Source organism: Bacillus smithii (assembly GCF_001050115.1).
Lineage (GTDB): Bacteria > Bacillota > Bacilli > Bacillales > DSM-4216 > Bacillus_O > Bacillus_O smithii.
Genome location: NZ_CP012024.1, coordinates 2,575,045 through 2,632,715, shown reverse-complemented (window position 1 = coordinate 2,632,715; position 57,671 = coordinate 2,575,045). Strand labels below are relative to the sequence as shown.

Genomic DNA, 57,671 nt, shown 5'->3' with positions numbered 1-57,671 from the left:
TGGGATTTAAACCGTAAAAGAGATGGGCTCTTTTTCTTTCCATCACCAGGTTTAGAAGTTATGGAAGAGGGGATTGGATCGTTTAGTCATTTTGCCCATCACATGGATTATTTTGACCGAAGCCAGCAACAATATGCATTAATCAGCAATTGCTTTACGGTTTTTAACATGAACTTTGAACCGATCTTAAATCGATTTATAAATGAAAATTGTGATATTATGATGATTTCCCACCATGGACAATCTATGGATATGTACCTTGTGAAGAAGTCTTTGTTAGTTCAATTGATACAAACAAGGAAAATAACAGGATATCGATGCATGCAGGATGTGGTGGAAGATCAAAATAGTCGTTTGACAATATGCCTGTACGAATATGAAGGATTTGTGAAAAAAATTACTTCGATTGCTTCATACTATCAAGCGAGCATGGATGTGTTGGAACGAGACAATTGGTCAGCATTGTTTAAGGACGGCCAGCCGATCTTTACAAAAGTGAAAGATGAGCCGCCGACAAAATATACGAAATCGGCTATTGTCAAAAATTCGATTATTGCTAATGGCTGTGTCATTGAGGGAACGGTCGAGAATAGTGTGATTTTTCGCGGCGTCAAAATAGAAAAAGGTTCGGTCATAAAGAACAGCATTATTATGCAAAAATCCCAAATCGGCAAGGATTGTCATTTGAATGGAGTCATTGTCGATAAAAATGGCCAAATTAAGAACGGTGTATCTTTGGAAGCTCGGAATGGGTTCCCGATTGTCTTGCCAAAAGGCGCAAAACAAGGAGAGTTGATGAAGTCTTGAAAATATTATTCGTTGTATCGGAATGTGTGCCTTTTATCAAGTCAGGAGGATTGGCAGATGTGGCGGGATCATTGCCAAAAGAATTGAAAAGGTTCGGCAATGATGTTCGCGTCATTCTTCCCAAATACGGCAATATAGAGGGTCGTTGGAAATCGCAAATGACAAAAGAGGCGGAATTGACGGTTTCGGTCGGATGGAGAAATCAATATTGCGGAGTGGAACGGTTAGAATACGATGGAGTCATTTATTATTTTATCGATAATGAATATTATTTTAAAAGAGAGGGCCTGTATGGCTATTTCGATGACGGGGAACGATTTTCTTTTTTTACAAGAGCGGTTTTGGACAGTTTGGCCGCTTTGAATTTTTATCCAGAAATTCTTCATTGTCATGATTGGCATGCCGGAATGATTCCGTTTATGTTACGGATGGAGCATCAACATCGACACGGATATGAATTGATCCGAACCGTCATGACCATTCATAATCTTCAATTCCAAGGAATTTTCCCTAAAACCGTGCTCACTGATTTGCTCGGGTTGAAAGAGGAGCATTATCACCCTTCATTAACCGAATTTTTCGGCAATATTAATTTCCTGAAAGCGGGGCTTGTATCTGCTGATTGGATCACAACGGTTAGTCCGACTTATCGCGAGGAATTTCTAACCCCTTATTTCGGCGAGAAGCTTCACGGAGTATTAAATAGTCGAAAAGAACAGATAACGGGCATACTGAACGGAATAGATGAATCGATTTATGATCCTCGTCATGACCCGTATATCGAACCTTATTCGGAAGAAGATCTAAGTGGAAAAAAAGAAAATAAGAAGCGCCTTCAAGAACAGCTTCATTTAAACGTGGAGGAACATATTCCTGTTATAGCGATTATTTCGAGATTGACAAAACAGAAAGGGCTGGATCTGGTCAAATGTGTTTTTCATGAGATCATGCAAGAGAATGTCCAATTGATTGTACTGGGTACGGGAGAAGCAGAATTCGAACGATTTTTTGCCGAAATGGAAAACCTTTATCCTAAAAAAGTCAAAGCCATTCTGGAATTTAACGAGGAAATGGCCCATCGGATTTATGCGGGGGCGGACCTATTTTTAATGCCGTCGAAATTTGAACCGTGCGGATTAGGGCAAATGATCGCGATGAAATACGGTACTCTTCCTATAGTACGGGAAACAGGCGGACTTAACGATACGGTTCAATCTTATAATGAGTTCACGAAAGAAGGGAACGGGTTCTCGTTTCGAAATTTCAATGCACATGATATGCTGTATACCATTCGGAGAGCACTGTCTTTTTATCGACAGCCTGACATTCGGTATGAAATGGTTAGACAGGCGTTAGCTGCTGATAACAGCTGGTCTCATTCTGCTTATCAATATAATGAAATGTATGCCGATTTGCTAGCTGGGAGGGAAAGCCATGTTTTCTACTAAAGCAGAGTTTAAGGAAGCATTTTTAAACCGAGTTGAAAGAACGTCTGGAAAAAGTTTTGCGGATACAACACCTTCGGATCAATTTCAAACATTGGGAAACATGGTGCGGGAGTATATTAGCCTTAATTGGATTCGAACGAATGAACATTATCGTTCTCATCGTCAAAAACAGGTGTACTATTTGTCCATTGAATTTCTTCTTGGAAAGCTTCTTGGACAAAATTTATTAAATGCCGGGATTTATGACCTCGTAAAAGAGGGACTTTCAGAGCTGGGGATTCAACTTTCCGAGTTGGAAGAAATAGAAATGGATGCAGCTCTGGGGAATGGCGGTCTTGGGAGGCTGGCCGCCTGCTTTCTTGATTCGCTTGCAACGCTTGATTTACCTGGACATGGGCTTGGCATTCGCTATAAATACGGCCTTTTTGAACAAAAAATGGTCAATGGCTATCAAGTTGAACTGCCGGAGCAATGGTTGAAGCATGGGCATGTCTGGGAAGTGAGAAAAGCCGATTTAACGATGGAAGTTCCCTTTTGGGGAAGAGTAGAAACGGAGAATGATAATGGAAGGTTGACATTCCATCAATTGGATGCTGAATATGTATCAGCTGTACCATACGATATTCCCGTTATTGGCTATAAACGAAAAACCGTAAATACTTTAAGGCTGTGGAGCGCTGAACCGTCTCGATATATGCCCAATAAAGATGTGATGAAGTATAAGAAAGATACAGAGGCGATTTCAGAATTTCTTTATCCCGATGATGCTCATGATGAAGGAAAAATTTTGCGTTTGAAGCAGCAATACTTTCTTGTTTCGGCGAGCATTCAATCGATTGTAAAAAATTATCTTTCCCAGCATAAACAGATTCGGGATTTTCATCGCTATACGGCCATACATATTAACGATACCCATCCTGCTTTGGCGATTCCTGAACTGATGAGGATTTTAATGGACAAACTAGGATTAGGATGGGATGAAGCATGGCATATTACGTCCCATACTTTTTGCTATACGAATCATACTACGTTGTCAGAAGCTCTTGAACGTTGGCCTGTCCGTCTTTTTCAGCCGCTGTTGCCGCGAATTTATATGATTGTTCAAGAAATAAATGAACGTTTTTGTCAACAGCTTTGGGAAAAATATCCGGGAGATTGGGAACGGATTGAGAAGATGGCCATTATTTCGTACGGGGAAGTCCGAATGGCTCATTTGGCGATTTCCGGAAGCTATAGTGTAAATGGAGTGGCCAAACTTCACACAGAAATTTTGAAAAAAAGGGAAATGAAACGGTTTTATGAATTCCAGCCGGAAAAGTTTAACAATAAAACGAATGGAGTGACTCATCGGACATGGCTGTTAAAAGCGAATCCCGAGTTATCCTACTTAATAACGGAATCGATTGGAAACAGCTGGATCAGAGAACCGGAAAAATTAAGCTTATTGAAACAATATGAGGACGATTGGCTGTTTTTAGAACAATTGAAGAAAGTAAAAGCGGCCCGCAAAGAAATATTGGCTGAAAGAATTTGGAAACAAAATGGGATCAAAGTCGACACCCATTCTATTTTTGATGTCCAAGTGAAACGTCTTCATGCCTATAAAAGACAGCTGCTGAATATTCTTCATATTCTTTATTTGTATAACCGCATCCGAGAAGATTCCACTTTTTCTATTTATCCGCGAACTTTTATTTTTGGCGCGAAAGCATCTCCGGGTTACTATTATGCGAAACGAATTATTAAGCTGATCCATTCTTTAGCTGAAATCGTGAATAACGATCCTATTGTCAATCGGTTCATCAAAGTGATATTTCTTGAAAATTACCGTGTTTCGCTTGCAGAAGAAATCATTCCTGCAGCCGATATAAGTGAACAAATTTCTACAGCCAGCAAAGAAGCTTCAGGCACTGGAAATATGAAATTTATGATGAACGGGGCCATTACAGTCGGGACGATGGATGGGGCTAATATTGAGATGTTGGAGCGAGTTGGTTCGGAATCCATTTTGATTTTTGGTTTGACATCGGAAGAAGTGATGAAATTTGAAAAAGAAGGCGGCTATTATTCCCGTGAATATTACCACCATGACAAGCGTATCAGGTGGGCGGTGGATCGGCTGGTTGATGGTCTATTGCCTGATTCCGAACAGTTCGAAGTGATTTATGATTCTTTGCTTGAAGGAAATGATCAGTATTTTGTGTTAAAAGACTTTTCTCCTTATGTGGCGATACAAGAAAAAGCAGGATACCTCTATGAAAAAGAACAAGAGCGTTGGTTGCGAATGATGGTTCAAAACATCGCGCAGTCGGGATATTTTTCCAGCGACAGGACCGTTCAAGAATACGCCAAAGAGATATGGAAGATTGGAAAATATGAAAATCGAGACTAATCCGACTTTTCGCCAATGGAACTTTTAGTTTGAATAAGCCTATGTTCGGCGGGCGCCTTTTCAGCAAGAATAAAAGCAGCTTTATGGGACTGTTATATTGTTTTCCCCGGCTCCCGCCATTGGCATTCAGCCATTCACTTCTTGGATCCATCCCCTCGTTGATTTTAAAAACCCCTTTCCATCCTTGCGGGCGACAATGCTCATCATCCAGACATCTATTTTTGTACAAAGAAAAAACCTGTCCTCATTAGGGACAGGTCAGACTGTCGACAAATCCGAAAAAACCGGATTTGCCGACAGTCTTTTTTTGTATAATTAAGATACCGTAATGAATTGAGGTGGATGAAGTGCTAACAAAAAATACACAGATGAATCGTGATCAAATAGAAATGATAGCTTTAGACCAACTTGTACCTGCAGATCATTTGGTTCGTAAAATCGACGCTGCTATTGATTTTTCATTTATCTATTCGCTTGTTCAAGACATGTATTCATCGGAAAGAGGTCGACCAAGTATTGATCCAGTTGTATTGATTAAAATGGCTTTCATCCAATATACCTTCGGTATTCGTTCCATGCGAAAAACTATAGAGGAAATCGAAACGAATCTGGCTTACCGTTGGTTTCTTGGATTTGGTTTTTATGATAAGGTACCTCACTTTTCAACGTTTGGGAAAAACTACGAGCGACGCTTTAAGGATACAGACTTATTTGAACAGATATTCTATCGCATTTTGAAAGAAGCTGCAGATAAGAAGCTGATAAGCAGTGAGCATGTCTTTATTGATTCTACTCATGTCAAAGCGAGTGCGAATAAGCATAAATTTGAGAAGAAAGTGGTTCGAAAAGAAACGAAAGCCTATCAAGCACGTCTACAAGATGAGATAAATGCTGATCGAGAAGCACATGGAAAAAAGCCATTTCCTCCAGATAAATTTGGGAAAGAAGAATATAAAGAAATAAAAGAAAGTACCACTGATCCGGAAAGTGGTTACTACGTAAAAGACGAGCGAACAAAACAGTTTGCTTACTCATTCCATGCTGCTGCGGATCGAAATGGCTTTGTTTTGGGGGCTATTGTAACGCCAGGGAATATTCATGACAGTTCCGTATTGGAGCCACTTCTTGAAAAAGTCATAGAAAAACATGGAAAACCGGTTGTAGTTGCTGCTGACGCTGGATATAAAACTCCCGCCGTTGCCCAATACATATTTGAAAATGATATGACCCCTGCTTTACCTTATACTCGCCCTCGTACAAAGGATGGTTATTTCAAAAAACATGAGTATGTTTACGATGAATACTACGATTGTTATCTTTGTCCGCAAGGACAAGTGTTAAAATATGCAACTACGACGAAGGAAGGCTATCGTCAATATTTTTCTGATCCAGTCCAGTGTAAAGATTGTCCATTCCTTTCGAAGTGCACCCAAAGTAAGGAGCATAAAAAACTGATTCAGCGACATGTATGGGAATTTTATTTAGAGGAAGCTGATCATCTTCGGCATACACAAGAGAATAAGAGCATTTATGCAAGACGGAAAGAAACCATTGAACGTGTTTTTGCTGATGCAAAGGAAAAGCATGGTATGCGTTGGACAACCTTAAGAGGTCTAAAAAAATTGTCCATGCAGGCGATGCTAACTTTTGCTGCAATGAATTTGAAAAAGATGGCTTGCTGGACATGGAAAAGTCCAGCAATAACATAAAATAGACCCCTGGAGGGGTCTATTCCAAACATTTGAAAGCATAAAAGTGACAAAAGGCATCCGAAAGCGCACATTCGGATGCCTTTTGTCTACACTCTGACCTGTCCTCATTAGGGACAGGTTATAAGAAGTAACTGATAAAAAGCCCGATTGATAACAAAAATCCAAAGATCGTATTCGTTTGTGCGGTAGCTTTCATGGCAGGCATCATTTGGATTGGTTTTGTTTTTCCGATAAATCCTTTAACAGCTTTGACAGCTTTTGGTACACTTAAAAAGACGATCAATAGCCATGGAGAGGCGATTTGAAATAGGACGAGGGCTGTTACCCAAGCATACGAAACGATAAACATCCCTTGCAGGAAACGGATCGCATTTTCTCGACCGAGCAATATGGCTAATGTTTTTCTGCCGTTTTCTTTGTCGCCATCCAAATCTCGAATATTATTCGCCAATAAGATGGAGCCGATCAAAATAGAAATGGGAATCGAGATCAGAACACTTGTAGTGGTGATGAATCCCGTTTGAATGTAAAAGGATATTAAAATAATGATAAGTCCCATGAACAAGCCTGATGTCAGTTCGCCAAACGGGGTATAAGCAATCGGTTTCGGTCCGCCCGTATAGAGGTATCCGGCAATCATTCCAAGCGTTCCGACAGCCGCAATCCACCAGCTTGATTGCATGCAAATATAGACGCCGAGCAGTACAGATATTCCGCACAGGGCAAAAGCTAGAGATAAAACAGTCTTCGGTTTAATGCCGTTTCGTACGATGGCTCCACCGATTCCGACTGAATGCTCCGTGTCCAAGCCGCGCACATAATCGAAATATTCATTAAACATATTGGTAGCCGTTTGGATCAGCAAACTAGCCAACAGCATGGCAAAAAATAAACCAAAATGTATCGATGTATATTGATATGCGAGCGCGGTCCCTATTAAAACAGGAACAAAGCCGGCTGTCAGGGTGTGTGGACGAGTAAGACGCCACCAAACACGCCATCCTTTCTCCGGCTGTATAGCAGGAGTTGTATGCATTTCCATTGATGGATCTCTCCTTATATTTCTAGTAAAAATAGCCTATAAAACATCCTATTCTCCCACCATCACTATAGAAAATGAAACAAAAGGTGTCAATCTTTTTTTACCGATTGATGAACGGGAGGGGGGATAATGACAGCCTAAGGAATGCGCGGGAAAAGAAACAGCCGATTAAAATCTCTGCTGGATCCTTCTGACTTTCGTCGTAATGCGAATGCCAACTTTTTCTTTAGCTTATTTTATTGTGGGCAAGCGTATTTGATTAATCTTTGGCAAGGTTAAGATATAATAGAAATGGAATTGTGAAAAAAGTGTTACGTTGACTTTAAAAACGACAGAGGTGTATCTTTAAAGAAGTTTAAACGCGAGAGTCGAATAAAGTATAGTTGAAGTGGAGGCTGTTTCATTGTCTATTAAAAGTCATCATCTTCCTGTTCAATTGATGAGCAAATTGGAAAACAGAAAAAGGAAGAATCAAGCTATGCTTTTCAGCATAACAGAAGAAATGGATTTTATAGATCCCCTCGCTTTTTATTATGGCAATGATTCCGTTTATTCAGGTGAACGCTTTTTTTGGAAAGACTCCGAAAGCGACACGATTATAGTTGGTGTGGGGAATGCAGCTGTTTTAAGGAGCGAAAAGGGAATTAAAGAAAGATATAAAGAAATAGAGGAAAAATGGAATCATTTATTGAAAGAAGCGGTGATCGAAAACGCCCATAAAGAGGTTATGGGCACCGGCCCCCTTTTATTCGGTGGTTTTTCTTTTGACCCCGGCACGATAAAAGAGGAAAAATGGGCTCCGTTTTCTTCTGCCTATTTTGTTCTTCCGTCGTTTATGGTAACGATAAAAAAAGACCGTACATATTTGACTTCCAACGTGATTCATACGGCCCATGAAGAAGACGATTTTCTTGAAAAATGGATCAGCCAAAAAGAAAAGGTCATTAGAAATGCGAAAGAAGTCCCAGGAAGAATGACGGCCATCGTAAATGTGGCTGAGCACGGCAGCAACGAATGGAAGCAAGCAGTCCATAAAGCGGTTGAACAAATTCACCGTAATGAAACACTAAAAAAAGTGGTATTAGCCAGAATGTTAACCGTACAGTTTCAAGAAAGACCTTTTCTGGAAGCTGTATTAAAACGTTTATGGGAGGAGCAGCATGAAAGCTTCCTCTTTGCGCTGGAAACGATGAATCGTTGTTTTTTAGGCGCGTCTCCAGAAAGATTGGTCCAAAAGTGGCATGAAAATGTGCTTTCCACATGCTTGGCTGGTTCGATCCGGCGCGGCAAAGATTTAAAAGAGGACCAAAAGCTTGGACAAGAATTAATGGGAGATCGTAAAAATCGAAAAGAACATCAGTTGGTTGTCGATATGATTGGCAGCGTCATCAACAGTTTGTGTGAAAACGTTCAAATTCCAGAACAGCCGGAGCTGCTGAAATTGAGTGATATACAGCATCTTTTTACGCCTGTTGTCGGAAAAAACCGTCAAAATATGTCGGTGCTGCAGTTTGTTGAAAGATTGCATCCTACTCCTGCGTTAGGCGGTCTGCCTCAGCAAGAAGGGCTGGAAAAGATTCGTCAATTGGAAGGAATAGATAGAGGTCTTTATGGCGGACCTATCGGCTGGATAGATGGCGACGGAAACGGAGAATTTGCAGTGGCCATCCGTTCTGGTCTTTTTCATGACGCTCAAGCTTATCTATACGCAGGATGCGGAATTGTAGCTGATTCAGAAGCGGAGAGCGAATATATAGAAACAAGCATTAAGTTTCGGCCAATGCTCCGGGCTATAGGAGGAGACATCCATGAATAATGAATCATTGACATTGTATTTATCCCATTTCATTGATGAATTGACGAAAGCAGGAGTTCGCCATGTTGTCGTCAGTCCGGGTTCGCGATCAACTCCGATGGCCATGTTGATGGCAGAACATCCTGACCTGCATTTGTATCTTCACATCGATGAGCGGTCAGCCGGTTTTTTTGCTTTGGGCATGGCAAAAGCTTTGCGAAAACCGATCGCGTTGCTCTGTACATCCGGAACTGCTGCAGCCAACTATTATCCGGCTGTGATCGAGGCAAATTATGCACGCGTCCCCTTGATTGTTCTTACCGCTGATCGACCACATGAACTAAGAGAAGTAGGGGCACCGCAAGCGATCGATCAAAATCATCTTTACGGTCGCCATGTGAAATGGTTTGTCGATATGGCGCTTCCGGAGACGGGGGATACGATGCTTCGCTACGTGCGTTCGAATGCGGCTCGAAGCGTTTATATAGCTTCTCAAGCACCGATGGGCCCGGTTCATTTGAATTTTCCGTTTCGTGAACCGCTTATCCCTGATTATGAGCATGCTTACGAATCCATCACACAAACTGGACGGACTGTTCAGCTTCAAAATGTTGCGCGTGAACTTCCGGAGGAGGAACTGGAAGGCCTTGCGCATGAACTGGTTCAATATGAGCGCGGGATTATCGTTTGTGGAGCGCTTGATTCCACCGGTTTTTCCGAACAAGTCGTGAAGCTTTCGAAAGCGTTAGGTTTTCCCGTTTTGGCGGACCCGCTCTCACAGTTGAGAAGCGGCCTTTTTTTGTCAAAAGAAATTATAGACAGTTATGATTCTTTTTTGCGGGATCAAACCGTCCGCCGTCTGCTTGCTGCAGATGTGATCATTCGTTTTGGTGCCATGCCGGTCTCTAAAGCGTTGACTTTCTTTTTGCAAGAAAACCGTGATGCTGAGCAATGGGTGGTAGATGGCGGAGGTCTTTGGCGTGACCCATCTTATTCTGCCACACGAATGATTGCCTGTGAGGAAACATCTTTTTGCCGAAAATTATCTGAAAAAGTACGAAGAAACCATCATTCCCAGTGGATTGAAAAATGGATAGCCGTCAACGAGAAAACAAAAGAATGGATGCGCACCGTAAATGATGTCGAGTTTTTAGATGAAGGGAAACTGTTTTATCAGCTTCATCATGCATTGCCTGAAGGAGCCACTCTCTTCGTAGGCAACAGCATGCCGATTAGAGATGTAGATTCCTTCTTCTTTAAGAATTCTAAACAGATTGAAATTATGGCGAACAGGGGAGCCAATGGCATTGACGGGGTTGTTTCCACTGCCATGGGGGCGAGCGTATTTAGGCAGCCATTGTTTTTAGTCATCGGCGATCTTTCGCTCTTTCACGATATGAACGGGCTGCTCGCAGCTAAACTGCATCGATTGAATGTGAATATCATCATCGTCAACAACAACGGCGGCGGCATTTTTTCTTATTTGCCCCAGGCAGAGCATCCAAAACATTTTGAAGAACTTTTTGGCACTCCCATCGATCTGGATTATTCGCTTGCTGCTGAAATGTACGGAGGCGACTATCAAAAAATATCAAGCTGGGATGAATTTCAAGAGTCTGTCCAAAAAGCGGTTTCCCATGAAGGATTATCCATTATTGAAGTACCGACCAATCGGGAAAAAAATGTCATGGTCCATCGACAATTGTGGAAGAATGTTTCCCGGGAAATAACTTCTATGCTGCTAGGTGAGAGAAAATGAATATGACGGTCAATGGCCGAACGTATTATTTCACAATCGCTGGAAAAGGGGAGCCGCTTTTATTTCTTCATGGATTTACCGGCGACCATACAACATGGGATGAAATAGTGGCAAAGCTGCAAAAAGATTATCAATGCATTTCCATCGATATTCTCGGCCATGGCAACAGCGCACATCCGGAAAACAGCGAAGAATATGCGATCGAAAAGATTGCTGGTGACGTGATCGAACTATTGAGACGTCTCAATATCCAGAAAATCAATGTGATCGGCTATTCCATGGGAGGGCGGCTAGCCTTGACGATGGCGGTATTATATCCGAAAAGAGTCAAACGGTTGATTTTGGAGAGTTCTTCTCCCGGTTTGAAAACTGAAACGGAAAGGTCTGCGCGCAGAAAACGAGATCATGCATTGGCAGAAAAAATTTTGCAAGCCGGAATTCGTGCATTTGTAGATGAGTGGGAAAAGATCCCTTTGTTTGCTTCTCAGTCTCAATTGCCGATCGAGATCAGAAAAAAAATCCGCGAACAAAGACTTCGCCAACATCCTTTAGGACTGGCCAATTCTCTTATAGGGATGGGTACTGGCGCACAGCCGTCTTGGTGGAGCCAATTAGATCGTCTGGACATGCCGGTGCTGTTGATCACCGGTTCACTGGATGTGAAATTTAAAAAAATTGCCCAAGAAATGAAAAAAATGCTGCCGAATGGACGTTGGGAAGAAGTCGAAGGCGCGGGGCACGCAATTCATGTCGAAGATAGTCAAAAGTTTGGTACAATAGTGAACGAGTTTATTAGTTCTACATAAGGAGGAGAATGAAAATGGGGTTTCCTTGGGTTAAGGAACGCGAATACGAAGATATTATTTATGAAACTTATAACCACATTGCCAAAATTACGATTAACCGCCCGGAAGTCAGAAATGCTTTTCGGCCGAAAACGGTCATGGAAATGATCGATGCTTTTTCGTATGCTCGCGATGATTCTAATATTGGAGTCATCATTTTAACAGGTGCGGGAGACAAAGCGTTTTGCTCCGGCGGTGACCAAAAAGTCCGCGGCCATGGCGGCTATGTAGGAGAAGATAATATTCCGCGCTTAAATGTTTTGGATTTGCAGCGTTTGATTCGCGTGATTCCGAAACCGGTTATTGCGATGGTAGCCGGATATGCCATTGGCGGCGGTCATGTCCTTCATGTCGTTTGCGATTTAACGATTGCGGCTGACAATGCGATCTTCGGACAAACCGGGCCGAAAGTGGGAAGCTTTGACGGTGGATACGGAGCTGGCTATTTGGCTCGTCTTGTCGGTCATAAAAAAGCGAGAGAAATCTGGTATCTCTGCCGTCAATACAACGCTCAGGAAGCATTGGAAATGGGGCTTGTCAATACAGTTGTTCCACTTGAGAAATTAGAAGAAGAAACGGTGAAATGGGCGGAAGAAATTTTAGAAAAAAGTCCTACGGCCATTCGTTTCTTAAAAGCGGCGTTCAATGCCGATACCGATGGCTTAGCCGGAATTCAGCAATTGGCCGGCGACGCAACGTTGCTTTATTATACAACCGATGAAGCAAAAGAAGGACGCGATGCCTTTAAAGAAAAACGTAAACCAAATTTTGGACAATTCCCGCGTTTCCCTTGATATCGTACAAGAATCACGAAGAAAGCTTGATGGAATTCCATCAAGCTTTTTTGAATCATAGAAAGGAGGTTTTCGTGTGGCCGCAGTATTACCCAATTTTTTAAAACAGCGGGCATCATTAACTCCTGACCGTCCTGCCGTTCTTTTTCATGATCAGTCTTATACGTTTCAAGACGTTTTCGAAAAAGCGCTGAAATTCGCGGGAAAAATTGCATCCTACTCCATCAGTTCGGGGGATGCGGTAGCCTTGTTAGTCAAAAACAAACCGGAATCGATTTTTATTATTTATGCTTTACAGCAGTTAGGCGCAGTGGCGGTCATGATCAATACAAGATTAACAGAATCAGAAATCTCATGGCAGATTACGGATTCAGAGGCCAAGCTCCTGATTTACGATGATGAATTTAAAGATACAGCGGATCGCGTCCAAAATCAAAAAGGGAATTTGGAAAAAGCAAGCATAGATGAACTGAAGGAAAGAGAGCCGCGTCTTACATTTATTGCTGAAGAGTGGAAGATGGATCATATATGTTCCATTATGTATACTTCAGGTACGACCGGCAATCCAAAAGGAGTATTGCAATCATATGAAAATCATTTTTGGAGTGCAGCCGGTTCTGCGTTGAATTTAGGGTTAAAAGAAGATGATCTATGGATTTGTGCTGTCCCTCTTTTCCACATCAGCGGCTATTCCATATTAATGCGCAGCATCATATACGGAATGACTGTTCGGCTATATGAACGATTTGATGAAGAAGACATCAACAATAAGCTGATCAACGGTGAAGGAACGATTATTTCCGTTGTGACGGTGATGTTGCAGCGTTTGTTGAATAATCTTGGGAATAAATCCTATTCATCACGTTTCCGCTGCATGCTTCTCGGCGGAGGGCCGGCGCCAAAATCGATTTTGGAACAATGCTCTGAAAAAGGAATTCCCATTTTTCAAACATACGGAATGACCGAAACTTCCTCGCAAATCGTAACGCTTCCGCCTGAATATAGTTTGAGCAAGCTTGGATCAGCCGGAAAGCCGCTTTTTCCAGCGCAAATTCGCATTATGGAAGATGGGAAAGTGCTGCCTCCTCTGAAAGCCGGAGAAATTGTCGTGAAAGGACCAAATGTGACGAAAGGTTATTTGAAAAGGGAAGACGCAAATCGCGAGCGATTCCAAGATGGTTGGCTGTTCACGGGGGATATCGGCTATTTGGATGAAGAGGGTTTTCTGTATGTGTTGGATCGTCGTTCAGATTTGATTATTTCCGGTGGAGAGAACATATATCCGGCAGAAATCGAATCGGTTCTAACGGGACATCCGGATGTTGTTGAAGCCGGAGTCATTGGGGTAAATGATGCAAACTGGGGCCAAGTGCCGGTTGCTTTTCTCGTCGTGAAAAAGCACGCTCCAGAAAAGGAATTATTGGATTATTGCCGAATGCATTTGGCAAAATATAAAATTCCAAGGCGCTTTTTTACTGTACCGGCATTGCCAAGAAATGCGTCCAACAAATTGTTAAGAAGGGAATTAAAACAGCTGTACCGGGAAATGATGAAAAAGAATGCCCAAAACTCGGATGAATAAAAAAGGCTTGCCAAAGCGGCAGCCTCTTTTTTATGGATTGACGTTTTCCTTTAAGGTAAATGTCAATGCCTCTTACTTACATATAAAGTTGGAAGCGAATTGTAACGATTCGGAATTTAGATGGGCGCTTTCTTAACGAACGAGTTTCTTTTTCAATCATCATTCTTTTTTTGCGGCCATTTTTCTGGTACGGGATCATAGCCGCCGGGATGGAATGGATGGCATTTGCTGATTCGTCTTAATGTTAACATTCCGCCTTTCAGGACGCCGAAGCGTTCTATCGCTTCTAAACCGTACTGAGAGCAGGTTGGATAAAATCGGCAAGAAGGAGGTTTTAATGGAGATATCGCTTTTTGGTAAAATCGGATAAAGAATATGGCAAACTTTTTTCCCATGATACACCTCTCCCTAGCAATAGGTTTATTTTATCATGATTCCAGATCGAGGTACAAAAAATGACAAGGTTCCATGTTTAGTTTAAAATGGAAATGGGAACAACATAAATGTGGAGGGTGATAAAAATGTCGGAAAAATTATTGGAAATCGTCAATAAGCAAGTAGCCAATTGGACAGTGCTTTACACAAAATTACATAACTTCCATTGGTATGTAAAAGGTTCGCAATTTTTTGTCCTTCATGAAAAATTTGAAGAATTTTATAATGAAGCAAGCGAAAACATTGATGAATTGGCAGAACGACTGCTGGCATTAGGCGGTCAGCCGATCGCTACGTTGAAAGAAAGCTTGGAAGTAGCTAGTGTGAAGGAAGCCGAAGGAACGGAAACCGCTGAAGAAATGGTGCAGGCGACCGTAAACGATTTCTCGATCTTAATAAAAGAATTAAAAGAAGGAATGGACTTGGCCGCAGAAGTGGGCGATGACACGACGGGAGATATGCTGCTTTCCATTCATCAAAAATTAGAAAAACATGTTTGGATGTTGAATTCTTTTCTTGGCAAATAAGTAGTGTGAGGGTGTCCTGAATTTGAATGAGGGACACCCTTTTTTATTCATGCAATCATCATAAAAACACTATGGAGTGTATAAAGAGTACAATACAAGTCAATACATTGAGCCAATGAACTGGGAGATTCACACTTTCAAAAATGAACTTCCGGAAATATCCGAATGAAGGCTCAAACATCATTCAGAGCATGTTGGTGTTTAAATGAAAAAGCAACCTTTCCGAGTGTTTACTATTTTTTATTCGTGTAACACTCTCATTTCTTTTTTTAAATGGCTCTGTTAAATGTTTGCTGTTTTTGCAAAATAATGGACCTTAGATGGATGAGGTCCATTTATCTATGTGCGCCCGGCATGTACATGAACTATAGGGTGTAAGTCCCGAACCCCGAAGACAGAAGTAGAGGTTAGCCAAGAGCAAGGGTGTCCGTGGTGACGCGGAATCTGAAGGAAGCTGGAGGCAAAACACCGGTCCGAGGAACACGAACCTCATATAAGGCTAGGTATGATTGAGTGAGTTTGCATAACAAAACAAAGCTCTTTCTGTCGAAGGTCATATCGAGTAAATGAGGCGGATAGATGGTGTGAAAGTGCATGTACTTACCCGGGGAGGTCTGGCGGATATGTGAAGTACTCTTCATAACCTACTTAGTGATAAGTAGCTGAACCGTCAGAAGTCAGCAGAGGTCATAGTATTAGTTGGTCTAGAACAACTAAGAAGGACCGAACAATTAAGAGAGAATAGCCCTTGGTATTCAGTGAGTCATGATGAACACAGAAAACGTAGTACCTCACTTGAGGGAGGAAGCGGTGAATCCCGTGGGAGACCTCTTGGAGGGTGGAGTGACCACTGGCATAAAGAGAACAGCTATTCACGGAAGTTATAAAGACTTGCGTCAATTATCTTAATTGAACCGCCGTATACGGAACCGTACGTACGGTGGTGTGAGAGGACGGGAGTTAATCGCTCCCTCCTACTCGATTAGAAATCCATAAAACTTATTTTTCTTTGAAAATTGCTGGATTTTCAGCAACAAGTTCTACATACCCACATTGAGTGCATACAAATGCGTTAACGCTTGACGTTTTTCCTTTAAAGAATCCTGACTTCATCTTTTCAATTAGCAATGCTCCCCCGCCACCGCCGGGGATTACAGACACCCTAGTCATCTCTTCTTGGCATCTTAAACAGTTTCGATTATTGGTTTCCATTTGTGTTGCCCCCTATTTCCTAAAAACATACGTTTTGATAATAAATTAGTTTTACATCTGGTAAAACGTCGGGGAATACAGGTAATTCTTCAGCTTGGAAATTCGGAAAGATAATTATTAACATGATGATAACTTCCTTTAATATGCTCTTTCCGATCTTATTGAAAGCGATCATGTTATGAAATAACGGGTATGATCGATGGGTCAAACTATCTTCTTTTTTGCTTTCCGGGTTTAAAGGACAATAATCCTAACCCGATGAATAACAAAAGAACTCCTGTCCATGCAATGGGAGCCAGCGTCTCACCAACTATGAAAACACCAAGTAATGCAGCAGTGAGCGGTTCAGCCAAAGAAAGGGTAACCGCTTTTGAGGCGTGGATCCCCATCAGTCCTTTCGCAAAAAACATATAAGAAAGCGCAGTGGCAAAAAGTCCGAGATATAAAGCAACTGCTATCCCATGAAGATCTAATAGCCATTTGAGATTGTATACAAATAAAAAGGGGGTTAAGAAAATCGAACTTAAAGTAAACACAACCCCAACTACTGCCTCGGGTATGTGCTTTTCGAGCAAATGTTTCGTGATCAACGTATATGCCGCAAATGATAATCCCGCACCAATTGCCATAATGATGCCTAACGGCGCGGCATTCATTTCATGATCATTCTGAATAAGCAATAGACAGCCCATCATTGCTAAAAACGTCGCAAGCCACCAATTTCGTTCAGGAGTTTTCCTCTTCACAATCCATTCAAGGATGCCTGCCAAAATCGGGGCGCTTCCGATTGCCGTAACGGTTCCTATTGCGACTCCTGTTAATTTCACTGCGGAGAAAAAAAGCGGTTGATAGGCAGCGATACATAATGCAGCCATGATAACGGGGATAACCGACCACCCTTGATGATTTAATTTCCCTTTCAAAAAAGCGGAGATGAGCAACGCGGGACCGCCGATGGCTAACCGGACAGCTCCGATAACAACAGGGGTGGCGCTATCAGGTGCAAAAGTTTGGGCTGTTCCCGTTGTCCCCCATAATATTGCAGCTAGAAAAACAAGAAAAGCAGACCTCCCATCTGTCATAAGAAATTCTCCTCCTGTAAAAAGAAACACCATGGTCAAAGGGGGGATGGTATCTAACTTTTTTCTTTATTATATATTATTCAGAAAATATATAATATTATAAAGCGTTTAGATTTTAACATACTACTTTTTTATTTCCAAGAGAAAAAGAAGACGTCGTTATGGAGCAGGTATTAAACTGTACGCCTTAATAAAACGGAAATTTCACTTTATATTTAATTATTAGATAATTTATGTAATAATGAATTAAAAGAATATACCGAATTGAACAAAAGAGTGATTTGATTTGCATCTGGTGGAGGAAAAAATGACGGACGGTTTTAGTGATCCTAATCGGGGGTGATAAAAGGATAAGGGAAAGGATAGCTGAAATTTAGAGGATTATTGAATGTATTGGATTCGTTGGGAAAATGAAAGAGCCGTCAGTAAATACGGAAAGATAGAGGTGCTGTGATGACGAATATTGTGAAAGCGCATTCTAAGCTATATGTGCTGGATAATGGCCGAATGAAAATGGATAAAAACTTTATGGTTGCCATGCATAATCCGGCTACTGTAGATCATCCCAACCAGCCTGCGGAATTTATTGAGTTTCCGATTTATACCGTACTGATCGATCATCCGGAAGGAAAAATTTTGTTTGATACCGCTTGCAATCCGAACTCAATGGGAGTGAAAGGGCGCTGGGAAGAAATGACCCAAAAGACCTTTCCTTGGGAAGCGAGCGAAGAATGCTATTTACATAACCGGCTGGAACAGTTGAAAGTGCGTCCTGAAGATATCCGATACGTTGTAGCCTCTCATTTGCATTTGGACCATGCCGGCTGCTTGGAAATGTTTACAAATGCGACGATTATCGTTCATGAAGATGAATTGAACGGTGCTTTAAGATGTTATGCTGAGCATCAAAAAGGCGGCGCCTATATTTGGGCTGATATTGATGCTTGGATCAAAAACCATCTGCAGTGGAAGACCATCGGCAGAAATGATCACCAGCTTAAATTGGCGGAAGATGTGACGCTTTTGAACTTTGGCAGCGGCCATGCTTGGGGGATGTTAGGTCTGCATGTTCAACTGCCGGGTACGGGAGGAATTATTTTAGCTTCCGATGCTGTCTATTCAGCTGAAAATTATGGCACTCCCATCAAAGTTCCGGGAATTATTTATGATTCTTTAGGTTATGTAAAAGCAGTGGAAAAAATTAAAAGATTGGCGAAAGAAACCAATTCTCAAGTATGGTTTGGCCACGACAGCCAACAATTTCAATCATTTATTAAGTCTACTGAAGGATATTATGAATAGGGAGATGTACTAGCAAAATGAAGACAAAATCAGCCGTATTGTATGAGTTGGGATTATCACGTCCGTATGCAGAAAGCCAGCCTTTGAAAATAAGAGAATTGGAGCTGGATCCGCCGAAAAGGGGAGAAATCCTGGTAAGAATCAAAGCGGCTGGATTATGCCACTCAGACTTATCTGTGATTAACGGCGACAGACCAAGGCCTACACCAATGGCACTGGGACATGAAGCAGCAGGAATTGTAGAAAAAGTCGGAGAAGGGGTAGACGATTTACAAGAAGGCGATCATGTAGTTTGTGTCTTTGTTCCTAGTTGCGGACATTGTCTGCCCTGTCAGGAAGGTCGGCCGGCTTTATGCGAAAAAGGAGCCGAAACAAATAATCAAGGTACTCTATTGAGCGGTGAAAGAAGACTGCATGAAAACGGTTCAGATATTCATCACCATCTCGGCGTTTCGGCTTTTTCTGAATATGTAGTGGTTGCCAGAAATTCAGTTGTAAAAGTGGATAAGGATGTACCGTTTGAACGATTGGCATTATTCGGATGTGCGGTGATGACCGGAGTCGGAGCAGTAGTGAATACCGCAAAAGTACAGATGGGAAGCACCGTGGCGATTGTCGGGTTGGGCGGAGTCGGTTTGAGCGCCCTTTTAGGCGCGGTGGCATCTGGTGCGAGAAAGATCGTCGCCATTGATCTGAATCAAGAAAAGCTGGAATTCGCCAAACAGCTTGGTGCGACGGATGTTTTCAATGCAGGAGATGAGCATGTAGTAGAAAACGTGAAGGCCGCTACTGACGGAGGGGTTGATTATGCGTTTGAAACGGCAGGAGCGGTACCGGCCATGGATACGGCTTATAAAATTACCAGAAGAGGTGGAACGACGATTACAACCGGTCTTCCTCACCCTTCGCACAAGTTTTCATTCACGCAAGTGACTTTAACGGCAGAGGAAAGAACGATGAAAGGTTCTTATGTCGGAAGCTGCGTTCCTTCCAGAGATATTCCGAGATTTATTGATATGTATAAACAAGGGAAACTGCCGATTGATAAACTTCTTAGCGGCACTATTCCTTTGGAGCAAATCAATGAAGGATTTGACCGCTTAAGCAATGGTGAAGTCAACAGGCTGGTTGTCCTCCCATAATAGGAAATTTGCAATCAGCACTAATCGAAAACACATGATGACGTCTTGCGATTTTTTACCGGGCGTCATCATGTGCTTTTTTTTGTGGACCGTAAAGTCATGGCTTATGTAACCAATTAGTGGAAATTGTGCTTTCCTTTTAACAGCTGTTCATCTTCCTGAGCAAATTTTTCCTTTAATTCTTTAAATAAATATAATCGAAAAAAATATTCCAGTTCTGGATCGGGCAAATCGTGGATGATATCCAGCAGTTCTTTTCGAGACAAATGTTCTAAAACGGATAACGTAATCATATCTAAATCTTCTTCCGTTCCTTGCAAGCGCCCTCGATACAGTTCGTATAATTCATCGACTAATTTCATATGGAAAGCCTCCTTTACCTTTGGATTCCAAAAGCTTTTATGCAAGCATTCTTCTCCATTTTTTCCGTTTGCTGATGATTTATTCCGAGCGATGGAGAATGGCGGATTTTTAACTTTCCACTTCTTTTTCTTTCTTAGCGTTAAAAGGTTGTGAAAAGAGCAAATAGAAATGCTTGTATATTATAAGAGCGAGTGGAAAAAAGTAAAAATGAGAAATAGGAAAAGAGGAGGATATCATTTGGCCGGTGAGAAAAAAACTTACTATGTACATGTCGGGAATGGAGAGATTCTCACAACATCCCAGGATTCCCCATGGAATTATCGGATTTTTGCCACAGACGAAGAAATTACTCGTTTGCGCGAAATATTTGAATCGAATTATTCGGTAGAATGGCAAAATTTTTTCCGCAGCCACGCCCCGTATGTTCAATACCATTACGATCGGGAAAATGATGCCTATGACCGAAATCTTCGCAAAATCTATGAAATGATTTATCAATTGGGCGATGATGAGGCCAAAAATCATATCGAACAAATAGGGATTTTGGATGGCAGCTATTGGGAAGAAAAAGGGGATTTGTAACGAATAGAAGGAATGCGAAACGATTCATTCCACGGTATAATATCGGTAAAACCAAGAAAATCGAGTGTGACCAAAAAATGAAGAAGTTTTACGATCAAAACGGATATGAAGTGCAGCTTTGTTTTTCTCAAAATGCTTTTACCATCCCTCCAAAGCATGTTCTTGTTCTATGCCGATACGACGATAGCTGGCTTTTGACCAATCATCCGAAAAGGGGATTGGAATTTCCAGGTGGAAAAATCGAAGAAGGAGAAACGGTGCAAGAGGCCGCCAAAAGGGAAGTTTGGGAAGAAACAGGCGGCCTGTTGAACAACCATTTGCTCTATTTGGGTGAATATTTGGTCAAAGATCCTATAAAGCCTTTTGTAAAAGCGATATGCTACGGCATGATTGATTCGTTGGTTCCTAAAAAGGATTATTTGGAAACAGACGGCCCGGTCTTAATAAAAGGGGACTTGAATCGGTATTTGAACTCAAGTAAATTCAGCTTTTTGATGAAAGACGATGTGGTGCAGCAAACGCTGCGTTATTTGAAACAATCGCAGGGCATTTCTTTTTAGTTTCGATTCTTGGCCGTTAATTTTTCCAACACGGCTACTGCTTGATACATAATGGCTGCCAATACGGCAATGATCAATAACGACATGAGTACAAGCGTAAAGTCAAATACTTGGAACCCGTAAATGATTAAATAACCGAGTCCTTCGTTGGAAACAAGATATTCTCCGACAATCACGCCTACCCATGATAGACCGACATTTACTTTCAAAGTAGAGATGATCGCGGGGAGGCTGGATGGAAAAACAGCTTCTTGAAAGATTTGTTTCCGGGTGGCTCCGAACGTCTGCAATACTTTCAAGTAGTTTGGATCCACTTCCCGAAAGGACGTATATACGACGATGGTGGTGATGATGACGGAAACCACTGCTCCCATCGTGATGATGGAAGTAAAACCAGGGCCTAACGCGACGATGAGAATCGGGCCAAGAGCTACTTTAGGCAGAGCGTTTAACACAACGAGGTAAGGATCCAAAATCTTGGAAAGAAGAGGAGACCACCACAAAATAGTGGCAAGTATCGTGCCGGCTAAAGTCCCGATGATAAATCCCGCCGCTGTTTCTGTTAAAGTAACGACCATATGGTGAAACAAGGAAGCATCGCTGATTTTATTGAGAAGCAAATGCCAAATTTTAGAGGGAGAGCTGAAGATCAGCGGATCCACCCATTCCCGGCGGCTGGCGACTTCCCAGATCGTGAAAAAGGCGAGAAATAATAGGATCTGGCATATGGTGATGAACCGTTTTTCCTTTTTGATTTTTAATTTATAGTTCTGATGCAGTGAGGAAATGCGATCATCTATTTTCAAGACTTTCCAACTCCTTCCATATTTCTTGGGAAAACGGTGTAAAGGATAAATGGTTTCTTGCTTCGAGCGGAGAAAGGGATCTCAGTTCATCCGGCACTTCAAAGACTTTATGGATTCGTCCGGGACCTTTGGAAAATAGATAGATCCTGTCGCTCATACAAATCGCTTCGCCAATATCGTGTGTCACTAAAATAGCCGTTTTTTGAAAAGACTTTAGCGTTTGGAAAACTAAATCCTCAAGCTTCAGTTTTGTTTGATAATCTAAGGCAGAAAAAGGTTCATCTAATAACAGCAGTTTCGGATTGACTGCCAATGTTCGGACTAGTGCCACTCTTTGCCGCATTCCCCCCGACAGCTGCCGAGGTGTTTGATTGCGAACGTTTTTTAATCCCATTTGCTCCAAAAGGGATAGGGCGTTTGCTTTACTCGTTTCGTTTAATTGTTTCATTACTTTTAAGCCGAGCAGAACGTTTTGTTCAATGGTTTTCCAAGGAAATAAGTAATCTTGCTGAAGCATATAACCGATGGTATTTTTTAAATTTTTTGGATGTTGTCCGTCCACATAAATCGTTCCATACGTCGGGGTCATCAGTCCTGCGATGAGCGATAGGAGGGTTGTTTTCCCGCAGCCGCTCGGCCCTAATAAAGAAATAAATTCGCCTTCCTCCACGGTCATTTGAATATTATGAACAGCTTCGAAAGCTGCTTCGGGGGTAAAGTAAGTATGAGAGACATGATCGATTTCGACGAAACTCAAGAATAGCCCCTCCTTAATCTTTTATGGCTTTCTCGGCAAATGAAGTGTTTACAAGAGTTTTGTAATCTACTTGCTTAGGAAGTTCACCGGCTTCCTTCATGATCGATTGCAAATGATTCCATTCTTTTGGATCGAGTATTGGATCAGTTGCATAAGTTCCTTGATTTTTATACCGATCAATCGCTTTCGCGAGCATATCGGTATCCGTATCTTTAAAATAAGGGTGGATGACTTGCGCAATTTCTTTCGAGTTATGGTCAGCGACCCATTGCTGAGCTTGGTAGATGGCACGGGTAAATTTAGAAACAGCAGATTGGTGAGATTCCATATAGCTTTTTGTCGCCATGTAAGAAGTATACGGAACATGGCCTGATTCTTTTCCGAACGAAGCGACGATGTATCCTTTTCCTTCTTTTTCAAAAATGGAGGCTTGAGGTTCAAATAATTGTACGAAGTCTCCGGTGCCGGAAGCGAATGCGTTCGGGATGTTGGCATAGTCGATATTTTGTATCAGATGGAGATCTTTATGCGGGTCAATTCCGTTTTTCTTTAACACGTATTCTCCGACCATTTGCGGCATACCGCCTTTACGTTGCCCGAGAAAACGGGAGTCTTTTAATTGGCTCCATGTAAAGTGATCTATCTTCTTCCTGGAAATGAGGAACGTTCCGTCTGTTTGGGTCAATTGAGCAAAATTAATAACTGGATTTTTAGAGCCGCGAGTATAGACATAAATCGATGTTTCCGAGCCTACAAGCCCGATATCTGTACCGCCCGACAACAGAGCGGTCATCGTTTTGTCGCCGCCCCAAGTGGTTTTTAACTGTACGTCCAATCCTTCTTTTTTAAAAAAGCCTTTGGCGAGCGCAACGTATTGGGGGGCATAGAAAACTGATCGTGTCACTTCTGCAACTCTTATTTTTTCTGTTTTTTGAGTTGTTTCATTCGATTGGCAAGCACTTAACCCAATGATTAACACGGCAGCAAAGAGAATGGAAAACGACATTTTAAACGTACTCGACATGGACAATGCCTCCTTTAGTCATTTTATAGTACGTTTGATTCATCCTATTTTATGATGACGGCAAAAAATGTGTGAACGCCCATTTTGAAACGCGTTACAGGAAAAGCTGTAAAATGAACGAATAGGATGTGCCGTTTTTTGCCTCAATTTCCAAAAAACAGTAATTTATCAGTTTTAGTACAAAGTACATAGGATCGTGGAAACAAATTCTTGGAGTTGAACAAAAAACGGCTGCAAGCAAGAGAACGGGAAAGGTGGTGGTAACGTGCAAGATGGTCAGATCATTGAACGATATGTTTTTCCTTCTCCTAGTCCAAATGTGAATCTTTTTATGATTACCTATTGGTCAAGCGGTTTAAGGGTGAAAGGGTTGCTTGCGGTGCCGAAAAAAGAAGGTCTGTATGATGGATTATTATACTTGCGGGGCGGGATCAAAAGCGTCGGTATGGTTCGACCGGCCCGAATCGCGCAATTTGCTTCGGAAGGATTTGTTGTATTTGCACCTTTTTACAGGGGAAATCAAGGAGGAGAAGGAAATGAAGATTTCGCGGGAAAAGATCGTGAAGATGCTTTTTCCGGTTTTGAATTGTTAAAAAGAAATCCGAAGGTGGATCCTAACCGAATTCATATTTTCGGCTTTTCCCGCGGCGGTGTTATGGCACTGCTGACAGCGATTGAAAAACGGGATGCTGCTTCGGTCGTTTCATGGGGCGGGGTAACAGATATGGAATTAACTTATGAAGAGCGGAAGGACTTAAGAAGGATGATGAAAAGGGTGATCGGCGGAAGTCCGAAAAAAGTGCCAGAAGAATATAAGTGGAGAACACCTATCTATCATTTAGAAAATCTTTGTTGTCCAGTGTTGATCATACACGGGGGAAAAGATCAAAATGTATCAATTGAACACGCTTACCGCTTGGAAAAAAGACTGAAAGAATTGGGAAAACGTGTGACTACTTGGTATTTTCCGAACTTCACTCATTATTTTCCGCCCGCAATGAACCGCAAAATGGTGACATCCTCTTGTCAATGGATGAAAAATCAGGTCCTGTCGTGATAGGATAAGGGAGAGAACGATATTTTCATTGGGAGGGCATAAACGATGGGAATGCCGCTGGAACTGAATACAATGATTGTGACAAAAGGAAATGAGGAAAGAGTGGGAGGAAATCTATTTCAGTTAAGAAAAAAAGGGTATCGTCTTTATCCGCTGCATGTACCTGTTCCTGTCAAAAAAACGTTGGATGGCGATATTTCAGGTACCGCTGTGATTGAAAAAGTAGTGTGGGAAAATCAGGAAACTCTCATCACATACAGGCTTATTGCTTTAAACTCCACGAACTGAAAAAATCAATAGACTGTTCACCTTTTCAAAGGCAGAAAATAAGGGGTTGCGCAACAGCACCCTTATTTTTTATGTGCGCCCGGCATGTACATGAACTATAGGGTGTAAGTCCCGAACCCCGAAGACAGAAGTAGAGGTTAGCCAAGAGCAAGGGTGTCCGTGGTGACGCGGAATCTGAAGGAAGCTGGAGGCAAAACACCGGTCCGAGGAACACGAACCTCATATAAGGCTAGGTATGATTGAGTGAGTTTGCATAACAAAACAAAGCTCTTTCTGTCGAAGGTCATATCGAGTAAATGAGGCGGATAGATGGTGTGAAAGTGCATGTACTTACCCGGGGAGGTCTGGCGGATATGTGAAGTACTCTTCATAACCTACTTAGTGATAAGTAGCTGAACCGTCAGAAGTCAGCAGAGGTCATAGTATTAGTTGGTCTAGAACAACTAAGAAGGACCGAACAATTAAGAGAGAATAGCCCTTGGTATTCAGTGAGTCATGATGAACACAGAAAACGTAGTACCTCACTTGAGGGAGGAAGCGGTGAATCCCGTGGGAGACCTCTTGGAGGGTGGAGTGACCACTGGCATAAAGAGAACAGCTATTCACGGAAGTTATAAAGACTTGCGTCAATTATCTTAATTGAACCGCCGTATACGGAACCGTACGTACGGTGGTGTGAGAGGACGGGAGTTAATCGCTCCCTCCTACTCGATTTCTAATCATTTTTTAAACATCTTCCAACTGATCTACGAAGTGCATGGACCGTGTTGGTGATGGGGCATTTTGAAAGGAAAAATGGACCAAAATGATCATAAAAGCAACTATCCCCTTCTTCCGCAAGAAAATTCTTGCGGGGGAAGGGGATGTTTGACGTTGGATCTCGGTATTATTGGATATCTTTCAAACGGCCGATCTTTATTGAATAGGTCCACCCAATTTTTCAATTTCTGCGGGTACATTGGTAAATTTCTTAAAGTTTTCGCGGAAGCGGGCTGCCAATTCCAGTGCTTTTTCTTCATATGCTTTTTCATCCTGCCATGTTTTTTTCGGCAGCAATACTTCGTCCGGCACTCCCGGAACATGAAGAGGGATCTCCAGCCCGAAAATTTCGTCTTTCTGAGTTTCGGTATTAGCTAGTTCGCCTTCTAAAGCGGCTTGAACCATTGCACGTGTATAGGATAGTTTCATTCGGGATCCGACGCCGTATTCTCCGCCTGTCCATCCGGTATTGACCAAATAGACTTGCACATTATGTTCATCGATTTTTTCGCCGAGCATTTCTGCGTATCGTGTAGCCGGAAGAGGCAAGAATGGCGCTCCAAAGCATGTGGAGAATGTTGCTTCAGGCGAGGTAACGCCCCTTTCCGTACCGGCTAATTTGGATGTGTATCCGCTTAGAAAATGGTACATGGCCTGTTCTTTTGTCAATTTGCTGATAGGGGGCAGAACACCGAAAGCGTCTGCGGTCAAAAAGATAATCGTGCTTGGATGACCTGCAATACTAGGAACGACAATATTATCGATCGCGTCAATTGGATAGGCGGCACGAGTATTTTCTGTCAAGGAAGAGTCGTTATAATCCGGAATCCGAGTATTTTCATCCAATACTACATTTTCAAGAACGGACCCAAAGCGGATCGCATGATAAATTTGCGGTTCCTTTTCTTCGGAAAGCCCAATGCATTTTGCATAGCAGCCGCCCTCGATATTAAAGACTCCTGTAGATGACCATCCGTGCTCGTCATCTCCTATTAAACGGCGGTTCGGGTCTGTGGATAAAGTGGTTTTTCCCGTTCCGGAAAGCCCGAAGAACAGAGCAACGTCTCCTTCAAAACCGACATTGGCCGAGCAGTGCATCGATAAGACGCCGGATTCCGGCAAGAGGTAATTCATGATCGAAAAAATGGATTTCTTCATTTCTCCGGCGTATTCAGTCCCGCCAATCAATATGACTTTGCGTTCAAAAGAGATAATGATAAAAGTTTCTGATCTCGTTCCGTCAACTTCAGGATCAGCTTTAAAATTAGGGGCCGAAAGAATGGTAAATTCCGCCTGATGACCCGCTAATTCTTCTTCCGTCGGACGGATAAAAAGCTGATGGGCAAAAAGATTATGCCATGCGTATTCATTGATTACTTGAATCGGAAGGCGATGAGATGGATCGGCGCCGGCGAATCCTTTAAATACGAAAATTTCTTCTTGTTCTTTTAAGTAACGAATGACTTTATGGTATAATTTATCAAAAACTTCTGGAGAAATCGGCTGGTTCACCGGTCCCCAGTCTATTTTGTCTTTGGTTGATGGCTCTTTTACAATGTATTTGTCTTTTGGTGATCTCCCGGTATATTTTCCGGTTTGAGCGCGAACGGCGCCGGAAGCAGTTAATACGCCTTCTTTTCTGGAAAGGACTTTTTCAACCAGTTGTGGGACAGATAATTGAACATGGACATTGGATCCCTTAACTAATTCCAAAATTTCATTCGAAATGACAGAATTCATAAATAATAACCATCCTTTTGTTTTTATTTTTAGATGTTATTTTCGAGTTCACTTAAGAAATAGTATAACACTTTTATTCGATTAGTCTATACTATTTATCGTAAATTTTTGTCTATTTTTTTTCATCTTTTCCTTAATTGGCATGCCTATTCTATACTATATAAAAGGAAGAAAAAAGGGAGAAACAGGATATGATTCAGAGTTTTTTGGTTCAGGTTTTAATGAGTCCGTTTAAACCGTCTGTTGCGACGGGTTTAAAATAGAATTTATTTCTATTTCAGGAAGAAAACATTGCGTCAACGGAAAGACAAAATTTTGTTGACACCCGTTTGGTTTCTACGTTATAGTTTAACATTGAACGGATACTCTTATCCTGAGTTGGCGGAGGGACAGGCCCGATGAAACCCGGCAACCTTCTCAACGACAAGCGATGATTTTGAAGCCGTCAGGTAAAAGGACATGCTTCTTATGTCGTACCGGCGACGCGAGGGGCTTGTGAGAAAGGTGCTAACCTGATGCAAGGTGTAAATACCTTGAACGATAAGAGTGAAAGGCGCATGTAACCAAAAACCTTTCCTCTGCATTCTTTTGGGAAAGGTTTTTCTTTTTGATTGAGTTTGGCGCTGGACCATTGAGATTGCCGGTCCTTTGGAAACGGGCAATCATACCATACTACGAAAGGAAACGAGTACCGTTTAAAAATAAAGCGAACATCCATTTTCAAATGTTTTGACCCCAAAAAGATAAGGCTTACTTTCTCTGTTGTCAAGACCTTAACTGGCGGGTTAAAAGAAGGAAATGGAATTGATCGAAACTGCGATAGGAGGAACTTTGATGTCAAAAAAACGCCGTCTTTTCACTTCAGAGTCTGTCACCGAAGGGCATCCGGATAAAATTTGCGACCAAATTTCTGATGCCATTCTCGATGCTATTCTCGAAAAAGACCCGAATGCAAGGGTGGCTGCTGAAACTTCAGTAACAACTGGGCTTGTGCTGGTTTCTGGAGAAATTACGACGTCTTCTTATGTGGATATTCCCAAAATTGTACGCCAAACGGTGCGGGATATTGGCTATACCCGGGCGAAATACGGTTTTGACGCAGATACTTGCGGTGTCTTGACGTCTATCGATGAACAATCTCCCGACATTGCTCAAGGGGTGGACCGCGCCCTGGAAGCAAGAGAAGGATCGATGACGGATGAAGAAATTGAAGCGATTGGCGCGGGCGACCAAGGTTTGATGTTCGGATTTGCCTGCAATGAAACGGAAGAATTAATGCCGCTTCCTATTTCTTTAGCCCATTCTTTATCCCGCCGGTTGACAAAAGTGCGCAAAGAAGGGATTATTCCTTACTTGCGTCCGGACGGAAAAACGCAAGTAACGGTTGAATATGATGAAAACGACAAGCCTGTGCGCATCGATACGATTGTCATTTCGGCCCAACATCATCCGGAAATCACGTTAGAGCAAATTCAGCGCGACATTAAAGAACATGTTATTGACCCAATTGTTCCAAAAGAATTGATCGATGATGAAACGAAATATTTCATCAATCCGACCGGCCGTTTTGTTATTGGAGGACCTCAAGGTGACGCCGGATTAACGGGACGGAAAATTATCGTAGACACTTACGGCGGCTACGCAAGACATGGTGGAGGAGCTTTTTCCGGGAAAGATCCGACGAAAGTAGACCGATCTGCAGCCTATGCTGCCCGCTATGTAGCTAAAAATATTGTGGCAGCTGGACTGGCAGAAAAGTGTGAAGTACAGCTTGCTTATGCGATTGGGGTAGCTCAGCCGGTATCGATTTCCATCGATACATTCGGAACTGGAGCTGTATCAGAAGATGTATTGGTAGACGTCGTGAGAAAGAACTTCGACCTGCGTCCAGCTGGAATTATCAAAATGCTTGATCTGCGTCGCCCAATTTACAAACAAACAGCTGCATACGGCCATTTCGGACGCACCGATTTGGACCTTCCTTGGGAAAAAACAGATAAAGCCCAAACGCTTCGCGAACAAGCATTAAATCAATAGACAAATGTACAGGAGTTACACTTTTAGCTGTAGCTCCTTTTTCATTTGAACGTGAAGATTATTTAATGAATCCAAATATTGTGGCCATCTATAGTGGAGAATAAATGGTACAATTGATGAATCATCGTGAAAAAGGGGATACTTATACAACATTCCAATAGGCAAACTCTCCTACAACTAGAAAAGGACTGATAAAAAATTCGACTTTTGAACTTGGACGCTTTTCCTGTTGAGGTATTGGAAGTGATTTGATTTTGAAACTTCCGGAATGAAATGGAAATTTTTCATGAAATAAATTCCTTGCCAAGATTCACAATTTCGTTAAACTAGTAATGTGAACTTAAATTACAGAAAGGTGATAGTCATGTGCGGCTTTATCGGTTGCGTTTATGATCATAAAGATTATCCGAAATTAACGGAAGAACAATTTAAATTAATGAACGATATCATTTATCACCGTGGTCCTGATCATGATGGATTTTATCAAGATGAACACGTTCAATTAGGATTTCGACGTTTAAGTATTATTGACCTTGAAAACGGAAACCAACCGCTGTCATTTGAAAATGAACGATATTGGATTATTTTTAATGGCGAGATCTACAATTATGTGGAATTACGGGAAGAACTTTTAAAAGAAGGCGTTGAATTTGCTACTTCGTCTGACACAGAAACCATCGTCGCTTTGTACAGCCGCCTAAAAGAAAAAGCTGTAGAAAAGCTTCGCGGTATGTTCGCTTTTGTGATCTGGGATAAAGAAGAACAAGTGTTGTTCGGTGCAAGAGATCCGTTCGGCATTAAACCATTTTTTTATAAAGAAGAAGGAGGACGTACTTTTTTTGCTTCCGAAAAGAAGAGCATTTTGCTTGCCAGTGAAGAAAGCAGCTTAAATGCGAATGCCGCTCAACATTATTTTACGTATCAATACGTTCCGGAACCTGATACATTGCATGCGGAAATTCAAAAATTGGAACCTGGCCACTATTTTATTAAAAAAGTCGGCGAAAACATGACGATTCGCCGTTATTGGAAAGCCGCTTTCCAACCGATTTACCGCGAAGAAGACGAATATGTGAAAATGGTGCGTGAGGCGCTTCTTGATTCTGTAAAAGTACACATGAGAAGCGATGTGCCTGTCGGATCCTTCCTTTCAGGGGGAATTGATTCTTCTTTTGTTGCTGCGATTGCCAAGCAATACCATCCAAAGATTAAAACATTCTCTGTCGGATTTGAACGCGATGGATATAGTGAAATTGATGTGGCTAAAGAAACAGCGGAAAAATTGGGTGTGGAAAATATTAGCTACGTGATCACACCGGAAGAATATATGAAAGAACTGCCGAAGATTATTTGGCATATGGATGATCCGCTGGCCGATCCGGCTTGTGTTCCGTTGTACTTCGTAGCTCGCGAAGCAAGAAAACATGTAACAGTCGTATTATCAGGAGAAGGAGCAGATGAACTTTTCGGCGGCTATAATATTTATCGTGAACCGCAATCGTTAGCTGTTTTTCAAAACATACCGGAAGTTGGGAAAAAATTGCTTCGATTGTTGGCTTCCATTTTGCCTGATGGTGTGAAAGGGAAAAGCTTTATTGAACGCGGAGTTACGCCGATGGAAGAACGGTACATCGGTAATGCGAAGATGTTTGGAGAAGAGGAAAAACGGAAACTATTGCGACAATATCGCGACGGCCTTGAATATACTAACATTACAAAGCCATTTTATGCAGAAACGGTCGGTTATGACGATGTCGATCGCATGCAGTATATTGATATTCATACATGGCTGCGCGGTGACATTTTGTTAAAGGCAGATAAAATGACAATGGCCCATTCTTTGGAATTGCGCGTTCCATTCCTTGATAAAGAAGTATTTGAAGTGGCGTCCAAAATTCCAACGCGCTATAAAACCGCTCATGGCACGACCAAATACATCCTTCGAAAAGCTGCAGAAGGAATTGTCCCTGATCATGTATTAAATAGAAAGAAACTGGGATTCCCGGTGCCAATTCGCCATTGGCTGAAAGCAGAAATGCATGATTGGGCTGTGACCATTATTAAAGAAAGCGAAACGGGGCATCTTATTAACAAGCAATATGTATTAGATTTACTGGAAGAACATTGCCAAGGGAAGAAAGATAACAGCCGTAAAATTTGGACCGTTCTTATTTTTATGATTTGGCATGCTGTATATGTAGAAGGCAAATATGAATTTCAAACACAAAAACAACGGGAAATGCAGCTTGTGTAATAATGGGTAAAAAACTAGGGGAGATAGGTAATGGCCTGTCTCCCCATTTGCACCCATGCTTTTTCAAAGGAGTCAATGGGTGCTTTTTGATTTTTTACATTGGTTAGTGGATCGTTAAAATACACATACTGATCGTCATAACCGGTGACTAATACCGAGTGTTCTTTATAAGTAATTTTTATTTTTCCGCTCTCCGTATGCCAAGTTTGAAACGCGCTGTCCGGCAGCTTATTGTAAGTGGTATTGATGATAACCCAAACTGGGCGGCCGTCGGAAAGATGGACTTTTAATTCTTCAAAATCCGCTCCTGTCAAATCTAATGCCTTCTTGCCTTCTGGCAAATATTTATTGGCCAGTTCCAAAATGGGCTTATGATAAACTCCCAGTCCGGGTTTAGAAAGCGTATACATATCGCCGACAAATCCGTTGTCAGGGTCGCCGAAAAAAATAAGTCCATTCTCCACTCGATAAGTGGCAGGGTTCTTTTTCACTTCTTTGGCCAGTTCCATTTTATCGACGGAGACGCCTGCTGATTGAAGGAGCATGGCCAAGCTTGTCACTTCGCATCCCCGTGGCAGTTCCGGCAATTGAGAAATGAGAGGGGAATCAAGCAAAACGCTCTCTTTTACTTTGACTGTAGAATAATGAGTCCAATGATGAAATGCTATAAGCGATTTTTGGAACGGAATCGAATATTTGACTTCATCCCGGAAAAAGACTGAAAGAAACAAGAAAAAAAGCAACGCTATTAAAACGGCCGGTTTCCATTTGTCGCGGAAATATCTTATGATAAAAAGAAGAAGGATTCCTAAACTAATGAGAAAAAAGAATAAAATCATGAAAGTAAAATTCATTCAGCACCACCTAAAACATTTTTGAGAGCACCGGATGGAAAACAAAATGGATGTTTGAATCAATACCGGCGCATGATCCTGCTTGGAAAGTGGATGGCAGGAATGGGATAATGGTTTTTGGACATACTACTAATCCTTTTGATTTTGCAGCTGCTTATAATACTGAGCTTTTTCGGCATACTCCCGGACAATTCGTTCCATTTCGCTTTTATCATGTTCATTTATGGGACGGATGACTTTGGCTGGCCGTCCGAAAGCCATTGAGTGTGGAGGGATGACTTTTCCCGGCGGTACAAGGCTGCCGGCTCCGATAAAAGCCCCTTCTCCAATTTCAGCGCGGTCGAGTATAATAGAACCCATACCGATAAGAGCCTTTTTACGAATGATGCAACTGTGCAAAATCACTTGATGGCCGATTGTCACTTCATCTTCCAATATTAATGGATTATTTGGACTTTGATGAAGTACGGAGTTGTCTTGAATATTGACTTTTTTACCGATGATCGTTGGTGCAACGTCTCCTCTGATGACGGTGTTGAACCAAACGCTGGATTCTTCGCCAATTTCAACATCTCCCGTAATGGTGACATAATCAGCGATAAAGGCAGAATCAGCGATTTTCGGCGTTTTTTCGTGATAAGGATAGATCATGACCGTTCTTGGCTCCTTTCATTGCTCCTTCTACCTTATTCTATCGAATTTTAGAAGATTTGTATAATGTGGTGTGTATCTTCCTTGCCAAATCTGTATTTTTGCTACATGATGTGAACGTTGGAGAAAATCTATCTCAGCAAGTGGCCGTAATGGATAAGAGTCGACACTGTTTGAAAAAACTTGGATTCTATAAGCGAAGTGTCGGTATTTATCAACGAAGCCGTTTAGAGAGCATGAAAGGAACAAGAAACGGAGGCAAAAGGGACCTCTAGATCTGTAAAAAAGCGAGGTTGATCAACATGTGGAAATGGGATCCCGAGGATGGACAAGGAAAGGGCGTCATTGTCATGATTCACGGCGCTTTTGAACATCATGGCAGATATGGATGGCTCATTGAAATGTGGAGAAATTCCGGTTTTCATGTAGTAATGGGCGATTTGCCCGGGCAAGGAACGACATCCAGGTCTAAGCGCGGCCATATTGAGCGTTTTGATGAATACATATCGGCAGTGAAAGAGTGGATACAGGCTGCCTACCAATTTGATTTGCCTATATTCTTGCTTGGACATAGTTTAGGAGGGCTTGTTGCCATCCGTCTATTGCAGGAAGAGCGAGTCAAACTGGCCGGGGTGATCTTGTCTTCGCCTTGTTTAGGGCTTCTGCACACGCCGCCAAAAATTCTTGATGTTCTTTCCTATGGTTTAAATTCCCTGGTGCCTTCCGTTAAATTTGCAACGGGATTATCGATTGAAATGGCGACGAGGAATAAAGAAGTACGTGAAATTGATTTAAACGATACGTTGTACGTGACAAAGGTGTCAGTCCGCTGGTACAGGGAAATGATACAGGCTGTAAAGCTTGCGTTCACAAATGTTTCGAAAATGCCTGATGTTCCATTTTTGGTCATGCAAGCAGGAGATGATAAAATTGTAGATAAGAATGAAGTGAAAAAGTGGTTTCAGCAATTGTCTCTTTCAGAAATGCATTTCAAAGAGTGGCCGAAACTGTACCATGAAATTTTTAATGAGCCGGAAAGAGAAGAGGTTTTCGCATATACGAAGAGTTTTGTCGAAAATTGCTTGCGTTCCATTGGCTATGTGGTTGATTAAAAGAGGTGAGAATATTGACCATCCCCACCCATCCATTTTCATTAATGGGGCAGGCTTATCGTAAAGTATTTCCAACTGTTCATAAAGAATTAAACAAATGGAAACAAAAGGCGAACTCGATACCTGATCAAGAATTGAAAAAACAAGCACTTGCCAGTATCGAACATAAAACGTTTCATTGTGAAGGCGGTTCGATTTTAGCGCTGCTGTCCGGCGAACATTTCGGAGAAGCTGTAAAGTTTATTGTCGCTTACCAGACGATCAGCGATTACTTGGACAATTTATGCGACCGGAGCACTTCTCTTGATCCAAAAGATTTTGCTGCCCTTCACGAATCGATGATAGATGCGTTAACGGTAGGAGCTCCTTTTCGCCCTTATTACCGATTTCGAAACGAGCAGGAAGATGGCGGCTATTTACGGGAATTAGTCGGCACATGCCAGTCAGTCTTGCAAAAAATCAATCATTATCCGGCTATATCCTCCTACTTGCTTGAACTTTGCCGATATTATTGCGATCTCCAAATACATAAGCATGTTTGTGTGGAAGAAAGAGAAGAACGATTAAAAAAATGGTTTTCTCGTTATAAAGATCAGCTTCCGAAGATGGAATGGTTTGAGTTTTCGGCTTGTTCAGGTTCCACTTTGGGCATTTTTTGTTTAGTTTCTTATGCATTTAGAGACGATTTCAAGCCGGAATATGCGTCCATGATTCGAGAAGCCTATTTTCCGTATATCCAAGGTCTTCACATTTTATTGGATTATTTTATTGATCAGGAAGAGGACCGGAAAGGCGGAGATTTAAATTTTTGCTTTTATTATGACAGTCAAGAAGAGCTTTTGTCCCGCTTTCAATATTTTATTCAAAAAGCGGATAGCAGCACGAAACATTTGCCTCATGCCAAATTTCATCAATTGATCAACAGGGGGCTCCTTGGCATTTATTTATCGGAGGATAAAGTCAACCAACAAAAGGATGTTCAGTCTTTAGCGAAGAAAATTATCCGTTTTGGAGGTTCGACCAGCTACTTTTTCTATTATAACGGCAGAATGTATCGAAAATTTCGTCAGCATGTGTCCAAATAACCTTTTTCTGTTTGGACAGAAACATACAAAAAGAGCCGTTTTTCATCCGTTCGTTCATTCATGGAATGTTTCCGAAAGTATTGGTGACGTTAAGGAAGAGCAATTTATTAGACATTTAGCCGCTCATAGTGAATAATGAAACAATCAAACCAAAGTTTTCAATAAGGGGATGTAAAGAAGTGGCTTTAAAATTAAGTGTTTTAGATCAGTCGCCCATTTCAGAAGGAATGACGGCGGAAGAAGCACTCTCCAAAACAGTGAAATTGGCTCAGCATGTAGAAAAATTGGGATATGAGCGTTTTTGGGTTTCTGAACACCATGATTCAACCACTTTAGCAGGATCTTCACCGGAAGTGTTGATATCCTATCTGGCAGCCAAAACGAAAAAAATCCGGCTAGGTTCCGGCGGGGTAATGCTCACTCATTACAGTCCGTTTAAAGTGGCGGAAAATTTTCGTGTTTTAGAAGCGCTGAATCCGAAACGAATCGATTTAGGAATAGGACGTGCCCCCGGTGGAATGCCGAGAGCCACGCTGGCGTTAAACAACGGCCAGTACCGCAAAGTTGACCGTTATTCCGAACAAATTGATGAACTGCTCACCTATCTATACGATGCGCTGGATGAAAGTCATCCGTATTACGGATTGAAAGCTTCTCCTGTTACACAGACTGTTCCTGAAGTTTGGATGCTTGGTTCCAGCCTTTCCAGCGCAGAACTGGCTGCTCAAAAAGGACTGCCCTATACATTTGCCCAGTTTATCAATGGGGAGGGAGGTCCGGAGTTTACAAAAGAGTATCGCCGTCAGTTCCGACCGTCCAAGTATTTAAGCGAGCCTAAAAATATGGTAGCGGTTTTTGCCATTTGCGGAGAAACAGAAGAAGAGGCGGAACGAATTGCTTCAAGTTTAGACTTAACTTTACTTATGCTGGAACGGGGAACGACACTTAACGGGACTATAAGCCCGGAAAAAGCCGCTCAATATTCGTACGATTCATTGGAACGAAAGATCGTTCAGGAGAATCGAAAACGGATGATTATCGGTGATCCGAAACAGGTCCACGATCAACTCTTGCGCTTAAGTGAATTATATGAAACGGAAGAAATTGTGTTGGTGTCCATCACTTACAGCTTTGAAGACCGTTTGCGCTCTTATGAACTGATTGCGGAAGAAGTGCTTAAGTAAAAGCCAATCTGAATGAAAAAGAAAAAGCAACTGGTTTATCAGCCAGTTGCCTTTTTTATCTTTCAATCTCGCCGAAGATGTCATTCCTTTTTTCCAAGGCAATAATAAACGGCGGATCGTTAATTTGATTGATAAATTGGTAAAGCAGCACATGAGCGATGGATTGATCAATGCTGCGGACAAAAGAACAAAGTTCGTCTTTTTCTCTTTTTCCTTCTTCATGGCCGTGATAGACAACCAACACAATGACGCCTCCAGGAGCCATGATTTCGAGCAATTGTTCGACCGCTTCTTTAGTCGTTTCCGGTTTGGTGACGATCGATTTGTCGCTTCCGGGTAAATATCCGAGATTGAAAATCGCCGCGGTAATTTTTCCGTGAAACTTTTCGGGAATTGTTCGGATTAGTTCTTCATGTCCTCTATGATAGAGGACGACTCGATCAGTCAGTTGATGCTGCTCCAAACGTTCTTTTGTTTTTTTCAACGCTTCTGTTTGGACATCAAAAGCAAATACTGTCCCCTTTTCCCCTACTAAATTGGCAAGGAATACCGTATCATGCCCGTTGCCCATGGTGGCATCTACGACAGCATCTCCTGGCGTCACTGCTTTTTCCAAAAGCGTCCGCGCATAAGGCAAAATTCCTTCTAATATCATTGATTTCACCTGCTGTTCATCATGAATGGACTTTGGCTTTTTTGAAAAATTTTCCTTGCCAGCTGTTTCGGCGCTTCAGTTCATCGTCAATGGCGTTTAAAACTTCCCATTTATTGACGCTCCACATCGGACCGACCATCAAATCGATCGGACCGTCGCCGGTAATACGGTGAATGATCATTTCAGGGGGCAGAATTTCTAATTGATCGCACACTAGTTGAACGTATTCATCAAAGGATAGAAATTTCAACATTCCCTTTTCATATTGTTTGACCATCGGTGTTCCTTTTAACAAATGAAGAAGATGGATTTTAATCCCTTGAACGTCCAATTTGGCGACAGCTTCAGCGGTTTCCATCATCATGTCATATGTTTCCAACGGCAAACCATTAATAATGTGGGAACAAACTCTGATGCCGTGTCGGCGAAGCTTTTCTACTCCTTCTACATAACAGTCAAAATCATGCGCACGATTAATCAATTGAGCGGTTTTTTCATGGACGGTTTGCAATCCTAGCTCGACCCATAAGTAAGTTCTTTCATTCAACTCTGCCAAATAGTCCACTACATCGTCGGGAAGGCAGTCCGGACGTGTGGCAATCGACAATCCTACTACTCCTTCTTGTTTTAAGACCGTTTCATATTTTTTCCTTAATACTTCTACGGGTGCGTGAGTGTTGGTAAACGCTTGAAAATAAGCCATGTATTTTGCATCTTTCCATTTCTGATGCATTTTTGCCTTTATTTTATGAAACTGTGTTTCCAAATCGTCGGCGCGGTCGCCTGCAAAATCTCCGGAACCAGCCGCACTGCAAAATGTACAGCCGCCGTATGCGACGGTGCCGTCCCGATTTGGACAATCAAAACCGCCGTCTAAAGCAACTTTAAATACTTTATGGCCAAACACCTGACGTAAGTGATAATTCCAGGTGTGATAACGTTTGTCATTGTTGCTGTATGGAAAAGGGTTTTCCATTTGCATTCCTCCTAACGTTCAAATTTTATCATGAAGAGCGAATACATTCCAATAGAACAATAATGTCACGTAAAAGTAAATAAAGATTCCATTTTTAAAAGGGAATGCAGTTGGCTGAGAAGATTGAAAAATCACGATTTTTTAAAAAACATGTCAACCGAACTTTACCAACTATAAAGGATGAAATGTGGAAAAAACTATTTAAGAGGCGGCTAAAATCGCTTCAATTTGTCAAGGAGGCAAAATCATGGCTACGAGAGACTCCATCGATCATTTTCTTCAGACTTGCGAAAATGTAATTTTAAAAGCCCAAGAGCAATATCAGGAAGGGGCTTTGCAGGGGCATTATCATGATGTCGAATATCGTGAAGCCATGCAAGAACTGGAGAATCTTTACAATGAATGGCTGCAGCTTTATAACAGTGCCAATCCGCAACAAAGGGAACAGCTTTACCGTAAAAGGCTGCAGATACAAGATATGCAAAACAAAATGATTTTGCTTAACCACGATCGTTAGGGGGAACTGATGTGAAAAAAAGATCCAAACGACAAAATCCCGAGCAAAAAACCAAAAATGGAACGAATCCGGAGCATTATGAAATAGCGAATGAATACAGCACAATCGAAAAAACAAAAAAACAGAATGCCCGCAACAGCCAACCTGTGAAATCAAAATCGTAAGTTTATTGGAAGCAGTCTCAAAAAGGACAGAGTTTAAGTCCTTTTTTGGGACTGCTTCTGTTGTTTATTAGACAAATGAGATGATGGCTTTTGGATGATTGAGACATTAGTCGCAGTAAAGTTAGGCTTAAGATTTTCGTACTTCATTATTGGGAAATTGGTTTGTTTTATAGACTGAAAATTCAGAATAAAATAAAAGCATTCTAACTTAAGAGTGTGTACTGTTGGTTTTAACCATTATTAATGAAGGGAGAAGATAAAAAATGAATTTGGAGTTGTCTCAAGGAGTAATGAAGAGATGGCTATTTTTCATTCTTGTTCCAATTTTTGCGCTTATATTAGTATTTGCTTCTGTGTCTGAAACATTTGCAGCTACTACAACTTTTAACAATACCCTTTCTGCCGGTTCTTATGCAGGCAGTAGTCCTTGTACGACTTCTTATCCTAACATCGTGCATGAAGTGAGTGTGAAAAACACCACTGGAGACGTATATGTTTATCTTCAATACCTGGATGGCGGATCTTGGAAATTTACGACTGGCTATGGTTATCACTTAACCTACTGGAATACACCTTATAAAATTACCACTAAGACAAAAAGCTCCTCAACTAAATATCGAGTATTGATAAAGGCAGTCAACACATCGAATGTTATCGTTTCCTGTTACGGAACGAATTGATAAAAATCATGAGAAAACGAAAATGTATAACAGTTATGTAGCTGCTGATAGCCGGTTATTTACCAGTAACTGTCTAGTTAATAAGTTAGAAATTATTGTATTTATCCGGATATAGTTTCTCTGAATTCTTTAGTTTATGGAAAATATCAAACCATTTCGTTTTATTGGTTCTGGAGCAATAACCATGTAGCTACATAGCTGTTTGATTCCATGCCCTTCTTTGAAACAGACTTGAAAGTTTGTTTAAATTTGTCTAAAATAATCTTATACTAAAATGATGGGTAAAAAACGATGATAAGGAGCAGTAGTGGCATAAACTCCCGATTTAGAGAGTTGACGGAAGGTGCAAGTCAACCGGGTCTGCCATGAACTCGCCTTAGAGTTGCAGACGTGAAAGATGAGTAGCGTTTGCCGTCCTTCCACGTTAAGGAATCGAGCTGAGTGCCTTGTGCACTAATGTGGGTGGTACCGCGGGAGCGAAAGCATCTCTCGTCCCAAACTGGGGGACGGGAGTTTTTTTCTATTTTCCCTGTTTTGATATACCAATATCGATGAAAGCAAAGGAGGAGATCAGTTACATGAGTTTTGACCATAAAAAAATCGAATCGAAATGGCAAAAATACTGGGAAGAACATAAGACATTCCGAACGACGGAAGATCCGGACAAGCCAAAATTTTATGCATTAGACATGTTTCCATACCCATCCGGCGCCGGACTTCATGTCGGTCACCCGGAAGGATATACAGCAACCGATATTCTTGCCCGAATGAAGAGGATGCAAGGGTATAATGTTCTCCATCCGATGGGGTGGGATGCATTTGGATTGCCGGCGGAACAGTATGCCCTTGATACCGGCAACGATCCTGCGGAATTCACGGAAAAAAACATTGCCAATTTTAAACGTCAAATCAAATCATTAGGATTTTCATACGATTGGGATAGAGAGATTAATACTACCGATCCCGAATATTATAAATGGACGCAATGGATCTTTTTAAAATTGTATGAAAAAGGTCTTGCTTACATAGATGAAGTTCCGGTCAACTGGTGCCCGGCTCTTGGCACTGTTCTGGCCAACGAAGAAGTCATTGATGGCAAAAGTGAACGTGGTGGTTATCCGGTTATTCGCCGCCCGATGAAACAATGGGTATTAAAAATTACAGCTTATGCTGATCGACTTTTGGAAGATTTGGAAGAATTGGATTGGCCTGAAAGCATTAAAGAGATGCAAAGAAACTGGATCGGCCGCTCAGAAGGGGCAGAAGTTCGTTTCCAAGTCGATGGCCATGATGAAACATTCACTGTTTTCACAACAAGACCGGATACTTTGTTTGGAGCCACTTATACTGTTTTGGCCCCTGAGCATCCGTTAGTGGAAAAAATTACGACAGCGGAACAAAAAGCAGCGGTTGAACGCTATTTAGAACAAATTCAATCAAAAAGCGATTTGGAACGTACCGATTTGGCAAAAGAAAAAACGGGTGTATTTACTGGCGCTTATGCGATCAACCCTGTTACAAATGAAAAGATGCCGATTTGGATTGCCGATTATGTACTGATGAGCTACGGAACAGGAGCGATTATGGCCGTTCCTGCCCACGACGAAAGGGACTTCGAGTTCGCTAAAAAATTTGGACTGCCGATTAAAGAAGTAGTCGCCGGCGGAGATGTGAACAAAGAAGCCTACACCGGCGATGGTGTGCATGTCAATTCCGATTTCTTGAACGGATTAAATAAAGAAGAAGCCATTGCCAAAATGATCGAATGGCTGGAAGAAAAAGGGGTCGGATCCAAAAAAGTAACATACCGTCTGCGCGACTGGCTGTTCAGCCGCCAACGTTATTGGGGAGAACCTATTCCGATCATCCATTGGGAAGACGGAACGATGACTCCGGTTCCGGAAGAGGAATTGCCGCTTATGCTTCCAAAAACAAAAGAAGTTAAACCGAGCGGAACAGGGGAATCGCCACTGGCCAATATCGAAGAATGGGTTAATGTAGTGGATCCGAAAACCGGCAAAAAAGGACGCAGAGAAACGAACACAATGCCTCAATGGGCCGGAAGCTGCTGGTACTTTTTAAGATATATAGATCCGCATAATCCAAAAGCATTGGCTGATCCTGAAAAATTAAAGGAATGGCTTCCTGTTGACATTTATATCGGCGGAGCGGAGCACGCAGTTCTCCATCTTCTTTATGCTCGTTTCTGGCATAAATTCTTATACGACATCGGAGTAGTGCCGACGAAAGAACCGTTCCAAAAGTTATATAACCAAGGAATGATTCTTGGTGAAAATAATGAAAAAATGAGCAAATCGCGCGGGAATGTCGTCAATCCGGATGAAATCGTTGAAAGTCATGGCGCTGATACGTTGCGTCTTTATGAAATGTTTATGGGACCTTTAGATGCCTCCATTTCATGGAGTACAACCGGACTTGACGGGGCGCGTCGTTTCCTTGACCGTGTTTGGAGACTGTTTGTGGATGAAAACGGTCAGCTAAGCAGCAAGATCAAAGAAGAAGGAAATGCGCTTGAAAAAGTGTATCATCAAACGGTTAAGAAAGTGACGGAGGATTATGAACAGCTCCATTTTAATACGGCGATCTCGCAATTAATGGTGTTTGTCAACGAAGCGTATAAAGCCGACTATTTGCCAAAACCATTTGCTGAAGGCTTTGTAAAACTGTTGTCTCCGATCACCCCTCATATTGCGGAAGAACTGTGGGAAAAATTGGGACACAGTGACACTATTGCGTACGAACCATGGCCTACTTACGATGAATCAAAGCTAGTGGATGACGAAGTGGAAATTGTCATTCAAATCAATGGCAAGGTACGCGCGAAACGGACCATCGCCAAGGATGCGAGCAAAGAGGAAATGGAAAAACTCGTTCTCGCCGATGAAAAGATTCAAGAACAGTTGTCCGGAAAAACGATTCGAAAAGTGATTACGGTGCCGGGTAAATTGGTGAATATCGTAGCCAATTAACCGGTGTTGTGTCCCCGTCCGCTTAACTCACGGCATTATGGCGGGGACAAATGAATAGTGCGAAAAAGAACGTCGACTGTCCAAAATTTTGAGCAGAAACTCCGTTCTCTAAACCATTGCAACAGATCATTATATTGATTCAGAAGGAGATGGCAGGATGCAAGAAATTCCAATCATTACACCGGAGGAATTGAAAGAAAAGCTGGAAAAGGGCGAAAAACTCAATTTAATTGACGTTCGTGAAGAAGAAGAAGTACAAGAAGGAATGATATCCGAAGCCAAACACATCCCAATGGGAGAAATTCCAAATTCTCTTGATCAGCTGGACAAACAAAAGGAATATATTTTTATATGCCGCTCCGGACGTCGCAGCGAAAATGTTTGCCATTACTTGCAAGAGCAAGGATACAAAGTCCGCAATATGATTGGCGGCATGTTGGAATGGACAGGAAAAGTTCAACCAAAAAAATAGTAAGATCACAATATGAATGTTTCAGATGTTTTGGCTGTCGATAAAGTCGGCAGCCTCTACGTTATAATGAAAGCAATCGGATTTCCGTTCACAGGAAGCAGCAGATTGAATCTGTTTTATACCGCCTCTCAGTACAAAAAATCACCAAATGGAAACTTACAGTGTTATGATAAAAAGAGAAGATTAAAGGAGGTGGTAAAGAAATTCGGCAGTTATAAAGATTTTTGTTTTTACATGTTTACGGTGAATTTTCTTTTGAAACCATACCTCCTCTAAGATACAGCAGGAATATCTTCTGTAAAACGTTCATCAAGACTGTTAAGACAGGGACCGATGAATGAAGGAACTTTGTTTTGCTTGACACAATGGTTGTTTATGAATGAAAATATTTTTCTTTTAATTTTCGAAAAAATCTAAAAGAAATGAATATGGAATACATGGATTACCTGATATGATGGATGTCATGATTTCGATGCGACTAATTTGAAGCCGCTTGCAAAAATCGGAATGATAGGGATAGGAGGAATCAAGGATGAAGGTTGCACCCATGTTTATCGACGGTGAATGGACCGGAACGGAATTGCCTACATTTGATGTGATCAACCCGGCAAATGGAGAAGTGATTGCGGCCGTGCCAAATGGCGGGAAAGAGGAAGCGAAGAAAGCGGTGGACGCCGCATATAATGCTTTTTTGTCATGGTCCAAAAAAACAGCAGGCGAAAGAAGCGCTTTGTTGTATAAATGGCATCAATTAATTGATGAACATAAAGAAGAAATTGGCGAGATCATGACTAGAGAACAAGGGAAGCCGTTAAAAGAAGCCATCGGGGAAGTAGATTATGCAAACAGTTTCATTTCTTGGTATGCGGAAGAAGGAAAACGTATTTACGGGGAGACGATTCCAGCTTCTCACGAAAATAAACGAATTTTAGTGCTAAAACAGCCGGTTGGGGTTGTGGCAGTCATCACGCCTTGGAATTTTCCGGCTGCTATGATTACAAGAAAAGTGGCTCCGGCATTGGCGGCAGGCTGTACAGTTGTCGTTAAGCCTGCTGAGCAGACGCCTCTTACAGCGTTTAAATTAGCAGAATTAGCCGAAAAAGCAGGCATACCGAAAGGCGTTCTGAATATTATTACAGGAAATCCGCAAGAAATTGGCGAAACATGGCTGGCGGATGAGCGGGTTAGAAAAATCACTTTCACGGGTTCGACGGAAGTTGGAAAGATTTTGATGCGTGGTGCGGCTGATACGGTGAAAAAAGTATCGCTTGAATTAGGAGGTCAAGCTCCTTTTATTGTATTGGACGACGCGAATATCGAGAAGGCGGTTGCGGGAGCTATTGCCTCCAAATTTAGAAATGCCGGACAAACGTGCGTATGTGCCAACCGAATTTATGTTCATGAAAAGATTGTGGAATCTTTTACTCAAAAAATGGCAGAGGCCGTTCAACAATTAAAAATGGGCAATGGATTGGATCAAGGAGTCGAAATTGGCCCGCTGATTGATGAAAACGCTGTGAAAAAAGTAGAAAGACATATTGAAGATGCGGTGGAAAAAGGCGGGAAAGTGGTGATCGGCGGCAAAAAAGCGGATCAGTACAAAGGATTCTTCTTTGAACCGACAGTGATCACAAATGTCACGGATGAAATGCTTTGTATGAATGAAGAAACATTTGGTCCGCTCGCTCCTATCACCACGTTCCAAAATATTGAGGAAGTCATCCAAAGAGCAAATGACACTCCTTACGGCTTAGCAGCTTACGTCTTTACAGAAAACATCAGCAAAGCCATTCAAATAACGGAACAACTTGAGTATGGCATCGTTGGCTTAAATGACGGTCTTCCGTCTGTTGCCCAAGCTCCTTTTGGCGGCTTTAAGCAAAGCGGTCTCGGACGTGAAGGCGGCCACCACGGTATGGAAGAATTTTTGGAAACCAAATTTGTATCGATTGCTTTCTGATTTTCGCAATCATAAAAAAGCCTTCCATCGCAAAGTGGAAGGCTTTTTTATGTGCGCCCGGCATGTACATGAACTATAGGGTGTAAGTCCCGAACCCCGAAGACAGAAGTAGAGGTTAGCCAAGAGCAAGGGTGTCCGTGGTGACGCGGAATCTGAAGGAAGCTGGAGGCAAAACACCGGTCCGAGGAACACGAACCTCATATAAGGCTAGGTATGATTGAGTGAGTTTGCATAACAAAACAAAGCTCTTTCTGTCGAAGGTCATATCGAGTAAATGAGGCGGATAGATGGTGTGAAAGTGCATGTACTTACCCGGGGAGGTCTGGCGGATATGTGAAGTACTCTTCATAACCTACTTAGTGATAAGTAGCTGAACCGTCAGAAGTCAGCAGAGGTCATAGTATTAGTTGGTCTAGAACAACTAAGAAGGACCGAACAATTAAGAGAGAATAGCCCTTGGTATTCAGTGAGTCATGATGAACACAGAAAACGTAGTACCTCACTTGAGGGAGGAAGCGGTGAATCCCGTGGGAGACCTCTTGGAGGGTGGAGTGACCACTGGCATAAAGAGAACAGCTATTCACGGAAGTTATAAAGACTTGCGTCAATTATCTTAATTGAACCGCCGTATACGGAACCGTACGTACGGTGGTGTGAGAGGACGGGAGTTAATCGCTCCCTCCTACTCGATTTCGTTCATGAAGGAGAATGATCGATTCCGTTGTTTTTGACAGTTTGTTCTGCTGTTAAGTTGAATTTGTCGACTAAACTTCTGAGGGTAGACACGACTAGTGAACTTTGTTCAGAAGCGAATCGTGCATCTTGGATTAAGTTCACCATTTTTTTGGTCGATTCGTCAACGCTTTCGACGGTATGGGCATTTCGCTCATTAATGACGGCAATGTTATTGATAATCTGCTTCATTTGTTCTGTGGCTTCATGGGAAGCGGCAGCTTGTGACATGGATTCCAACACTTCCTGTACATTGTGAATAAAGTCTGCTCCTTTTTTGACTTCTTGGCTGCTGTCTTGAATCGCATTTTGAACGAGAACAGAACTTTCTTTAATTTTTTCTAAAGTTTTGCTGATTTCTTCTGTCGCAACGGTCGTTTGGTCTGCCAGCTTACGAATTTCATTGGCCACTACGGTAAAACCTCGACCGTATTCTCCAGCTCTTACGGATTCAATCCCTGCGTTGAGAGCCAACAGATTGGTCTGCTTGGCAATGTGATTGATCGTTTCGACAATACGTCCAATATTATTGGACAGTTCCATAAAGCGATCTGTTAAATTCAAGGCATTATGTACTTTTTCCACGATATCATTCATTTTTTGATCAATGCCTTGCACTTGGGTTTGAGCTTGTATCAATTGTTCTTGGGATAATCGCTCCAGTCCTTGTAAAGTTTGATGAATTTGTTCCACCTGTCCTCTGGCTTCATGAACCTCATTTAATTGCTGTTGAATGGCCGCGAACATTCCGTCCATTTGCTTGATCACCGAAAAAGAATCGTTTTCAACCAGAACGGTTTTTTCCCGCAGAAATTGATTGGTTTGTTCCACGTCCAATGCGGCGAATTTCACTTTTCCTATCAATTCATCCTGACTGTCTATCATATTGTTGACCCAACGTCCCAATGATCCAATTTCATCATTGATCAGAAGCCTTGTATCTAAGCGGGTAGTTAAGTCTCCGCCGCCTTCCGCAATTTTTCGCATCATATTGGTTAATTGCTTTAATCGAGAAGCAATAGGCACCAACCCTCTTTTATAAAACAAATAAGTGGCTAAAATGCCGTATAATCCATTGAGGAGCAAATCATACCAGGAAGGCGAAAATCCGAAAAATGATATACATTGGTTGAGAAGAACGCCGATGAAAATGTAAAAAGCAAAACGTATGCCTAATCGCCAGCTAATGGAGCGGGTACGGTACACCTCTTCTAAATCAGCCTCACACATCATTCCCCACACATCCAGAGATCCCGGCAGCTGAAACGTCACACCCTTCCCTATGACGGGGATATGACGGTAGTCAGGATATCCGGGGAAATGAACAAAAAGATTTTCCCCTTTTCGAATCGTATTTTGAACACCGGGATGTAATTCTTTTGTGGCCGGATCGGTAAAACGAATTTCAAATTCTGTATGGTTTTTGATTTTAACCAATCCTCCGTCTTTCGTATGGACCCCGTCTTTTAAATTTTCGCCGAAAGTAAAGGTACGGTCTTCGAAACGGCTGCGTGATAAAGCAATTCCTTGGGGAAGCGACGGATCAAAATAGGATTTTACTAAAAAAATATAATTGTCACCGGAATCAGGATAAACGTGACCAGCCTCCCGCTGAATGAGGTCTCCGACTACATCATTGGGAACGCGTCCTGCCAAGATGGAATGCAGATCCTCTTGCAATATGACGGGCTGCAAGAATAATAACGTCACTTCATCGTGAAATTGGGATGTCCTTGGCCCTATCTCCAGAGTCGTGGGATCCAAATACGGACCGTATAAAAGACGTTCCTTCGTTTGAAGGACATAGTCGATCCCTTTTTGGAAAGAGTGATGATTGAAATCATTCTTATGGTTAGGAAAAGTCGTACTAGTCACTCTGTTTTCTGTATCCAACAGAAAAAGTTCTGTAAAATACCGGCTTTTTGTCAACATTTTTTTCAAATACAGATCAATCTCAGAAGGCAAAATGCGTTCAAACTCAGCAGTCATGTTTTCTAAAAAACTCCACTGTTCATTGGCCCATTCTGTTAATAATTCGACTCTCGTTTTGGCGATGTCTTCAAAAATTTCTTCAATGGTTCCCGTGCTTTTTCGATTTAATTGATAGGACCACCACAGTGGAAATCCTTCTCGAACTCCCAAACCCTCAAATAACCCCAATTTTTCTACCCCCTTCAAAAAACGGCTGTAAAAGAAGCACAATGGATTAACCGAAAATTATGTTAGAATATCTAACATATTATGTTAATATTATATTCTGATTAATCGTTATTTTCAAATCTTTTTTGGAATTTCATCCATTATTCCAGATTGGTTAAAATTATTATATTTCCGAAGAAATTCCGATTTTTCAACGAAATTCAGACTGTCAAGTGTGTTTAACGGATGACTGAAAAAGGGGGCATAGTGAAAGTTTTTATCAAGAAGCCGATGACAAGTAGTATTAGCGTGGCAAAGAAAGGAAGCGGTATGATGCCATCGTAAAATCGCTTTTCAATCTTTCTTTTCAACGCAACGAATCAGTTTTTTAAAGAAACAATGAACCTTTCATCATTTTTCTTTCGAATATTTAAGGCATGAGGATCATTAAGTATGATCGACATCATAAAAGAACTTTGCAGAGCCCACAAAAAATGAAAATGGGCACTGCGTATTTGAGGAAATCCAAAAATAGAAGAAAACGTTGGCGGGAAGATGGGAAACGATTTTGTTTCTCATCTTTTACATACTATGTTGAAGGACAATGCCGCCATAAGCGAAGGCAGCTACGATGACGAGAGCAGGGTGGAGTTTGAGTTTTTCCATCGCCCAAAAGGAAACGGCTGCAATGCCGAGAGAATGCCAAATTCCGATGGAAGAGATCGAGCTTTTTCCCATTTGCCAAGTAAGGACTACCATCATAATGGCAATGACCGGCTGCACTAAGAGAGTCATTCCTTTGACGACGAGTGAATGCCGGTGTTTTTCAAGTACTCTTAACAAAAAGATGAGCGCCGCAGCAGATGGTATGACAGTTGCTCCTAAAGCGACGAGCATGCCTACCCATCCGCCTGCATCAAACCCTACAAAGGCGGCAATTTTGGTGGCAATAGGGCCGGGAAGGGCATTTCCAAGGGCAAGCATATTGGAAAACTCTTGATTATTTAACCAATGGTAATGGGACACGATTTCTTCATACATTAAAGGAATAGACGAAGGGCCGCCGCCATATCCAAGGGCGTTTGCCAAAAAAAATCCGATCATCAGTTGAATCCAAACAGTCATGCTTTTTCGCTCTCCTTGTTTTTATGTTCTTTTTTCCATTTGGCAGCCGTCCGAAAATGGATGCTTCCATAGGCTAAAAAGAGAATGATCACGATAGCTGGATGAATATGGACCGTTTCTAAAAGCAGAAAGGCTAAAAGAAACATAGAGATGCCCATCACTTTTCCTAATCCATCGATCGTTTTTTTCGCAAATTCATAAGCCATGACCCCGAGCATGACAGCGACCACAGGCGCTACTCCCGCGATCATCCCGGCCACTACTTTTGAAGTGCTTAGCACGGAGACGACAGACAATAAAGCAATCATGGCAATGCAACTAGGAAGTATATGGGTTATGACGGCGAGAACCGCTCCGACGTTTCCTTTTAGTTTATAGCCAATGTAGGCGGCCATTTTCGTGGCAATCGGTCCCGGCAAAGCGTTTGCGATCGCTAACGTTTCTCCGAATTCATCATCTTCCATCCATCGATATCTTGTGACGGCCTCGTATCGAATCAGAGGGATAACGGATGGACCTCCTCCGTAACCGAGAATTCCGGTCCGAATCATCGCTATGGATAACTGCCAATAGAGCTTCCAAGAGTTGTTCAATACCCTTTCTCCTCCTTTTACTGCTGTCTCTTCTTCGTTTATACGTTTATCCGAGACCAAGGCAACAAGTCGTAAATATTCTGATTTCCGTCTCTATCATGGAATATATGATTATAGGATGAAAATTAAATGATCCTAATCTCTTAAAACAAAATTTCATTATGTTTGACTTTAAAACTGCTTTGCCCGTTTTCAAAGATAAACGGCCGTTAAAACAGCAAAATGATAAACATTCCCTGGCTCCCTTTAGGCCCATGTCAAGACCTCTCACTTAGCACTCCATTCATCGAACGGGAGTGTGGGGGGATTTTTCCAAGGAAAGATCGACGGACGTTTCCGGACGTACCTCAATCACTTCAAAAAACCGTTGATGAGCCGTGGTCGGGAAGGAGCTGCCGTCCTCCAAATTGTATGCTTTTTCCTTGCAAAAATCTAGAATGCGATTAAATTTTCGAAAAATTGGAAAAGATAATTAAAAAAGGAAATGAAAGGAGTAACAATGATGATTCAAGTCAAAGTGTTTGATTATGAGCATGAAAAAGACTTGGAAGAAGAAATAAATGCATTTTTAAAAACGGTGGATGAACCAAATATTGTGGACATAAAGTACCATATTGCAGCGATGCCGGAAGAGGAAGAAGAGCAAATTTATTGTTTCAGCGCGATGGTGGTTTACCGGAAAGAAAAACGATGATAAGAAAACGGCTGAATGGGTCGATGAAACTTTTCGGCTTTTTAAAAGCAAAGAATGAAAGAAAACGCCGTCTATGCAAACGGCGTTTTAGGTTGAAACGCAACTTCTATTAATTTTGTGTTGTCCGATATTTTGCGGCGTTCAGGCCGGCAAGCCGCCCTGTTACAAGAGCAGAGGTGATATTGTATCCTCCCGTATATCCATGGATGTCCATGATTTCACCGCAGAAAAACAAGCCCGGTCTTTTTTTGGATTCCATCGTTTTTGGCTCGATTTCTTTTACGGAGACGCCGCCGCCTGTGACAAACGCTTTTTCGAGTGGGAGCGTGCCGTTTACCTGAAAAGTAAAATGTTTGCACAGATGGACGAAATTCCTGATTCGATCTATAGGAAGAGCGCTGCAAGGCGTATTTTCGTCAATCTCAGCTTTTTTCAGCAAAAACAGCAAATATCTTTCGGGCAGCAGGCCTTTTAGAGTGTTCTTGACCGATTTTTTCGGATTGTTTTTCACTTCTTGATTCACTTTTTGAAACAGTTCTTCCTCGTGAAAGTCAGGAAGAGAATCTAGGTGCATCGTCACTTTATCCAAATTCCATTTTTTCATCGCTTTGACGACAAACTGACTGCAGCGCAAGACGGCGGGTCCGGAAATGCCAAAATGAGTAAAAATCATGTCCATTTGATGAGTAATGATTTTTTTTTCCTTTTGGATTGAGGACGCTTAAAGCGATGTCTTTTAGTGAAAGGCCCTGTAACCTTTTTTCTTGAATAAAGGGTTCGTCGCTCGTAACAGGAACTTCCGTCGGGTATAGTTCGGTAATAGTGTGGCCGGCTTTTTTCGCCCAAGGATAGCCGTCGCCGGTTGACCCGGTATGAGGCACTGATTTACCGCCGGTTGCGATCACGATGGCACGACCGTCAATGGTCGATCCGTCGGCCAAGACAATGGTGTGTTTATGGTCTGTTTCAAACAGAATATCTTTGACGGGAGAGTTCGTTCGAATTTCGACTTTCAATTCATTTAAACGGCGCAATAAGGCGTTGACGACCGATTGTGCGTTATCCGAAACGGGGAACATACGCCCGTGATCTTCTTCTTTCAATTGGACTCCTAACTGTTCAAAGAATGTAATAATATCCTCGTTATTAAAAATCGAAAAGGCACTGTACAAAAATCGGCCGTTTCCTGGTATATGCCGAATCACTTCCTCGATCGGCCGCCGATTCGTTACATTACAGCGTCCGCCGCCGGAGATGGCCAGTTTGCGGCCAAGTTTGTTTCCTTTATCTACCAAAAGAACGTTTGCCTTCTTTTCGCCGGCTGCGATGGCCGCCATTAGACCGGCAGGACCGCCTCCAATCACAATAACATCATACATATTGTTACCACCTGCTTTACCATCTTTTTCGACACTAAAAAGACTATGAAAAAGTTTGTCAGAAACTATGTAAAGTTGTAAACTATGTCTTAGTGCATTTCAACATTTCTATGATCAGGAAGGGATGTTATGGCTTCAAAATTAATAAGAGGAACTTTTATTTTAACATTAGGTACGTTTATCTCAAAATTTATTGGCCTCTTTTATGTGATTCCCTTTTATGCCATTATCGGTGGGGAAGATGCCGCTTCGCTTTATCAGTACGGCTACGTTCCTTACATGATTTTTATCAGCATTGCCACAGCTGGTGTACCGCTGGCGGTATCAAAATTTATTTCCAAATATAATGCACTTGAAGAATATTCGGTAGGGCGAAGGCTTTTTAGATCAGGACTCGTATTAATGACGATAACGGGTTTCTTGTCTTTTCTCGCCATGTATGAATTTGCGCCATTTTTTGCAAAACTTGTGATTACTAATAAAGATCAAACTTATTCGGTGGAAGACGTGGCTACCGTTATTCGGGCGGTTAGTTTCGCTTTGATTATCGTCCCGTTTATGAGTATCATGCGCGGCTTTTTCCAAGGCCACCAATCCATGGGACCGTCCGCTGTTTCGCAAGTCGTAGAACAGATAGCACGTATTTTATTTTTATTGATCGGGGCTTATGTCGTTTTGCATGTTCTGCATGGCACGATTGTTTCCGCGATCAGCGTCGCCACTTTTGCAGCATTTATCGGGGCGGTTGCCGGCCTTCTGGTGCTGTTTTGGTATTATTGGAAACGAAAACGGCATTTGAACGAACTACTGAAGCAGGACAGGGGAGAAGTGAACGTTTCTCTCTTTGATATGTATAAAGAAATTTTTGTTTCCGCGATTCCATTTGTTTTTGTCGGCATCGCCACTTCACTGTATCAGCTGGTGGATATGGTGACGTTTAACCGAGCGATGACCGCTATTGGACAAGCCAAAGCGGCTGTTCCTGCTTTCGGTATTTTAAATTTCGGCTCGCAGAAATTGGTCATTATTCCGGTTTCGCTTGCTACTTCTTTTGCCATGACGCTTGTACCGTTAGTGACAGAATCCTTTGTTTCAGGAAATATGAAACGGGTAAACGATCAATTAAATCAGACGTTCCAAGTGCTGTTATACTTGACGGTCCCGGCTTCTCTCGGCATATCTCTGCTGGCAGAGCCGTTTTACACAGTCTTTTATGAACATAGCACTCTTGGCACGGAAATTTTGCAGACATATGCCCCTGTGGCGATTTTGTTTGCGCTTTTCCAAGTAACGGCAGGGATTTTACAAGGAATTAACGAACAACGCTTTACCGTCTTCAGCTTACTTGTGGGAATTCTTTTAAAACTTAGTTTGAACATTCCTTTGATTAAAATGTTTCAAACAGAAGGAGCTATCTATGCGACGGCGATCGGTTACATGGTTTCCATTATCATCAATCTTGTGGTGATTAAAGCATTTACGTCCTATTCTTATCGAGTGGTTTTTCGTCGGACGGTATTAATCCTTCTGTTCAATTTGATCATGTCGATTTGCGTGATCGTCGCCTATCATCTTCTTGCGCATTTCTTGAACCCGGCAAGCAAGCTTCAAGCATTGATCATAATCGGAATATGTGCTTTGGTGGGGGCTTCCGTCTATTTTTATTTAAGTTACCGCACTAAATTAATAGGGAAAATGTTCGGCAAGAAAGCGACGCTTCTCGGGAAAAAATTGAGAATATCTAGGGGATTATGATGATCCTTTTGCTTTTAGCTGCTTGTGGTTCCCATCTTCAAGGAGGTTCATGATGAGAATTGATCGCATGCTGGCCAATCTCGGCTATGGAAGCAGAAAAGAAGTGAAAAGTCTGTTGAAAAAAGGGGCGGTGCTCGTGAATGGGGCACCGGTCAAAGATGGGAAAACGCATGTTCAACCACAAACGGACAAGGTAGAAGTTTTGGGGGAAATCGTTCATTACAAAGAATTTGTCTATTTTATGATGAATAAACCAGCCGGTGTTATTTCCGCCACAGAAGATTTATATGAGGAAACAGTTGTAGATTTGCTGGATCCAAAAGATCAGGTGTTTCAGCCGTTTCCGGTTGGAAGGCTTGATAAAGATACAGAGGGCCTATTGCTGTTGACCAATGATGGTCAGTTGGCTCACCTGCTTTTGTCCCCTAAAAAGCATGTTCCGAAAACCTATTTTGCCGTAATTGCAGGAGAAGTGACGGAAAATGACCGAAACGTTTTTTCAAAAGGCATCGAACTGGATGACGGATATGTAACGAAGCCGGCTCAATTGAACATTCTTCAAAGCGGGATTCGTTCTCATATTGAGTTAACGATTACTGAAGGGAAATTTCATCAAGTCAAAAGAATGTTTGAAGCCGTCGGAAAACGAGTCATCTATTTGAAGCGTCTTAAAATGGGGCCACTCACATTGGATGAAGAACTGAAACTAGGAGAGTATCGGGAATTGCGGCAAGAGGAGATCGCTTCCTTGCAGCAGTACGTCCTGATGCGAAAAAACAGCGAAAGATAAAAAAGAAAAGCGATTTCCCGTCCGATTAAGCGGGAATCGCTTTTTTTCGCATTAGGATATTTTCACTTTCTTAGACGTTGTTGTCCATTTGCCCCTGCTAGGGCTTTGAACTAAATCATTGTAAACTAACACATTTAAGTCGCGTTGGATAGTGCGAGGAGTGATGCCAAACTCATCGACAATCTGTTGCGTAGTGACAGTTCCATTTTCTTTAATGAACATGTAAACGGACTTAATCCTAGTCAACATCCGATTGGTTGAAGGTTTCAAAAAACCACTCCCTCTTCTTTTTTCCAGAGGCAATAACAACGGACGACTTATGTGGTATATTTTTATGTAACGATTTTCGTTTCAGACAACTCCTTTGCAAAGAAATTTAAGATGTCTGATAATTACATTATACCCCTTTAGGTGATATTTTACTATAAAAAAAACTTGAATTTACTGAAATTTTGCCCCAAATGTGGATAATTTATCCCGTTGTCGTAAAATAGCAGTTTTTGATTAAAGATTTTTTCAATGGCGAAATGTTTTTTTTGCAGGCCGGGAAGAGTAAAATAAAAGAAGAAAGTAAAGAGTTAAAGGAGAACAAAATATGGCTGAAATTCGTTGGAACGAAGAAGTCGAAAAAAGAAAAGAGGAATTGATTCGCGATTTGCAATCATTGATTCAAATAAAAAGCGTTTTGGATGAAAGCCATGCGACGAGTGACGCTCCGTTAGGAAAAGGAGTAAAAGAAGCGCTTGAATTTATGCTGAAATTGGGAGAAAGAGATGGATTCAGCAGCCGCAATGTCGGAAATGTGGCAGGTCATATTGAATTTGGCCAAGGGGATGAGCTTTTAGGAATCCTTTGTCACGTAGATGTTGTTCCTGAAGGAGACGGCTGGTCTGTGGAGCCGTTCGGCGGGGAAATCAAAGACGGAAAAATATTTGGGCGTGGCTCCATCGATGACAAAGGTCCGACGATGGCGGCTTATTATGCGATGAAAATTGTTAAGGATCTTGGAGTGCCGATTAACAAACGGGTTCGAATGATTATCGGAACGGATGAAGAGAGCGATTGGCGCTGTGTCGACCATTATTTTCAGGTCGAGGAAATGCCGACTTTTGGATTTGCTCCCGACGCGGATTTTCCTATTATTTATGCAGAAAAAGGAATTGCTGATTTTGATATCGTGCAAACGGCAAAAGAGAAGGATGCGGCCGAAAGCGAGGTAGAAGTGCTCTCCTTTCAATCGGGAAGACGGTATAATATGGTCCCTGATCACGCAAAAGCGGTTTTGATGGTTCATCATGGGGAAACAAAAATTTTGCAGCAGTTTTCCGATTATTTGAGCGAAAACGGTTTGCAGGGCAAGTATTTCATGGACAGAGGCGATCTGGTCCTGGAAATGGAAGGAATATCCGTGCATGGCTCGGAGCCTGAAAAAGGAAAAAATGCGGGTTTGTATTTATGTGATTTCTTATCTCGTTTAGATCTGCCAGAATACGAAAAAGATTTTTTCCAATTTGTTTCTCATTATTTCCATCAAGATTTCACAGGAGATTCATTAGGCCTCGCTTATGAAGATGATATAACAGGCAAATTATCGTTGAATGCTGGCATTCTTTCTTTTGACCGGAATCGTGGAGGAAAAATAGGAATCAGTATGCGTTATCCTGTCACCTTTCCTCTTAAAGATCGTATAGATCAGCTAAAAAACAGTCTTCGTGATAAGGGATTGGCCATTGAAAATTTCTCTGACAGCAAACCTCATCATGTAGACAAAGACCATCCGTTTATTCAAACGTTGGCGAATGTATATGAACAGCAAACCGGTGAAAAAGCGGAACTTTTGGCCATTGGCGGAGGAACGTACGCACGGTCGCTTGATACGGGGGTTGCTTTTGGAGCTCTTTTTCCAGGAAGACCGGACGTAGCCCATCAAAAAGATGAGTATATGTTTTTAGAAGATTTATGGAAAGCAACCGCGATTTATGCTCAAGCCATATATGAATTAACGAGATAATAGAAAAAGCTGTGGACAATGGATTGATTTAATTGAGTTTTTCAATGAAGAGGGAATGGGGGAGATACCGATGGAATGGGTACTGTTAAATGGGGAGTTTTTGCCGAGAAAAGAAGCCAAAGTGGATATTGAAGACCGCGGCTATCAATTTGGCGATGGAATCTATGAAGTCATCAGGGTTTATCATGGTAAAATGTTTGCTGTCGATCAGCATCTGTCTCGCCTTCAATCAAGTGCGGAAAAAATTTCCCTTCAAAATCCTTATACAAATGATGAATGGAAAGCCTTGCTTGAAGAATTAATTGAGAAAAATGAGTTGGATGGAGGAAGCGTGTATTTACAATTGACACGCGGTGCGTCTCCTAGAGCTCACGCCTTTCCTGATTCAAGCGTTTTACCTGTTGTGGTGGCATATACTAAATCATTCGAAAGGCCTGACAAGGAAAGAAAATATGGCGTGAAAGCGCTGTTTGTGGAAGATATTCGCTGGCTGCGATGCGATATTAAAAGTTTAAATTTGCTGGGAAATTTACTGGCGAAGCAAAAAGCGGCTTCCGAGGGGTGCTATGAAGCGGTGCTGCATCGTGGAGAAACTGTAACGGAAGGCTCCTCTTCCAATATTTTTATTGTGAAACAAGGAGTTGTGCAAACACATCCGGCAAACAACTTGATTTTAAACGGAATTACTAGGCAGGTAGTCATTTCGTTATGCCAAGCAAACAGCATTCAAGTGGACGAGAAGCCGTTTACGAAACAAGAACTGCTGCAAGCAGATGAAGTATTTCTTACTTCCACTACGTCCGAAGTTCTTCCTGTTGTGGAAGTAAACGAGAAGCCGGTGGCTGATGGAAAACCAGGTGCGGTTACGTTAAAAATACAGGAGTTGTTAGAAAAAGAAATCGAAGCTTTAAGTAAAATTACTGAAGGATAGAGATTGAACAGGAAAAGAAAGAATAGTGGTTTAGCCAAAGCTTTTCAGAAGAGATAGAAGGCTTTGGCTTTTTTATGAATGTGACCCCTTGCGAATTCCGTGGGCAAAAATATGGATGG

49 protein-coding genes, 1 pseudogene, 1 riboswitch and 1 other annotated feature (1 of these 52 running past the window's edge) are annotated in these 57,671 nt (G+C 41.9%); of the genes and pseudogenes, 32 read left to right on the top strand and 18 right to left on the bottom strand.

The features are described from left to right. The 4 genes from BSM4216_RS12300 to BSM4216_RS12285 form a co-directional block, all read left to right on the top strand. Window positions 1–807 carry the 3' portion of a GlgC family sugar phosphate nucleotidyltransferase gene (locus BSM4216_RS12300; protein ID WP_048623888.1) on the top strand. It extends 222 nt beyond the left edge of the window, so 807 of the gene's 1,029 nt are visible here — the last part of the coding sequence; its start codon lies beyond the left edge, outside the window; its stop codon occupies window positions 805–807. Next, the gene (gene glgA, locus BSM4216_RS12295; RefSeq protein WP_048623887.1) at window positions 804–2,255 is read left to right on the top strand and encodes a glycogen synthase GlgA; all 1,452 of its coding nucleotides are present in this window, start codon (window positions 804–806) and stop codon (window positions 2,253–2,255) included. The genes BSM4216_RS12300 and glgA overlap by 4 nt, the downstream gene beginning before the upstream one ends. Continuing rightward, window positions 2,242–4,647 carry a glycogen/starch/alpha-glucan phosphorylase gene (locus BSM4216_RS12290; protein ID WP_048623886.1) on the top strand — a complete coding sequence of 802 codons (2,406 nt, stop codon included), beginning with the start codon at window positions 2,242–2,244 and terminating at the stop codon, window positions 4,645–4,647. Before glgA ends, BSM4216_RS12290 begins: the two co-directional genes overlap by 14 nt. 347 nt (window positions 4,648–4,994) lie before the next feature. Further along, window positions 4,995–6,356: an IS1182 family transposase gene (locus BSM4216_RS12285; RefSeq protein ID WP_048622333.1), complete on the top strand. Its 1,362-nt coding sequence runs from the start codon at window positions 4,995–4,997 to the stop codon at window positions 6,354–6,356. A 121-nt stretch (window positions 6,357–6,477) separates the two neighbouring features. Here BSM4216_RS12285 and BSM4216_RS12280 read toward each other — a convergent pair whose 3' ends face one another. Next, on the bottom strand, window positions 6,478–7,401 hold the full coding sequence (locus BSM4216_RS12280) for a 1,4-dihydroxy-2-naphthoate polyprenyltransferase (RefSeq protein ID WP_048623885.1): 924 nt from the start codon (window positions 7,399–7,401) through the stop codon (window positions 6,478–6,480). Between the two features lie 403 nt (window positions 7,402–7,804). Here BSM4216_RS12280 and BSM4216_RS12275 point away from each other — a divergent pair, with 403 nt between their 5' ends. The 5 genes from BSM4216_RS12275 to BSM4216_RS12255 all read left to right on the top strand — a co-directional run bounded on the left by BSM4216_RS12275 (window position 7,805) and on the right by BSM4216_RS12255 (window position 14,176). Further along, window positions 7,805–9,217: an isochorismate synthase gene (locus tag BSM4216_RS12275; protein ID WP_048623884.1), complete on the top strand. Its 1,413-nt coding sequence runs from the start codon at window positions 7,805–7,807 to the stop codon at window positions 9,215–9,217. Next, entirely contained in the window at window positions 9,210–10,955 is a 1,746-nt protein-coding gene (menD, locus tag BSM4216_RS12270; RefSeq protein WP_048623883.1) for a 2-succinyl-5-enolpyruvyl-6-hydroxy-3-cyclohexene-1-carboxylic-acid synthase, read from the top strand. The genes BSM4216_RS12275 and menD overlap by 8 nt, the downstream gene beginning before the upstream one ends. Further along, complete coding sequence (menH, locus tag BSM4216_RS12265) at window positions 10,952–11,761, top strand: 2-succinyl-6-hydroxy-2,4-cyclohexadiene-1-carboxylate synthase (protein ID WP_048623882.1); 810 nt, start codon at window positions 10,952–10,954, stop codon at window positions 11,759–11,761. Before menD ends, menH begins: the two co-directional genes overlap by 4 nt. Window positions 11,762–11,775: 14 nt before the next feature. After that, window positions 11,776–12,594: a 1,4-dihydroxy-2-naphthoyl-CoA synthase gene (menB, locus tag BSM4216_RS12260; protein ID WP_003352704.1), complete on the top strand. Its 819-nt coding sequence runs from the start codon at window positions 11,776–11,778 to the stop codon at window positions 12,592–12,594. 76 nt (window positions 12,595–12,670) lie between these two features. Beyond that, window positions 12,671–14,176: an o-succinylbenzoate--CoA ligase gene (locus BSM4216_RS12255; protein WP_048623881.1), complete on the top strand. Its 1,506-nt coding sequence runs from the start codon at window positions 12,671–12,673 to the stop codon at window positions 14,174–14,176. Window positions 14,177–14,328: 152 nt separating this feature from the next. Here BSM4216_RS12255 and yidD read toward each other — a convergent pair whose 3' ends face one another. Then, on the bottom strand, window positions 14,329–14,571 hold the full coding sequence (gene yidD / locus BSM4216_RS12250; RefSeq protein ID WP_048623880.1) for a membrane protein insertion efficiency factor YidD: 243 nt from the start codon (window positions 14,569–14,571) through the stop codon (window positions 14,329–14,331). Window positions 14,572–14,697: 126 nt separating this feature from the next. On the opposite strand from yidD, the gene BSM4216_RS12245 reads away from it, so the two are divergent. Further along, a complete protein-coding gene (locus BSM4216_RS12245; RefSeq protein ID WP_048623879.1) occupies window positions 14,698–15,138 on the top strand; it encodes a Dps family protein in 441 nt (146 codons plus the stop codon). A gap of 999 nt (window positions 15,139–16,137) precedes the next feature. Here the strand turns inward: BSM4216_RS12245 and BSM4216_RS12240 are convergent. Then, window positions 16,138–16,350 carry a hypothetical protein gene (locus tag BSM4216_RS12240; protein ID WP_048623878.1) on the bottom strand — a complete coding sequence of 71 codons (213 nt, stop codon included), beginning with the start codon at window positions 16,348–16,350 and terminating at the stop codon, window positions 16,138–16,140. Window positions 16,351–16,559: 209 nt separating this feature from the next. After that, window positions 16,560–17,432, bottom strand: coding sequence for an EamA family transporter (locus BSM4216_RS12235; RefSeq protein WP_048623877.1), 873 nt, complete (start codon window positions 17,430–17,432; stop codon window positions 16,560–16,562). Window positions 17,433–17,885: 453 nt separating this feature from the next. Between BSM4216_RS12235 and ahlS the strand changes: the two genes are divergently transcribed. Together ahlS and BSM4216_RS12225 are read left to right on the top strand one after the other, a co-directional pair. After that, window positions 17,886–18,734, top strand: a complete 849-nt coding sequence (gene ahlS, locus BSM4216_RS12230; RefSeq protein ID WP_048623876.1) for an AhlS family quorum-quenching N-acyl homoserine lactonase — start codon at window positions 17,886–17,888, stop codon at window positions 18,732–18,734. A 17-nt stretch (window positions 18,735–18,751) separates the two neighbouring features. After that, window positions 18,752–19,876: a zinc-dependent alcohol dehydrogenase family protein gene (locus BSM4216_RS12225; RefSeq protein WP_048623875.1), complete on the top strand. Its 1,125-nt coding sequence runs from the start codon at window positions 18,752–18,754 to the stop codon at window positions 19,874–19,876. Between the two features lie 116 nt (window positions 19,877–19,992). Here the strand turns inward: BSM4216_RS12225 and BSM4216_RS12220 are convergent, their stop codons facing one another. Further along, the gene (locus tag BSM4216_RS12220) at window positions 19,993–20,238 is read right to left on the bottom strand and encodes a DUF6154 family protein (protein ID WP_048623874.1); all 246 of its coding nucleotides are present in this window, start codon (window positions 20,236–20,238) and stop codon (window positions 19,993–19,995) included. Window positions 20,239–20,476: 238 nt separating this feature from the next. Here BSM4216_RS12220 and BSM4216_RS12215 point away from each other — a divergent pair, with 238 nt between their 5' ends. Then, window positions 20,477–20,821 (top strand): hypothetical protein, encoded by a 345-nt coding sequence (locus BSM4216_RS12215; RefSeq protein ID WP_003352719.1) that lies wholly within the window; start codon window positions 20,477–20,479, stop codon window positions 20,819–20,821. A gap of 77 nt (window positions 20,822–20,898) precedes the next feature. Continuing rightward, on the top strand, window positions 20,899–21,381 hold the full coding sequence (gene ytkD / locus BSM4216_RS12210; RefSeq protein WP_003352721.1) for an RNA deprotection pyrophosphohydrolase: 483 nt from the start codon (window positions 20,899–20,901) through the stop codon (window positions 21,379–21,381). Here the strand turns inward: ytkD and BSM4216_RS12205 are convergent. From BSM4216_RS12205 to BSM4216_RS12195, 3 genes are read right to left on the bottom strand one after another with little or no spacing between them, the layout of a single operon-like run. Then, a complete protein-coding gene (locus BSM4216_RS12205; RefSeq protein WP_048623873.1) occupies window positions 21,378–22,187 on the bottom strand; it encodes an ABC transporter permease in 810 nt (269 codons plus the stop codon). The genes ytkD and BSM4216_RS12205 overlap by 4 nt on opposite strands. Beyond that, entirely contained in the window at window positions 22,174–22,944 is a 771-nt protein-coding gene (locus BSM4216_RS12200) for an ABC transporter ATP-binding protein (protein ID WP_048623872.1), read from the bottom strand. Before BSM4216_RS12200 ends, BSM4216_RS12205 begins: the two co-directional genes overlap by 14 nt. 13 nt (window positions 22,945–22,957) lie before the next feature. After that, on the bottom strand, window positions 22,958–23,968 hold the full coding sequence (locus BSM4216_RS12195) for an ABC transporter substrate-binding protein (protein ID WP_003352724.1): 1,011 nt from the start codon (window positions 23,966–23,968) through the stop codon (window positions 22,958–22,960). A 331-nt stretch (window positions 23,969–24,299) separates the two neighbouring features. Here BSM4216_RS12195 and BSM4216_RS12190 point away from each other — a divergent pair, with 331 nt between their 5' ends. Together BSM4216_RS12190 and BSM4216_RS12185 are read left to right on the top strand one after the other, a co-directional pair. Continuing rightward, a complete protein-coding gene (locus BSM4216_RS12190) occupies window positions 24,300–25,025 on the top strand; it encodes an alpha/beta hydrolase family protein (protein ID WP_244878074.1) in 726 nt (241 codons plus the stop codon). Between the two features lie 45 nt (window positions 25,026–25,070). Beyond that, window positions 25,071–25,313 (top strand): DUF2584 domain-containing protein, encoded by a 243-nt coding sequence (locus BSM4216_RS12185; protein WP_003352726.1) that lies wholly within the window; start codon window positions 25,071–25,073, stop codon window positions 25,311–25,313. A 915-nt stretch (window positions 25,314–26,228) separates the two neighbouring features. Here the strand turns inward: BSM4216_RS12185 and pckA are convergent. Continuing rightward, entirely contained in the window at window positions 26,229–27,812 is a 1,584-nt protein-coding gene (pckA, locus tag BSM4216_RS12180) for a phosphoenolpyruvate carboxykinase (ATP) (RefSeq protein WP_048623870.1), read from the bottom strand. A 365-nt stretch (window positions 27,813–28,177) separates the two neighbouring features. Further along, a riboswitch (SAM riboswitch) is annotated at window positions 28,178–28,359 on the top strand. A 287-nt stretch (window positions 28,360–28,646) separates the two neighbouring features. On the opposite strand from pckA, the gene metK reads away from it, so the two are divergent. Together metK and asnB are read left to right on the top strand one after the other, a co-directional pair. Further along, on the top strand, window positions 28,647–29,849 hold the full coding sequence (gene metK / locus BSM4216_RS12175; protein WP_048623869.1) for a methionine adenosyltransferase: 1,203 nt from the start codon (window positions 28,647–28,649) through the stop codon (window positions 29,847–29,849). Between the two features lie 364 nt (window positions 29,850–30,213). Then, window positions 30,214–32,103 (top strand): asparagine synthase (glutamine-hydrolyzing), encoded by a 1,890-nt coding sequence (gene asnB, locus BSM4216_RS12170; RefSeq protein WP_048623868.1) that lies wholly within the window; start codon window positions 30,214–30,216, stop codon window positions 32,101–32,103. Between the two features lie 14 nt (window positions 32,104–32,117). Here the strand turns inward: asnB and BSM4216_RS12165 are convergent, their stop codons facing one another. Continuing rightward, complete coding sequence (locus BSM4216_RS12165; protein WP_082142330.1) at window positions 32,118–32,957, bottom strand: C39 family peptidase; 840 nt, start codon at window positions 32,955–32,957, stop codon at window positions 32,118–32,120. A 129-nt stretch (window positions 32,958–33,086) separates the two neighbouring features. Then, window positions 33,087–33,608: a gamma carbonic anhydrase gene (locus BSM4216_RS12160; protein WP_003353834.1), complete on the bottom strand. Its 522-nt coding sequence runs from the start codon at window positions 33,606–33,608 to the stop codon at window positions 33,087–33,089. A gap of 302 nt (window positions 33,609–33,910) precedes the next feature. Here BSM4216_RS12160 and BSM4216_RS12150 point away from each other — a divergent pair, with 302 nt between their 5' ends. The 3 genes from BSM4216_RS12150 (at window position 33,911) to BSM4216_RS12140 (ending at window position 36,989) form a co-directional block, all read left to right on the top strand. Continuing rightward, window positions 33,911–34,720 carry an alpha/beta fold hydrolase gene (locus BSM4216_RS12150; RefSeq protein ID WP_048623866.1) on the top strand — a complete coding sequence of 270 codons (810 nt, stop codon included), beginning with the start codon at window positions 33,911–33,913 and terminating at the stop codon, window positions 34,718–34,720. A gap of 14 nt (window positions 34,721–34,734) precedes the next feature. Further along, a complete protein-coding gene (locus BSM4216_RS12145) occupies window positions 34,735–35,805 on the top strand; it encodes a tetraprenyl-beta-curcumene synthase family protein (protein WP_048623865.1) in 1,071 nt (356 codons plus the stop codon). A 179-nt stretch (window positions 35,806–35,984) separates the two neighbouring features. Beyond that, a complete protein-coding gene (locus tag BSM4216_RS12140; protein WP_048623864.1) occupies window positions 35,985–36,989 on the top strand; it encodes an LLM class flavin-dependent oxidoreductase in 1,005 nt (334 codons plus the stop codon). Between the two features lie 55 nt (window positions 36,990–37,044). Here the strand turns inward: BSM4216_RS12140 and mnmM are convergent, their stop codons facing one another. Continuing rightward, the gene (gene mnmM / locus BSM4216_RS12135; protein WP_048623863.1) at window positions 37,045–37,644 is read right to left on the bottom strand and encodes a tRNA 5-(aminomethyl)-2-thiouridylate-methyltransferase MnmM; all 600 of its coding nucleotides are present in this window, start codon (window positions 37,642–37,644) and stop codon (window positions 37,045–37,047) included. Window positions 37,645–37,663: 19 nt separating this feature from the next. Beyond that, entirely contained in the window at window positions 37,664–38,626 is a 963-nt protein-coding gene (gene mnmL / locus BSM4216_RS12130; RefSeq protein WP_048623862.1) for a tRNA modification radical SAM protein MnmL/YtqA, read from the bottom strand. Window positions 38,627–38,867: 241 nt separating this feature from the next. Between mnmL and BSM4216_RS12125 the strand changes: the two genes are divergently transcribed. From BSM4216_RS12125 to BSM4216_RS12095, 6 genes are all read left to right on the top strand, one after another. Continuing rightward, a complete protein-coding gene (locus BSM4216_RS12125; protein ID WP_003353827.1) occupies window positions 38,868–39,137 on the top strand; it encodes a YtzC family protein in 270 nt (89 codons plus the stop codon). Window positions 39,138–39,148: 11 nt separating this feature from the next. After that, on the top strand, window positions 39,149–39,301 hold the full coding sequence (locus tag BSM4216_RS12120) for a hypothetical protein (RefSeq protein ID WP_003353826.1): 153 nt from the start codon (window positions 39,149–39,151) through the stop codon (window positions 39,299–39,301). 263 nt (window positions 39,302–39,564) lie between these two features. Next, a complete protein-coding gene (locus tag BSM4216_RS12115) occupies window positions 39,565–39,981 on the top strand; it encodes a hypothetical protein (protein ID WP_048623861.1) in 417 nt (138 codons plus the stop codon). 282 nt (window positions 39,982–40,263) lie between these two features. After that, window positions 40,264–40,481, top strand: a binding site (T-box leader). A gap of 78 nt (window positions 40,482–40,559) precedes the next feature. Continuing rightward, a complete protein-coding gene (gene leuS, locus BSM4216_RS12110; RefSeq protein ID WP_003355719.1) occupies window positions 40,560–42,971 on the top strand; it encodes a leucine--tRNA ligase in 2,412 nt (803 codons plus the stop codon). Window positions 42,972–43,128: 157 nt separating this feature from the next. Further along, window positions 43,129–43,443 (top strand): rhodanese-like domain-containing protein, encoded by a 315-nt coding sequence (locus BSM4216_RS12105; RefSeq protein ID WP_048623860.1) that lies wholly within the window; start codon window positions 43,129–43,131, stop codon window positions 43,441–43,443. Window positions 43,444–43,975: 532 nt separating this feature from the next. Continuing rightward, window positions 43,976–45,403, top strand: a complete 1,428-nt coding sequence (locus BSM4216_RS12095; RefSeq protein ID WP_048623858.1) for an NAD-dependent succinate-semialdehyde dehydrogenase — start codon at window positions 43,976–43,978, stop codon at window positions 45,401–45,403. A gap of 696 nt (window positions 45,404–46,099) precedes the next feature. Here BSM4216_RS12095 and BSM4216_RS12090 read toward each other — a convergent pair. From BSM4216_RS12090 to chrB, 3 genes are all read right to left on the bottom strand, one after another. Continuing rightward, a complete protein-coding gene (locus tag BSM4216_RS12090; RefSeq protein WP_048623857.1) occupies window positions 46,100–48,295 on the bottom strand; it encodes a methyl-accepting chemotaxis protein in 2,196 nt (731 codons plus the stop codon). 561 nt (window positions 48,296–48,856) lie between these two features. After that, the gene (gene chrA, locus BSM4216_RS12085; RefSeq protein ID WP_003355715.1) at window positions 48,857–49,399 is read right to left on the bottom strand and encodes a chromate efflux transporter ChrA; all 543 of its coding nucleotides are present in this window, start codon (window positions 49,397–49,399) and stop codon (window positions 48,857–48,859) included. Beyond that, complete coding sequence (chrB, locus tag BSM4216_RS12080; protein WP_082142329.1) at window positions 49,396–49,992, bottom strand: chromate efflux transporter ChrB; 597 nt, start codon at window positions 49,990–49,992, stop codon at window positions 49,396–49,398. Before chrB ends, chrA begins: the two co-directional genes overlap by 4 nt. 502 nt (window positions 49,993–50,494) lie before the next feature. On the opposite strand from chrB, the gene BSM4216_RS12075 reads away from it, so the two are divergent. Beyond that, on the top strand, window positions 50,495–50,686 hold the full coding sequence (locus BSM4216_RS12075; protein WP_040341861.1) for a sporulation protein Cse60: 192 nt from the start codon (window positions 50,495–50,497) through the stop codon (window positions 50,684–50,686). Window positions 50,687–50,795: 109 nt separating this feature from the next. Here BSM4216_RS12075 and BSM4216_RS12070 read toward each other — a convergent pair. Continuing rightward, window positions 50,796–52,065 (bottom strand): annotated as a pseudogene (locus tag BSM4216_RS12070) (BaiN/RdsA family NAD(P)/FAD-dependent oxidoreductase). A 129-nt stretch (window positions 52,066–52,194) separates the two neighbouring features. Between BSM4216_RS12070 and BSM4216_RS12065 the strand changes: the two are divergent. Further along, on the top strand, window positions 52,195–53,820 hold the full coding sequence (locus tag BSM4216_RS12065; RefSeq protein ID WP_048623856.1) for a putative polysaccharide biosynthesis protein: 1,626 nt from the start codon (window positions 52,195–52,197) through the stop codon (window positions 53,818–53,820). A gap of 52 nt (window positions 53,821–53,872) precedes the next feature. Further along, window positions 53,873–54,610 (top strand): pseudouridine synthase, encoded by a 738-nt coding sequence (locus BSM4216_RS12060; RefSeq protein ID WP_003355706.1) that lies wholly within the window; start codon window positions 53,873–53,875, stop codon window positions 54,608–54,610. 51 nt (window positions 54,611–54,661) lie between these two features. Here BSM4216_RS12060 and BSM4216_RS12055 read toward each other — a convergent pair whose 3' ends face one another. After that, a complete protein-coding gene (locus tag BSM4216_RS12055) occupies window positions 54,662–54,880 on the bottom strand; it encodes a DeoR family transcriptional regulator (protein WP_003355705.1) in 219 nt (72 codons plus the stop codon). Window positions 54,881–55,205: 325 nt separating this feature from the next. On the opposite strand from BSM4216_RS12055, the gene pepV reads away from it, so the two are divergent. Continuing rightward, window positions 55,206–56,621, top strand: a complete 1,416-nt coding sequence (pepV, locus tag BSM4216_RS12050) for a dipeptidase PepV (RefSeq protein ID WP_048623855.1) — start codon at window positions 55,206–55,208, stop codon at window positions 56,619–56,621. 70 nt (window positions 56,622–56,691) lie between these two features. Beyond that, complete coding sequence (gene dat, locus BSM4216_RS12045) at window positions 56,692–57,552, top strand: D-amino-acid transaminase (RefSeq protein ID WP_048623854.1); 861 nt, start codon at window positions 56,692–56,694, stop codon at window positions 57,550–57,552. The last annotated feature ends 119 nt before the right edge of the window (window positions 57,553–57,671 follow it).

What these genes read in the sequence shown, in the direction of transcription:
- BSM4216_RS12290 (WP_048623886.1), top strand. Translation starts at nt 2,242, where the DNA reads ATGTTTTCTACTAAAGCAGAGTTTAAGGAAGCATTTTTAAACCGAGTT.
- BSM4216_RS12280 (WP_048623885.1), bottom strand. Translation starts at nt 7,401, where the DNA reads ATGGAAATGCATACAACTCCTGCTATACAGCCGGAGAAAGGATGGCGT.
- menD (WP_048623883.1), top strand. Translation starts at nt 9,210, where the DNA reads ATGAATAATGAATCATTGACATTGTATTTATCCCATTTCATTGATGAA.
- menH (WP_048623882.1), top strand. Translation starts at nt 10,952, where the DNA reads ATGAATATGACGGTCAATGGCCGAACGTATTATTTCACAATCGCTGGA.
- menB (WP_003352704.1), top strand. Translation starts at nt 11,776, where the DNA reads ATGGGGTTTCCTTGGGTTAAGGAACGCGAATACGAAGATATTATTTAT.
- yidD (WP_048623880.1), bottom strand. Translation starts at nt 14,571, where the DNA reads ATGGGAAAAAAGTTTGCCATATTCTTTATCCGATTTTACCAAAAAGCG.
- BSM4216_RS12245 (WP_048623879.1), top strand. Translation starts at nt 14,698, where the DNA reads ATGTCGGAAAAATTATTGGAAATCGTCAATAAGCAAGTAGCCAATTGG.
- BSM4216_RS12240 (WP_048623878.1), bottom strand. Translation starts at nt 16,350, where the DNA reads ATGGAAACCAATAATCGAAACTGTTTAAGATGCCAAGAAGAGATGACT.
- BSM4216_RS12235 (WP_048623877.1), bottom strand. Translation starts at nt 17,432, where the DNA reads ATGACAGATGGGAGGTCTGCTTTTCTTGTTTTTCTAGCTGCAATATTA.
- ahlS (WP_048623876.1), top strand. Translation starts at nt 17,886, where the DNA reads ATGACGAATATTGTGAAAGCGCATTCTAAGCTATATGTGCTGGATAAT.
- BSM4216_RS12225 (WP_048623875.1), top strand. Translation starts at nt 18,752, where the DNA reads ATGAAGACAAAATCAGCCGTATTGTATGAGTTGGGATTATCACGTCCG.
- BSM4216_RS12220 (WP_048623874.1), bottom strand. Translation starts at nt 20,238, where the DNA reads ATGAAATTAGTCGATGAATTATACGAACTGTATCGAGGGCGCTTGCAA.
- ytkD (WP_003352721.1), top strand. Translation starts at nt 20,899, where the DNA reads ATGAAGAAGTTTTACGATCAAAACGGATATGAAGTGCAGCTTTGTTTT.
- BSM4216_RS12195 (WP_003352724.1), bottom strand. Translation starts at nt 23,968, where the DNA reads ATGTCGAGTACGTTTAAAATGTCGTTTTCCATTCTCTTTGCTGCCGTG.
- BSM4216_RS12190 (WP_244878074.1), top strand. Translation starts at nt 24,300, where the DNA reads ATGATTACCTATTGGTCAAGCGGTTTAAGGGTGAAAGGGTTGCTTGCG.
- BSM4216_RS12185 (WP_003352726.1), top strand. Translation starts at nt 25,071, where the DNA reads ATGGGAATGCCGCTGGAACTGAATACAATGATTGTGACAAAAGGAAAT.
- pckA (WP_048623870.1), bottom strand. Translation starts at nt 27,812, where the DNA reads ATGAATTCTGTCATTTCGAATGAAATTTTGGAATTAGTTAAGGGATCC.
- metK (WP_048623869.1), top strand. Translation starts at nt 28,647, where the DNA reads ATGTCAAAAAAACGCCGTCTTTTCACTTCAGAGTCTGTCACCGAAGGG.
- asnB (WP_048623868.1), top strand. Translation starts at nt 30,214, where the DNA reads ATGTGCGGCTTTATCGGTTGCGTTTATGATCATAAAGATTATCCGAAA.
- BSM4216_RS12165 (WP_082142330.1), bottom strand. Translation starts at nt 32,957, where the DNA reads ATGAATTTTACTTTCATGATTTTATTCTTTTTTCTCATTAGTTTAGGA.
- BSM4216_RS12160 (WP_003353834.1), bottom strand. Translation starts at nt 33,608, where the DNA reads ATGATCTATCCTTATCACGAAAAAACGCCGAAAATCGCTGATTCTGCC.
- BSM4216_RS12150 (WP_048623866.1), top strand. Translation starts at nt 33,911, where the DNA reads ATGTGGAAATGGGATCCCGAGGATGGACAAGGAAAGGGCGTCATTGTC.
- mnmM (WP_048623863.1), bottom strand. Translation starts at nt 37,644, where the DNA reads ATGATATTAGAAGGAATTTTGCCTTATGCGCGGACGCTTTTGGAAAAA.
- mnmL (WP_048623862.1), bottom strand. Translation starts at nt 38,626, where the DNA reads ATGCAAATGGAAAACCCTTTTCCATACAGCAACAATGACAAACGTTAT.
- BSM4216_RS12125 (WP_003353827.1), top strand. Translation starts at nt 38,868, where the DNA reads ATGGCTACGAGAGACTCCATCGATCATTTTCTTCAGACTTGCGAAAAT.
- BSM4216_RS12115 (WP_048623861.1), top strand. Translation starts at nt 39,565, where the DNA reads ATGAATTTGGAGTTGTCTCAAGGAGTAATGAAGAGATGGCTATTTTTC.
- leuS (WP_003355719.1), top strand. Translation starts at nt 40,560, where the DNA reads ATGAGTTTTGACCATAAAAAAATCGAATCGAAATGGCAAAAATACTGG.
- BSM4216_RS12105 (WP_048623860.1), top strand. Translation starts at nt 43,129, where the DNA reads ATGCAAGAAATTCCAATCATTACACCGGAGGAATTGAAAGAAAAGCTG.
- BSM4216_RS12095 (WP_048623858.1), top strand. Translation starts at nt 43,976, where the DNA reads ATGAAGGTTGCACCCATGTTTATCGACGGTGAATGGACCGGAACGGAA.
- chrA (WP_003355715.1), bottom strand. Translation starts at nt 49,399, where the DNA reads ATGACTGTTTGGATTCAACTGATGATCGGATTTTTTTTGGCAAACGCC.
- BSM4216_RS12075 (WP_040341861.1), top strand. Translation starts at nt 50,495, where the DNA reads ATGATTCAAGTCAAAGTGTTTGATTATGAGCATGAAAAAGACTTGGAA.
- BSM4216_RS12065 (WP_048623856.1), top strand. Translation starts at nt 52,195, where the DNA reads ATGGCTTCAAAATTAATAAGAGGAACTTTTATTTTAACATTAGGTACG.
- BSM4216_RS12060 (WP_003355706.1), top strand. Translation starts at nt 53,873, where the DNA reads ATGAGAATTGATCGCATGCTGGCCAATCTCGGCTATGGAAGCAGAAAA.
- pepV (WP_048623855.1), top strand. Translation starts at nt 55,206, where the DNA reads ATGGCTGAAATTCGTTGGAACGAAGAAGTCGAAAAAAGAAAAGAGGAA.
- dat (WP_048623854.1), top strand. Translation starts at nt 56,692, where the DNA reads ATGGAATGGGTACTGTTAAATGGGGAGTTTTTGCCGAGAAAAGAAGCC.